39 protein-coding genes and 1 riboswitch (1 of these 40 only partly in view) are annotated in these 57671 nt (G+C 47.4%); of the genes, 16 read left to right on the top strand and 23 right to left on the bottom strand.

Annotation, left to right across the window (positions count from 1 at the left end; all coding sequences use genetic code 11):
- Positions 1–8: 8 nt before the first annotated feature.
- The 8 genes from cobW to RIE73_RS08635 all read right to left on the bottom strand — a co-directional run bounded on the left by cobW (position 9) and on the right by RIE73_RS08635 (position 5384).
- Positions 9–1043: a cobalamin biosynthesis protein CobW gene (gene cobW / locus RIE73_RS08670; RefSeq protein ID WP_446400809.1), complete on the bottom strand. Its 1035-nt coding sequence runs from the start codon at positions 1041–1043 to the stop codon at positions 9–11.
- Positions 1044–1055: 12 nt separating this feature from the next.
- Positions 1056–1445: a DUF1636 family protein gene (locus RIE73_RS08665; RefSeq protein ID WP_446400808.1), complete on the bottom strand. Its 390-nt coding sequence runs from the start codon at positions 1443–1445 to the stop codon at positions 1056–1058.
- Between the two features lie 156 nt (positions 1446–1601).
- On the bottom strand, positions 1602–2459 hold the full coding sequence (locus tag RIE73_RS08660; RefSeq protein ID WP_446400807.1) for an energy-coupling factor ABC transporter ATP-binding protein: 858 nt from the start codon (positions 2457–2459) through the stop codon (positions 1602–1604).
- Positions 2460–2473: 14 nt separating this feature from the next.
- A complete protein-coding gene (cbiQ, locus tag RIE73_RS08655) occupies positions 2474–3355 on the bottom strand; it encodes a cobalt ECF transporter T component CbiQ (protein WP_446400806.1) in 882 nt (293 codons plus the stop codon).
- A 22-nt stretch (positions 3356–3377) separates the two neighbouring features.
- A complete protein-coding gene (locus tag RIE73_RS08650; RefSeq protein WP_446400805.1) occupies positions 3378–3662 on the bottom strand; it encodes an energy-coupling factor ABC transporter substrate-binding protein in 285 nt (94 codons plus the stop codon).
- A 9-nt stretch (positions 3663–3671) separates the two neighbouring features.
- Complete coding sequence (locus tag RIE73_RS08645) at positions 3672–4430, bottom strand: energy-coupling factor ABC transporter permease (RefSeq protein WP_446400804.1); 759 nt, start codon at positions 4428–4430, stop codon at positions 3672–3674.
- A 14-nt stretch (positions 4431–4444) separates the two neighbouring features.
- Positions 4445–5068, bottom strand: a complete 624-nt coding sequence (locus RIE73_RS08640; protein ID WP_446400803.1) for a hypothetical protein — start codon at positions 5066–5068, stop codon at positions 4445–4447.
- A 172-nt stretch (positions 5069–5240) separates the two neighbouring features.
- The gene (locus RIE73_RS08635) at positions 5241–5384 is read right to left on the bottom strand and encodes a hypothetical protein (protein WP_446400802.1); all 144 of its coding nucleotides are present in this window, start codon (positions 5382–5384) and stop codon (positions 5241–5243) included.
- A riboswitch (cobalamin riboswitch) is annotated at positions 5359–5505 on the bottom strand. Its footprint overlaps the gene before it by 26 nt.
- Before the next feature lie 260 nt (positions 5506–5765).
- Between RIE73_RS08635 and RIE73_RS08630 the strand changes: the two genes are divergently transcribed.
- From RIE73_RS08630 to RIE73_RS08610, 5 genes are all read left to right on the top strand, one after another.
- Positions 5766–6239 (top strand): TspO/MBR family protein, encoded by a 474-nt coding sequence (locus RIE73_RS08630; RefSeq protein ID WP_446400801.1) that lies wholly within the window; start codon positions 5766–5768, stop codon positions 6237–6239.
- A gap of 539 nt (positions 6240–6778) precedes the next feature.
- Positions 6779–7861: a tetratricopeptide repeat protein gene (locus RIE73_RS08625; RefSeq protein ID WP_446400800.1), complete on the top strand. Its 1083-nt coding sequence runs from the start codon at positions 6779–6781 to the stop codon at positions 7859–7861.
- 324 nt (positions 7862–8185) lie between these two features.
- Positions 8186–8422: a hypothetical protein gene (locus RIE73_RS08620; protein ID WP_446400799.1), complete on the top strand. Its 237-nt coding sequence runs from the start codon at positions 8186–8188 to the stop codon at positions 8420–8422.
- 165 nt (positions 8423–8587) lie between these two features.
- On the top strand, positions 8588–8845 hold the full coding sequence (locus RIE73_RS08615; protein WP_044211041.1) for a hypothetical protein: 258 nt from the start codon (positions 8588–8590) through the stop codon (positions 8843–8845).
- Between the two features lie 288 nt (positions 8846–9133).
- Complete coding sequence (locus RIE73_RS08610; protein ID WP_446400798.1) at positions 9134–10720, top strand: glucose-6-phosphate isomerase; 1587 nt, start codon at positions 9134–9136, stop codon at positions 10718–10720.
- Between the two features lie 188 nt (positions 10721–10908).
- Here RIE73_RS08610 and RIE73_RS08605 read toward each other — a convergent pair whose 3' ends face one another.
- Positions 10909–12753, bottom strand: coding sequence for a tetratricopeptide repeat protein (locus RIE73_RS08605; RefSeq protein ID WP_446400797.1), 1845 nt, complete (start codon positions 12751–12753; stop codon positions 10909–10911).
- Positions 12754–13489: 736 nt separating this feature from the next.
- Between RIE73_RS08605 and RIE73_RS08600 the strand changes: the two genes are divergently transcribed.
- The 8 genes from RIE73_RS08600 (at position 13490) to RIE73_RS08565 (ending at position 25979) form a co-directional block, all read left to right on the top strand.
- Positions 13490–14107 (top strand): L-threonylcarbamoyladenylate synthase, encoded by a 618-nt coding sequence (locus RIE73_RS08600; RefSeq protein ID WP_446400820.1) that lies wholly within the window; start codon positions 13490–13492, stop codon positions 14105–14107.
- A gap of 143 nt (positions 14108–14250) precedes the next feature.
- Complete coding sequence (locus RIE73_RS08595) at positions 14251–15267, top strand: histidine kinase dimerization/phospho-acceptor domain-containing protein (RefSeq protein WP_446400796.1); 1017 nt, start codon at positions 14251–14253, stop codon at positions 15265–15267.
- Between the two features lie 803 nt (positions 15268–16070).
- A complete protein-coding gene (locus RIE73_RS08590) occupies positions 16071–17519 on the top strand; it encodes an amino acid permease (protein ID WP_446400795.1) in 1449 nt (482 codons plus the stop codon).
- A gap of 1116 nt (positions 17520–18635) precedes the next feature.
- Positions 18636–22697 carry an amino acid adenylation domain-containing protein gene (locus tag RIE73_RS08585; RefSeq protein WP_446400794.1) on the top strand — a complete coding sequence of 1354 codons (4062 nt, stop codon included), beginning with the start codon at positions 18636–18638 and terminating at the stop codon, positions 22695–22697.
- Positions 22698–23057: 360 nt separating this feature from the next.
- Entirely contained in the window at positions 23058–23420 is a 363-nt protein-coding gene (gene ndhC, locus RIE73_RS08580; protein ID WP_446400793.1) for a photosynthetic/respiratory NAD(P)H-quinone oxidoreductase subunit C, read from the top strand.
- A gap of 414 nt (positions 23421–23834) precedes the next feature.
- On the top strand, positions 23835–24710 hold the full coding sequence (locus RIE73_RS08575; protein ID WP_446400792.1) for an RRXRR domain-containing protein: 876 nt from the start codon (positions 23835–23837) through the stop codon (positions 24708–24710).
- Entirely contained in the window at positions 24707–25450 is a 744-nt protein-coding gene (locus tag RIE73_RS08570; protein ID WP_446400791.1) for an NADH dehydrogenase subunit K, read from the top strand. Before RIE73_RS08575 ends, RIE73_RS08570 begins: the two co-directional genes overlap by 4 nt.
- A complete protein-coding gene (locus tag RIE73_RS08565; protein WP_446400790.1) occupies positions 25443–25979 on the top strand; it encodes an NAD(P)H-quinone oxidoreductase subunit J in 537 nt (178 codons plus the stop codon). The genes RIE73_RS08570 and RIE73_RS08565 overlap by 8 nt, the downstream gene beginning before the upstream one ends.
- A gap of 97 nt (positions 25980–26076) precedes the next feature.
- Here the strand turns inward: RIE73_RS08565 and RIE73_RS08560 are convergent, their stop codons facing one another.
- Both RIE73_RS08560 and RIE73_RS08555 read right to left on the bottom strand, forming a co-directional pair.
- A complete protein-coding gene (locus RIE73_RS08560; protein WP_446400789.1) occupies positions 26077–26262 on the bottom strand; it encodes a hypothetical protein in 186 nt (61 codons plus the stop codon).
- 347 nt (positions 26263–26609) lie between these two features.
- Positions 26610–26870 (bottom strand): hypothetical protein, encoded by a 261-nt coding sequence (locus RIE73_RS08555; RefSeq protein WP_446400788.1) that lies wholly within the window; start codon positions 26868–26870, stop codon positions 26610–26612.
- A 304-nt stretch (positions 26871–27174) separates the two neighbouring features.
- On the opposite strand from RIE73_RS08555, the gene RIE73_RS08550 reads away from it, so the two are divergent.
- Positions 27175–27720, top strand: a complete 546-nt coding sequence (locus RIE73_RS08550; RefSeq protein ID WP_446400787.1) for a DUF2854 domain-containing protein — start codon at positions 27175–27177, stop codon at positions 27718–27720.
- Positions 27721–28508: 788 nt separating this feature from the next.
- On the opposite strand, the gene RIE73_RS08545 is transcribed toward RIE73_RS08550, so the two are convergent.
- Positions 28509–28769: a chlororespiratory reduction protein 7 gene (locus RIE73_RS08545; protein WP_446400786.1), complete on the bottom strand. Its 261-nt coding sequence runs from the start codon at positions 28767–28769 to the stop codon at positions 28509–28511.
- 124 nt (positions 28770–28893) lie between these two features.
- Between RIE73_RS08545 and RIE73_RS08540 the strand changes: the two genes are divergently transcribed.
- Positions 28894–30333, top strand: a complete 1440-nt coding sequence (locus tag RIE73_RS08540) for a protein adenylyltransferase SelO (RefSeq protein WP_446400785.1) — start codon at positions 28894–28896, stop codon at positions 30331–30333.
- A gap of 48 nt (positions 30334–30381) precedes the next feature.
- Here the strand turns inward: RIE73_RS08540 and RIE73_RS08535 are convergent, their stop codons facing one another.
- From RIE73_RS08535 to RIE73_RS08525, 3 genes are all read right to left on the bottom strand, one after another.
- Complete coding sequence (locus RIE73_RS08535) at positions 30382–32121, bottom strand: ShlB/FhaC/HecB family hemolysin secretion/activation protein (protein WP_446400784.1); 1740 nt, start codon at positions 32119–32121, stop codon at positions 30382–30384.
- On the bottom strand, positions 32118–32270 hold the full coding sequence (locus tag RIE73_RS08530) for a hypothetical protein (RefSeq protein ID WP_446400783.1): 153 nt from the start codon (positions 32268–32270) through the stop codon (positions 32118–32120). The genes RIE73_RS08535 and RIE73_RS08530 overlap by 4 nt, the downstream gene beginning before the upstream one ends.
- 61 nt (positions 32271–32331) lie before the next feature.
- Positions 32332–34053, bottom strand: a complete 1722-nt coding sequence (locus RIE73_RS08525) for a glycoside hydrolase family 19 protein (RefSeq protein ID WP_446400782.1) — start codon at positions 34051–34053, stop codon at positions 32332–32334.
- Between the two features lie 672 nt (positions 34054–34725).
- Between RIE73_RS08525 and RIE73_RS08520 the strand changes: the two genes are divergently transcribed.
- Positions 34726–37134, top strand: coding sequence for a S8 family serine peptidase (locus tag RIE73_RS08520; RefSeq protein ID WP_446400781.1), 2409 nt, complete (start codon positions 34726–34728; stop codon positions 37132–37134).
- Positions 37135–37138: 4 nt separating this feature from the next.
- Here the strand turns inward: RIE73_RS08520 and RIE73_RS08515 are convergent, their stop codons facing one another.
- The 8 genes from RIE73_RS08515 to RIE73_RS08480 form a co-directional block, all read right to left on the bottom strand.
- Complete coding sequence (locus RIE73_RS08515; RefSeq protein ID WP_446400780.1) at positions 37139–37312, bottom strand: hypothetical protein; 174 nt, start codon at positions 37310–37312, stop codon at positions 37139–37141.
- Positions 37313–38328: 1016 nt separating this feature from the next.
- On the bottom strand, positions 38329–44289 hold the full coding sequence (locus RIE73_RS08510) for a two-partner secretion domain-containing protein (RefSeq protein ID WP_446400779.1): 5961 nt from the start codon (positions 44287–44289) through the stop codon (positions 38329–38331).
- A gap of 350 nt (positions 44290–44639) precedes the next feature.
- Positions 44640–44825 carry a hypothetical protein gene (locus RIE73_RS08505; protein WP_446400778.1) on the bottom strand — a complete coding sequence of 62 codons (186 nt, stop codon included), beginning with the start codon at positions 44823–44825 and terminating at the stop codon, positions 44640–44642.
- A 33-nt stretch (positions 44826–44858) separates the two neighbouring features.
- Positions 44859–46559 carry a PfaD family polyunsaturated fatty acid/polyketide biosynthesis protein gene (locus RIE73_RS08500; protein ID WP_446400777.1) on the bottom strand — a complete coding sequence of 567 codons (1701 nt, stop codon included), beginning with the start codon at positions 46557–46559 and terminating at the stop codon, positions 44859–44861.
- Positions 46560–46610: 51 nt separating this feature from the next.
- Positions 46611–51836 carry a PfaB family protein gene (locus tag RIE73_RS08495; protein WP_446400776.1) on the bottom strand — a complete coding sequence of 1742 codons (5226 nt, stop codon included), beginning with the start codon at positions 51834–51836 and terminating at the stop codon, positions 46611–46613.
- Between the two features lie 77 nt (positions 51837–51913).
- Positions 51914–53650 (bottom strand): SDR family NAD(P)-dependent oxidoreductase, encoded by a 1737-nt coding sequence (locus RIE73_RS08490; RefSeq protein ID WP_446400775.1) that lies wholly within the window; start codon positions 53648–53650, stop codon positions 51914–51916.
- Positions 53651–53674: 24 nt separating this feature from the next.
- A complete protein-coding gene (locus tag RIE73_RS08485; RefSeq protein ID WP_446400774.1) occupies positions 53675–54346 on the bottom strand; it encodes a hypothetical protein in 672 nt (223 codons plus the stop codon).
- 52 nt (positions 54347–54398) lie between these two features.
- A protein-coding gene (locus RIE73_RS08480; protein WP_446400773.1) for a beta-ketoacyl synthase N-terminal-like domain-containing protein crosses the window boundary here: on the bottom strand, positions 54399–57671 show its 3' portion. The gene runs 720 nt beyond the window's last position; 3273 of the gene's 3993 nt are visible here — the last part of the coding sequence; the start codon falls outside the window, past its right edge; it ends in the stop codon at positions 54399–54401.

The raw sequence follows: 57671 nt of genomic DNA, 5'->3' as shown, positions 1-57671 counted from the left end.
TTAATCGTCTAACTGCCAATTGCTTGCTCAATGTCAGCCTGGTCTAGTTTACGTCCAATTAGCACTAACCGAGTTTGGCGAGATTCGCCGTTGTGCCACAGTCGATCATAGAATGAATCGAAGCGATTGCCGACTCCTTGTAAGACTAGGCGCATGGGTTTATTGGGTACAGACACAAAGCCTTTGATCCGGTAAATCTCCTGCTGTTGCACGAGTTGTTGCAGTTTGGCGATTAGGGTTTTGGGTTCAAAGGCTTGATCGGATATAAATTGGACGGAATTAACCTCGTCATCATGGTCGTGGTCGTCCTCGGTATCATGATGACTGGGACGGCTATCTAAATTATCCTCGACGGCGGCGTTGAACCCGAGTAAGAGTTCCGGCTGAATTTGCCCTTGATCACAAGGGATAACTTTGACGCCTGTGGGTAATTGATGCTGTAACCAGTCTTTGATCCTCCTCAGCGTCGCCTGATCCACTAAATCTACCTTCGTCAGTAAGACTAAATCTGCACAAGCCAATTGGTCTTCAAAGAGTTCCTCAATTGGGGTTTCATGGTCTAAATTCGGGTCAGCTTGGCGTTGGGCTTCTAGGGCGTTGAGATCACCCACCAAGGTTCCAGCGGCTAACGCTTGACAATCCACCACCGTGATCACTCCATCCACGGTAGCACCGTTGCGAATGGGAGTCCAACGGAAGGCTTGAACTAAGGGTTTGGGTAACGCTAATCCAGAGGTTTCAATTAGCATACAATCGATGCGATCGCGCCGTTGTAAGAGTTGCTGCATTGTCGGGTAGAATTCTTCCTGAACGGTGCAGCACAAGCAGCCATTAGTCAGTTCGACAATATTATCGTTGGGATTGTCCTCCTCATCGCAAATTTGACAGGAACGCAATAACTCGCCATCAATACCCACTTCCCCAAACTCATTCACCAGAACCGCTATTTTACGTCCTTGGTTGTTTTGTAGTAAATGGCGCATCAACGTGGTTTTGCCAGAACCGAGAAAGCCGGTAATTACAGTTACGGGAATTTTATGCATGATTATTTTACCTCAGGATAAGGGTGGAATTCGTGCTAAGATGCCTTTTTTTAGGGGTTCAGGTCGTTTTGACCAAGGCAATAAACCATCGGGTTGGCTATGGTACAAACTGGCACAGTCTAATATAGCCGCCGCTGTTTTGGGTAATGTTTCTAAATCTACGGGTAAATCCCCAAATAGATACGTATGTTTATCGGGTGCAGCTAAAGAAACAGCACAAGGGCGACTACAAGCACTCATACATTCAACCGCTTGAATTTTAAATTCATCCCGGAGTGACCAGTTTTGGTGGAGTTCCTGCAAAGGTTCTAGCAGTTTTTCGCCACCACTTTGACCGACTCGCTTGCCATCTTTCCAGGTACTGGCGCAGGTTGTACAAACAAATAAGGTATGTTGATTCATGTTGATTCAGTCATATAGCGTTTTCATTTGGATCGTCAACATAGCAATGCTGTAAAAAGGCAATAGGCAATAGGCAATAGGCAATAGGCAATAGGGTAAAGAGTTTGTTTTAACAAAAAAAGGACATTTAGACAAACATGGCATTAGAGGTTGTCGTTAGGGTTGAGAGGGTTTATTCCAATCGCTTAACTGGTCTTCCAGTTGACGAATTGTTTTCGGAAATGGCATCGTCTTGGGTAAAGATAAACGTGACACTAATACCTGCCAAACCTCCCATAAAATGGGGACATCCAGGTGTAATTCGGCTAACCTATTACCTTGACTAAAAATATTTTGCGCTTCTCCTGACATAATCAGTTGTCCTTCATGTAAAATACACATCCAATCTGCCCATTGATAAGCAAAGTTTAGATCATGAGTAGCAATCACTAGAGTCGTTCCAGCGGCATGAATCCGTTCTAACTCCTCCAGGAGATTGCCCGTTTGCACGCTATCTAAATAAGCCGTTGGCTCATCTAATAATAACAGTTCAGGTTGCCGTGCCATCACTCCCGCTAAAGCTACTCGTCGTTTTTGTCCTAAACTCAGGTGATGTAAGGGTTGGTCTGCTAAATCTTGTAAGCCAAATTCGGCTAATGTTTGTTCAAGCCGCTGCTTGATTTCTACCTGAGATAATTTCAGAGTATACAACCCATAAGCAATATCCTCAGCTACCGTTCCAGCGACTAATTGTTGTTCTGGATCTTGAAACGCTAGTCCGATTTTTTGTCGCCACTGATTTAGGGAATGGCGGTCATATTTTAATCGTTCGCTTGCCCAGCGAATTTGTCCATGCTGGGGTTTTAAGAGTCCATCGGCTAAGAATAATAGGGTTGATTTACCCGACCCATTTTGACCGAGTAAGGCAATCTTTTTTGTAGCTGTAATGTAAATATTTAGTCCATTCAGCGCGGGTTTATCTCCCCCAGGATAAGTATAATAAATATTTTCTAATTCTAGTAATTTCTCGCTCATATAGCAAGTCTATTTTAGTTATACATCTCGGCTGAATCAAAGGAACCTAAAACAGGAAATAAACAACAAATCACATAAGACATAAGACGAAATACAAAGGACGAATGACAACTAACTAACTCAACTCCTACCAATCCCCCACAACCCAAAACAGCTTCCACTGCATAGCGTTTGGAGTAGCGATAGTGATGGAGTAAGCCAACCGGAAAGTCCCCCGTAAAGCCTCGTGTTGCCAATCCCAGGGAAAATTGATGATAACGTTGTAATGTCCGCAAAAATAATTGTCCCACCAGGAGTCCTAAACTATGCATGGTTAAACGCCAAGTGCGATAGCCATTTCGCGCCTGTTGTGCTAATTTTAACTCCTTTGCCGTTTTGAGCAAGATAAACACAAAGCGATACATTAATAGCAGGATATCTGTGAGAATAACTGGCACGTTTAGCCGTCGCATCGTCTGCACAATTTCGATAAAGGGGACAGTACAAAGGATAAAAAACAGACAAGACATGCAAGCCAGCGATCGCATGAACACAACGCCAGCTTGTTGACTCCCGCTGCGACTGATATAAAGATACCAGGAACCCAGATTAATGCCACCCCATTGATCGGTTTGGGCAAACTCAATTTGAGTCGTGGGGGCGATATTCACGATTAAAGCGGGTAAACCCAGGAGTAAGAATAGAGACGCTAGGGCGATTAATCGCAAGTAAACTCGCCAGCGAATTCCGGCATAACCGACTGTCCATATCCCCATCCATAATATAATCAGAAATTGAGTCGGTGCATGGCTAAAAATACTAATGAATAATACTACCAGCGCGAAGCCCAATTTCTGGACGGGGGGAAGATGACGCAGACGATTCCGGTACGCGATCGCATCAATTTCCAGAGTCATGTTTGTTGATTTAGTCAGACTGTTAATTCCGTTCTGATCGCCCTTTGTATCGTCCAATAATAAAGCCGACAACTCCCGCACCAATTGCCCCCTGGGAAACAAATAACAAAGATTCCGTTTCACCACCAGGCGGTTCGATTAAGGGTTCAAACCAAGGTTCATAGTCAGGGTTAACCTCGCCAATTACAGCTTCGGCTTCACCATCAGCCCCACCAAATTCCGAGTCCCGAACGATTAACAATGGCACAATGGCGAGACCGACAACTCCTAATACCAATATCCAATTATTCCACCCTTTTTTATCCATTTTCACCGTTTAAGACCCTCCTTTAACCAAATTCAATACGGCTAATTCCTCGCGACTGTAGGACATTAGCCAGTTCCACACCAATACAGTTAATAATCCTTCACTAATTGCCAAGGGAATTTGAGTCACCGCGAAAATCCCAGCAAACTTGAGAAATGAAGCCATAATTCCCCCAGTTGCAGCCGGAAATGCCAGCGCTAACTGGAGAGACGTAACCATATAAGTGAGCAAATTCGCCAAAGCAGCGGCGATAAAAATAGCGAATTTCTGCGCCCCACTGACTTGCATAATCAAGCGATACGTTCCATAAGCGATAAACGGTCCCACAACTGCCATAGAAAACGCATTTGCCCCCAATGTTGTTAAACCGCCATGTGCCAACAACAGGGCTTGAAACAGGAGAACTAAACTCCCCAATACACTCATCGTTAATGGACCAAACAACACCGAACCCAATCCCGTTCCTGTGGGATGGGAGGAACTTCCGGTTACCGACGGTATTTTTAAGGCAGATAAGACAAAAGCAAAGGCACCTGATAGCGCCAGCAGCACTTTTAATTCCGGATTTTGCTGGGAAATTTGTGTGATTGAACGCAATCCAAGACTAAAAAAGGGCAGAAAGACAACCCACCAGAAAATTGCCCAACCTGCGGGTAAAAAACCCTCCATGATATGCATGGCAAAGGCGGGCGGTGGGGCAAAGATGATTAAGCCCAAACTTAACCCAGCGATTAAGACTAAATTGATTATCCGTTTTTTTCGCTTCATTGACAAAATTACCTCTATTCGTAGGGTGTGTTAGCGTAGCGTAACGCACCTCGGTATTTTTCGGAGAATTTGATCGCATTCCAGGTGAGAACACTGTGTATCAAACCAAGGGCAATTCCCCAAACAGCATTTTTGACAAAAATCCGCCCAAGTATACTAACAGTTAAACCATGTCCTCCCATTAATTGCGCTGTGAGTAAAATCGTTCCTTCAAACAGAACATAGCCGGCGATGACAGCCGCACCAAACCAAAGCCAATGACCTGTAAAATTACGCTGGCTGAACTTGGGTTTGATGGTGGCGAGTAGGGTCACCACAAGAGTTCCTAACCCCATAACCAAACCCCAAGTAAAGGCTTCTAAAGTACGGGGATATTGACGGATGGTAAAGCCATACAATTGATTGGCAAACCAGATAGTCATCGCAGCCATAACCGCCTGTTTGCGGTGTAGGGTTGTTCCCGTCACAGCAGCAAAACCAACCAAGGGAGAGTGAGGGTAAATCAGACTGCTAGCGCTAGCGATCGCGATGAGGGAAAATAGCCAGAGGCGACTGTGGGCAATTGCTTGCCAAGCCTTTGACCACAGGTTCGATGGTGTCTGCGGCGAAGGCTTTTTCACCAATTTCGTATTCATCATAATTTTTGGGTTTGGTCAATTGACCAAAAGTTTCTTTTTGTCTAGGGCGATAGCGTCCCTAGTCGTTGATTTACAGGTTATGAATAGCTTGAGATGAGATGACTCTGAATCTGTAACTATCTAGCGATGGAGTTCTAATTAGACGGAAAGGAACATCCGACCTCAATTCGAGTCACCTCAGTTTATCGAATCGTTCCTCTGGCATCAGGGCGTTCTGTTGCGATCGCCTCACCCATTCTAATTGTGGCAAATTTAGACTATGCACCATCCGTACCTCGCAGATGAATGTTAACGTTTCTTCCACATCGGCGGGCATTCTGACTCAGAAACCCTAACGAATTTCATTACAGTTGCGGGACAGTGCCGGATTTACACCGAACTTTCCCCGTTACCTCTAATGGCTGATCCCCATCAGAACCGACTTAGATTAATACTCTACCACGTCGGTTCTACGATTTGGGGATTGGGGATTAGGGATTGACGATTGGGCGAACCTTATACACTCTTGTGTTGGCATAAAACCGCGATATCGGGGCGCATAAGCGAGAGTTCCTACAAACGCAAACGTTACTCCTCATTTGCCAGACGTGCCATGACACCTGTGGAACATCGCTCCCCATCTCCTTTGAATCACCACAAAACCTGTGGCAAAAGTATAAGCTGGGTTTATAGAGATAGTTAGCTTAATCTATAAAACATGATTAAATCCTGGATGGTAATTGGGGCTGTAACCGTGTTAGTGGCGTTGGCTGGTAACTGGTTAACCTCCGATGATGTCCGCTGGTTCAACCGCCTGCGCCGCCCCCGATGGTTGACGTTTGAGGCGGCGATTCCTTTCATCTGGACAGTTATTTTCATTTGTGGGGGATGGTCTGCTTATGTGGTATGGGAAAGTAATCCGGGGAGTCCTCAAACGTGGTTGATTTTGGGGTTATATTTGTTGTTGGAAATAGTAACAATTGCCTATACGCCAGTAATGTGCCGACTTCGCAGTCTCAAGGTAGGGACGATGATTGGCGGGACAGGGGCTATATTGAGTATTATTTTGGCACTGTTGGTTTATCCTATCTCGGTTTGGGCTTCTGTGTTGCTATTACCTTATATTATTTGGAGTCCGATTGGAACCTATACGACGTGGGCGATGATTCGGCTAAATCCAGAATCTGAATAGGGGCGGATTGAAGTATATTTAATTGAGCATATATCACCTTGGGTGATCGTACAGGGGTGACCCACTTGTACAAATCCACAACGGTGTTCATTCAATTTGATCGGGTCGCCCTTTACGCAATTTTAATTGATATGCAGCAACGGCAGAGTTTATGACTTGATTTTACCTTTTACTGTTAAATAATGGGTTAAAATCTGCCCAATCATTGCGGTAAAATCAGTTACAAATGCAGTGATAAACAAAATGGAAATTGCTCTAATATTGGGCAGCATTTACATAGCAAGACGAATGGAATTAATTCCCAAACCGTAGGGGCGCACTGACGTGCGCCCTCTGCCGACGTGCGCCTGACAAACAACGCACCGAAATCCCGCCATATCAGAATTAAATCTGGTGCGTTACGGCGTTTATGTTCTGAATTAATAACCGTTAATCCCAAAATGCGCCTAACGCACCCTACTGGCATGACTAAAACAGATTGAGCTATGGCTAGAAAATTTTGTATACTAAGACATTAAAAAGTTTGACTTTATGTCTGCATGAACATGTTTAAAGCAAGGGTGTTGGCTCTCCTATTAACCTGTTTAGTTGTAACGACGCCTCAGGTGACGTTTGCTCAAAGCATTGAGCAGCTACTCCAACAGAGTCAGACGGCTATAGAATCTGGTAACTATTCCCAAGCGGAAGCGCTCTTGCGGCAGGTGATTGAAATCAACGCCAACAATATTGCCGCGCATAATCTGCTAACTATCGTACTGTATTCGCAGAATAAATTTGATCAGCTAATCACTGCTGCTCAAAAAGTAATCAAACTTGACCCCAATCCGTTTATGGGTTATCTGTTTCTGGGTGAGGCACTCTTTAAGCAGGGAAAACTGGATCAGGCAATTGCCGCTTATCGTCAGTCAATCCAACTTAACCCTGATTTCTCCCTGGCTTATGTGAGTCTCGGTTGGGTTCTGACTCTTCAGGGACAACCCGATGAGGCAATAGAGGTTTTACGTCAAGCCATTCAACTTGACCCCAATAATCCCCGTGCTTACAGTCATATCGGTTCAGCGCTGATGCTAGGGGAAAAACTGGATCAGGCGATCGCCGCTTATCGACAGGCGCTTGAACTTGATCCTAACTATGCTGATGTATACAACAATTTGGGTACGGCGCTGATGCTACAGGGAAAACTGGATCAAGCAATCGCCGCTTTGCGCCAAGCTGTTCAACTTGATCCTAATAATGTTAATACTTATATTAATTTAGGCAGTGCCTTGAGTGACCAAGGCAAACTAGATGAAGCAATTGCAGTTTACATTCGTGCGTTTCAACTTGACTCCAGCAATGCTGTTGTTTACCTTAATCTGGGAAATCTATCCCGACAGAAAGGACACCTAGAAGAAGCGCTTTCTTTCTACCAAGCCATCCTAAAATTTTCGCCCGATCAACCATGGGGAAACTCAACCAGCAATCATGCTTTAGCTCACAATGCTATCGGTGAAGTGTTACAGCAGCAAGGCAAGCTAGAAGAAGCAATTGAGGCGTTTAAGCAGTCAATTGCTTTAGATCCTAATTTTATTGAAGCCCAAGACAATCTAGAACAAGCACAACAGTTGTTGGAACCCCAATAAAAATAGCCCCAACCTCAACAAAATATTCTCACCTAGTTTCTGAAATTTAGAATTAAATCTGGTGCGTTACGGCGTACTTATGTTCTGAATTAATAACCGTTAATCCCAAAATTTGCCTAACGCACCCTACGGGTATAACCAATGGTATTATTTGAGCGGTATCCTCTACATGGTCATACTCTGACATTCTGAACGGATGACGTCAGCCTAAATTTAGGTATTGTCAATAAACTTGATTTAATCCAAAATCAATCTGGATTGAATCAAGCCATTCATCCGACTTGATTGTCGTACTTTGACTCATCCAACCTTTGGCGACTCAACTTGGAGCCTTATTTCCCGATGAATTTACTCAGAGGTCGATTGCAACGCTTAACCCAACAGTTACCTGATTTAATTGAACATCTCCCCGATGAAAGCTTGGCAGACGCCTGGAAAGTCCTGCAACCGCTCTATTATGACTTGTATATGCTCTCCGCCATGCAAGAATCTATGCGAACGATTCGACCCGGAGATGCCATGACTCGCGAAGAGGCGCTGCGACTACTCAATCTGCCGTGACTGAAGGGGCGGGTAAGCTATTTGAATAGTCGGTAGGGTGTGGGGTGTGGGGTGTCGGGTGTGGGGTGTCGGGTGTCGGGTGTAGGAAACAGTGCGGCTTCTTGCAGAAAGCTAAAATCTTCCCAGAAAGACTAGAATGATTCGTGGGGAATCGGGGTATATCCTGTGAGTCTAGAAGTACGCTATGCGCGGTCTTTCCTACAAGATCTCAAAAGCCTAGAGTCGGCTGCCTATCAGCAGGTCTATGACGTGGTTTTTGAGAAGTTCATGCATCTCAGAAGCATTCATGACCTGCCAGGGCTTCACCCCATCGGCTCAGATGCTATTTTTTACCGATTTACCATCGATAATTATATGGTGGGGATTGAAGTGACGGGTCACATCGTCAAGTTTTTGCGCGTGTTGCCCAAGCCGTATATTTGAGAGGCTTTCAGAAGGCAGGGGCAAAGGAGCAGAGGGAGCAGGGGGAGCCAATGTAGAGACGTGCCATGGCACGTCTGGGAGCAGGGGGAGCAGGGGAAGCCATTGGAACACCTGTTGATAGGGGAGGGTTGAGGAACCTAGGCGAAGTATTCTCGAAGAGTTGCAACCTAGTAATCCAACTCTCCATACGGCTGATCAGACTAAGCCACTGGCAAAGGAAAACTGACAACTGATCCCCGGACAACATAAACTTGTGATTGGAAAAAACAGGAATTTGAGAAGCTACTTATGGACGCCCCTGCACTCTGGCAACGCTATCAGGACTGGCTCTATTACCACCAAGGATTAGACTTTTACCTCGACGTCAGCCGTATGCGATTCGATGATGCCTTTGTCGAAGCGATGCGACCTAAGTTTGAGCAGGCGTTTCAGGATATGGAAGCATTGGAGGGGGGCGCGATCGCGAATCCTGACGAAAATCGGATGGTGGGTCACTATTGGTTACGAGATCCTGACATAGCGCCAACTCCCGAACTGCGTCAAGATATCCTCACCGTCTTAGAGAAAATTGAATCCTTTACCACTAAAGTCCATAGTGGTGATATTCATCCCCCAGGTTCATCTAGATTTACTGATATTCTTTCCATTGGCATTGGCGGATCAGCATTGGGTCCTCAGTTTGTCGCTGATGCCCTTGCTCCTCGTGTTCCGCCTCTAAGGATTCATTTTATAGATAATACTGATCCGGCGGGGATTGATGCCACGATCGCGAAACTGCAAGATCGTTTGGCTAGCACCCTCGTCTTAGTCATTTCTAAGTCTGGAGGAACCCCGGAAACCCGCAATGGCATGATTGAGGCAAAAAAAGCTTACGAATCCCAGAAACTGGACTTTGCGACCCATGCCGTGGCAATTACGGGTGAAGATAGTAACTTAGAGAAACTGGCAAAATCCGAAGGGTGGCTGGCAACCTTTCCCATGTATGACTGGGTAGGAGGACGCACCTCCGAAATGTCAGCCGTGGGACTGTTACCCGCCGCACTGCAAGGGATTGATATCCGCCAGATGCTAGCAGGTGCCAAGGAAATGGATAGTGTTACCCGTGTCCATAATCTCCACGAAAACCCAGCCGCATTGTTGGCACTCTCCTGGTATTTTTCGGGGAATGGTCAAGGTGAAAAAGATATGGTGGTCTTACCTTACAAAGATAGCCTGCTATTATTTTCCCGCTATCTCCAACAGTTAGTGATGGAATCCTTGGGTAAGGAAAAAGACCTGGATGGGAAGACTGTGCATCAGGGAATCGCAGTGTATGGTAATAAAGGCACAACCGATCAACACGCCTACGTGCAGCAGTTGCGCGAAGGCGTTGCTAATTTCTTCGTCACCTTTATTGAAGTATTGCGCGATCGCCAGGGACATTCCCCAGAAGTAGAAGCCGGAGTCACGTCTGGTGACTATTTATCTGGTTTATTACAGGGAACCCGAAAAGCCTTGTATGACAATCAACGGGATTCGATTACCATGACTATTCCCCACGTCAATCCTCGCACCGTTGGGGCGCTGATTGCTTTATATGATCGGGCGGTGGGATTATACGCTTCTCTGGTGAATATCAACGCTTACCATCAACCTGGAGTAGAAGCCGGGAAAAAAGCCGCCGCTGCGATTTTGGATTTACAGAAACGGGTGATTCAGGTGTTGCAGGATCAAGGAGAACCCATGTCTTTATCAGAGTTAGCACAGAAAGCGGGGGCGACTGACCAAATAGAAGCCATTTATAAAATTTTGCGCCATCTCCACACCAATCAACGAGGTGTGGTGTTAGAAGGAAACCTGGGAGAACCGAGTAGCTTAAACGTGTCTGCGGTTTAATTTTCCGTAGGGGCTTGGTTACCAAGCCCCTACTTGGTTATAGCAGAAGGCAGAAGGCAGAAGGCAGAAGGCAGAAGGCAGAAGGCAGAAGGCAGAAGGCAGAAGGTTGATTATTGATACTTCGCCCTTTCAGCCGTTCACTATGTCCTAACCTTAATGTCAATCGCTATACTTGATTACCAAGTCCCTTACCATAACCACTGCCACCAGCTACGATTAGCCTTCATCTTAGCGCGGAGAATAGATAAATTTTTGCGAAATATAGCGGTATTCGGATGATCATCTCCTAAATGCTGTTCACTCAAACTTAATGCCTGAACCAATAGCGATTCTGCATCTCTGTAGCGTTTCTGCGAATTGTAGAGTCCGGCTAAATTATTAATGCTAGTCGCCACAGCCGGATGGCAATTGCCTAAGATAAATATTCTCATGTCTAATGCTTGTAAGTAAAGAGGTTCAGCTTCACTGTAGCGACCTTGAGCGTAATACAATAATCCCAAATTATTGAGGCTACTAGCAACATCAAGATGGCAATTGCCTAAAAGGCGTTTTCTCACCTCTAGAACTTGCAAATAAACAGGTTCAGCTTCACTGTAGCGACCTTGAGCATAGTAAAGTCCTGCCAAATTATTTAAGCTGGTGGTAACATCGAGATGATGAGTCCCTAACAGATGTTTTCTCACCTCTAAGGCTTGCAGATAAAGGGGTTCAGCTTCACTGTAGCGACCTTGAGTATAATAAAGTCCTGCCAAATTATTCAAGCTAGTGGCAACATCAAGATGTTCCTCGCCAAAAGCGGCTTGGGCAATAGAAACGCACCGTCTAAACCAAGATTCTGCTTGATCCACTAATCCCTGATGCTGATAAAATCTGCCTAGGCGATCAAATAGCCACAGTAAATCCGTTAATCCTTGACCTTTATAGAATTTGCCCAAACTGTCAAATAAGCAGAGGGAATCCTCCTCCCTTACGGCTAATTCTAGGGTGTGGGCTATTTCTTGAATGTGAGGCAAGATCTCGTCCAACAACCTTATCTGTTCTGGGGTCGGGGAATCAGGAATGTGCTGAACCTGTTCAATCACAATAGCGGTAAAAGCCTGCCTGAAGTCATCAGCATCGAGGTTTCTTACGGGTGGTGCTTTGTTCTTGCTGGTTTGGGAAACGCCTGAATGGGACGTTTGAGAGTTGTCTGGTGGACAGGAACAGGTAGAATTGGTAATCGGAAAATAGAGTTGCTGCTCAATCAGGTAATCTTCACCGGAACCCGGGACATCAGGATAAGCAGAGAGGAATGAATGCCATTCTCTCGGAGGTGGTGTCTGCTGGGCGGAATCGTCGTGGGAAATTTGGTTTGGCAAAGACAGAGTATCCGGTTGAGGCGTCTGGGAAATCGGCTGGGATGACGCCTTGGGTGGGAACGGAAAAGGAGGGTGAGACATAAAGATGGCGGGTGCATCTAATGTCTCCAGTTTTTTGCGAAAAAACTCCCGAATTAAGGGTTGAACGGTGTAGCAACCCCGGCGATTTCCCACTGACTCAATCAAATGCCACTGATAAAGTTGAGTTCGGGCTTGGTCGAGATCTGCCTGTTTCCAGTGCAGGAGGTCACGAGCATAGTCTAACCATTGCCAACGCCAGAGGGTTGGGGCAAATAAGCTTAAAAGTTGAGCAACCTGCTGGGTTTTGGGATTGAGTTCTTTCCAGACGCATTCTAAGAGGGTGTTGATTCCCCATTGGAGTGTCGGTTGGCTGGGTCGCTGGGTTGCTCTATCAGGATGTCGCTGCGCTTCCAGCCGTTTGAGCATATCGGTTAACGACAAATCGGGATGTTTGGCTAAGTATCGCCCAACTAACTCTACGCCTAACGACAGATATCCCAGCCATTCACATAATCGGGGGACAACCTTCTGTGCGCCTTGATCCTGCAACATGCGTTCTTTACCCGCTAGGGCTGTCAAGAGTTTCCACGCTTGTTCTGGTGACAGCACATCTGGGGATCGATCCCCCTTATCGCCTTGATCTGGCTGCTGCATTGTCATATTAATTAAAGTTCGGATAGGTTCTCCCCTACAAAGCGCGACAATTGACTCAGCAAGGAATCAGGGTTCTGGCTGGCTGTTACACGATGGCAACTGGCTCTGAGTCAGTGATGAGTGGTTTCTATAGCAGAAGCCAGAAGGCAGGAGGCTCCAGGGCAGAAGGTTTTTATACTGCTACGTCGTTGTTTGAGCGATTCAATCTGTCCTAACCTTAGTGGCAACGGCTATATCTTTCAGGTTGCAGTCTGAAAGGCACTCAACGCCGTAAGACATCGTAAAACAGGTAATACAGTTAATATTCTATGATAATTTACGCCAACGCTGCAATCAACGTCGTGCTGAGACGTCATTAAAATAAAATATTGGTAACGTTTCGGGAATAATAGATTAAAGCAGGGAACCAGAAACGTTAACTGTTACCTGAAGCAATAGGTCAGACAAAAAATTATTTTATTGCCTAAATTGCTATTTATAACAACGCTAACCATTGGCTATAAACCGGGAACAAACCAGTGGTATGCCTCTAATTACCTGGATATAAATTCTGTCAACTGGACTAAGAAATGTTAACAATCGTCAAATCCTGACTCTTCCCTGTTGCCCAATCTCAACCATCAACTTGAATTTTGTCCGACCGTAAACAAGAGGATTGAGTTTTGACTTTTGCCTTAATTTCCAGCAAAATATTAAATATTTCCCTGACGCTCTTGGAGTATTATCTAATCTCAATATGACTCATGTCTTCATGTCTGCCCTAGTGGCTGGCGCTAATTCTGGTCAGATCGTAAGTTTTCCCACCGACACGATACCTGCTCTCGCTGTACGACCGGATTATGCAGAATTGATATTTACGCTGAAGCAGCGAAGCAATGACAAACCTTTAATTTTAATGGGGGCATTTCCAGCATCACTTTGGTCTTATGTCAAGGGGACAGAGGCGGAATTAGAGATGTGGCAGCAAGTGGCAAAGCGATATTGGCCCGGAGCGCTGACCTTAGTGTTACCCGCTGCGGATAAAGTTCCGGCGGCGATGAATCCCAGCGATCCGACGACGATTGGCTTGCGCGTCCCCAACTCTAGAGTCGCGATCGCGATTTTGTCCCAGACGGGTCCTTTAGCCACGACAAGCGCCAACGTCTCCGGAAAAGCTCCCTTACACACAATGCCAGAAATTGAGGCAGAGTTTCCCCAGGTGCTAACCCTTCATCCCACCGAATCCATGGAATTAGAGGAGCCTCACCCCAAAACTCAAGGCGTACCCTCTACCGTCGTGAAATGGACAGGAGACGGTTGGCAAATTTTGCGCCAAGGCGCTGTCTCATTCGACTGTTCCCTGTCTAAGGGATGATGACTCTTGGGAAAAGGGGCTATGCTTGAGCTGAAGGCGGGTATGGCAAGACTAAAACTAAAATGTGTTAGTCAACTCCCTCAGCCCAATCAAAGATTGTGGATGGGGAGTCCCGCGAATTACGTTGAAACGTTTGAAAAAATATGGGCAACATAGAGCTGATCTATCTGGTAGTGGGTATTGTCATGGGACTCGTTGTCAGCCGCGCTACTCGTTCTGGCAAACAGCCAGAAGGTTCAACGATACCAGAACCGCAACTGTCAAAACCGGAAGAATCTCAGCCAACTCAGACCGAATCTGTGCAAGAGACGGAATCTGTGAAAGAAGATGAACTAGAGTCTCTGAAGCAGGAACTCGAGCAAACCCGACTGGCATACCAAATGGCGCATGAAATGAGCCAGTATAAAGGTGGGTTCTTGGCGCGGACATCCCACGAACTGCGATCGCCCCTGAGTAGTTTGATGGGGATGCATCAGCTCATTTTATCTGATTTATGTGACTCACCAGAAGAAGCCAAGGAATTCGTGGCTCAAGCCCATACCTCGGCGCAGAAGATGGTCAAACTCCTAGATGAAGTCATTGCTGTGGCAAAAACGGAACACGGCACCAACCGCCTGGAGACTCGCCCTCTGCAATTGAGCCAATGCTTTGAAGAACTCGAAGTCCTCACTCACATGCAAGCCGGGAATCGTAATCTGCGGCTGAAAGTGATTTCCCCTGACCCAGAGATCGAAATCTTAGCTGATCCCCGGCGTTTTCGTCAGGTATTAGTGGGAATTGTGGACAGCGCTATTGCCCAAATGGAAGAAGGGACGATTCAGGTTTCTACAGCAAATTCTGACAACTCCCAAATGGTGAATATCTGGGTTGATGTAGAATCTCCCAACTCGATTTGGCATGAAGCCGTTGATTTACTCTCTGAGGATGGGACATCAGAATCTGAAGCACAGGAAACAACCTCATCAACAACCTCACCCGGAATGAATTGGTTGATGGTGCAAACCTTGGTGAATGTGATGCAAGGACGCTTGGAACTGCTACCTATTCCTGGGAAGGAACCAAGGGATGATTCCGCTACAGACACGGGTATCCGATTGCAATGTACTATGCCTTTAGCAACTCCGGAGATGATCGAACGGGTGTTGGCAGAGCAGTCATGATCGGTTGATTGTATAGCACCATTGTGGTTGTTGAGTTACATTGAACGCACCCCACTCAAATCGAAGATTCTGAGTGGGGATTCTTATGCTAGGCTTGATTGTTCCTTTAATTGTCTCTCAACTATACAAAGTAGCGAGCGAGACGCTCGCACTACTGTTGCCTGTTGCCTGTTCCCTGTTGCCTGTTCCCTGTTCCCTAATCTCAACCGTTAATTTTAATGAAAGTCCGACTACTTAGCTGAGGTGGTTTATTCGTTACACGATAAAAAAAATGGCATGATATCATGTCCGCCGAAATAACCGTAATATCCTTCTTCCTTGCAACCTTACTCCTTCCCTTGGAGCCCTGGAGCCTTCTGCCCTGGAGCCTTGTCTCCACCGATAGTGTAAGTATTCCACCGGACAAATATGAATCGCTTCGACAGCCTGTAATCCTTTTGTCATACAACTATCAAGCTAAGTCCGGAATTTATGTAATACAGTTTGATTTACTTTCCGGTAGGATACTTCTATATCAACACTTAAAACCGCTTTGCTGTCAATCCGGATCTGTATTACATTTAGCCGAAAGATGGAATGATGCGGTTAAAGAACTAGATGGGACTTGCTTCTCTCTCAGCAAACGACTTGGTTCTTCGCAATCAGCAATCAGCAATGAACGGGCGGCGTCCGTTTTTCCTCTCAACTAGGGAAAAAGATGTCAAGAAACGCCGCCCAATCTGCTGAGCTTAACCGACCAACGGTTTGAGCTGAATGAATGGTTATTGGGGTGCAAGGTAAACAGTTGAGGATAAAGTTTGTCGATGCAACATTCTCAAGGTATTGCGGCTTACGAAACAGTAAATAATGGCTATATCAGACGGCGACAACTTCAAGGAAATGCTGGTAGTTTACTTTTATGGGGTTTAGGGGTTGGCGCTGTTATCTCAGGTGATTTCTATGGTTGGAACTATGGTTTAGCCGCCGGAGGATTCTGGGGGTTTAGTATTGCCGCTGTCTTGATGGCAATTATGTATCTCTGTTTGGTCTACAGTAGTGCCGAACTCTCAACCGCCCTGCCCCATGCTGGCGGATTCTACTCGTTCACCCGTTATGCCCTCGGTCCGTTTTGGGGCTTTATTTGTGGGATTACGGTTACGATTGAATATGTCCTGGCTAATGCGGCGCTGGTGTTCAGTTTAAGCAATTACCTCAAGCCTTTATTTCCCAATCTGCCTAGCTTTTTTATCTGGGTGTTTGCCTACGCTGTTTTCTTAGCGATTAACATCCGAGGCTTTGAACTGAGTATAACCGTCTGTCTTTGGCTAACCATCATCGCGATGACAGTATTAGCCATCTTCTATGTGAGTATGCTGGTATCGGGTGAATTCAATTTTGACCTGCTGTTTAATATTCCGGCTGAACCGGGACAATCAGAAACCTGGTTACCGAATGGCTGGTTGGGGGTGTTTGGCGCGATTCCCTTTGCAATCTGGCTGTATCTGGCGATTGAACAATTACCGATGACGGCGGAGGAAACCGATAATGTGCCTCGGAATATGCCAGCGGGAATGATTTCTGGTATGGTTACCCTGATTATTCTGTCAATTTTCACCGTGGTGATTAATTCTGGTGTTGGCGGGGGCGCGGTGGCGATTGGGCAATCCGATGCTCCTCTGCAAGATGGGTTAGAGGCTTATTTTGGCGCCGGCGCAACCAGTACTATTGTCACGGCATTGGTACTGATTTGTGGCTTAATTGCCAGTCTTCACGGTAATATGTTTGCCTACGGACGGATTATTTTCTCCCTATCCCGTGCTGGGTATTTACCCCGTTGGTTATCGGTGACGAGTAAAAGTCATACCCCCCATCGGGCATTAATTGCTGGGGCGACGATTGGATTTGTCTGTGTGCTACTGGTGAGTACCGGGATTCAAGCTGTAGATGCTGTGATTTTGAATATGGCTGTGTTTGGGGCATTAATTTCCTATATTTTGGTCATGGTTAGCTACATGAAGCTGAAGGGGAATCCCTATTTACCAAAACCCTACGAAAGCCCATTGGGAACGGCGGGAGCATTTGTGGGCTTGGCTTTAGCGACATTTGCCCTGATTGCTTGTATTTCTATCCCTGATTACCGAGGCGGTGTTTGGGGGATTGGCGTAGCGCTGATTGTGGCAAGTGTTTACTTTTTAGTGTTCCGGAGTAATCGACTGGTGGCTCAAGCCCCGGAAGAAGCGAGGGCGTTGGGATTGACGGGGTATCAGGAGTGAAAATTGGGGTGTGGGGTGTGGGGTGTGGGGTGTGGGGTGTGGGGTGTGGGGTGTCGGGTGTCGGGTGTTGGGTGTAGTTTTTAGTTATTTTCAAGAGCGCGAATCAGAGCTAACAGGAGTTTTCCTACTGATTCGCAGCTCCTCAGAATCGGATTGATAGTTTGGGAAGAAGCTAGTTCGACTCGGATAGCTAGTAAGTAGTCGGACAAAAGAAAACGGTACTGTATTAACTTTTGTAAATCTCCCTCAAACCCTTACTGTTCCCTGTTCCCTGTTCCCTGTTCCCTAATCTCAACCGTTAACTTTAATTGTGTCCACCCACTTATTTGTTTGAGAAACATTATTGTTTATTTCATTTATTCTATTTTTGTTAAGTTAAAATACATTTTTGCTCCAAATGGATTGCTATACCCTCAACCTTTAAAGACTTCATCAAGACTAGATGCTCTTTTTTAAAGACTGGATAAAGTTCCCATCAGTTTGTTGATCAGATGAGAGGATTAGAATATTATACAAAAAGAGAAAATACAAGTCATACGACTGTATTACAGGCTACAAAAGCCGACAAACTCAACCGTGACAGATACTCTATCCCTCTGATATCGCTATGGCAGAAGAAATTGATGACGTCTTGAGACCATTGTCTAGGAAATTCAAGAGTTTATATGATTTATGCTCTAGTGATGGAGAAGGATTATGGGGGTGCATCTACAATTGTCAAGCCCAAATTATTCCGGTTGTAGCTCTCTAGCCAGAAACAATTGAGTGAGTTAATTTTTTGAGAGTTTTCTAATCCTATCTAATTTTGAGAGTAACGGGTAAAAACCAGCTACTATCATACCGAAAGCAATATTGATTGGGTTTCTGACTAGAGTTTTATCCCCCTTGAGTATCAAAAAGTCTCTATCGGACTCAATGTACTTTTGAGTGATAATTCTTAAATTTATTGCTCAACTAAATTGCTGAATCTAATTTGGTAAAAGGGAATAAGTAGGTGACACTAAAAAAATTGACCCCTGGATCAGCTAAAAAAATAGCGAATAGCTATAGTTTTAGTGGCAAATCACCGACTTAATCCTAAAAAATACCACTGTAAACCTGTTTCAAGGGGAAAATATGATGAATCGTTCCTTTCAATCATCATTAGAAATTGAACAATTCCACGGTGTTCCTGATACAAACAAAAAACGTGAATTACAGCAGCGACTTGAACAGTTAAATCAAACCCAAACCTACTATCCAGCCGATCACTGTATTCATCAGTTAATTGAACAAGCAGAGCGTCGCACACCGGACAAAATCGCGATACGGTTTGACGGGCAAACCCTAACCTATCGGGAGTTGAACCGCCGCGCTAACCAGGTTGCCCACTACTTACAAACCCTCCAAGTGGGACCCGATGTACTGGTGGGGATATGTTTAGAGCGATCGCTGGATATGGTAGTGGGTTTATTGGGGATTCTCAAAGCTGGAGGTGCTTATGTTCCCCTTGATCCCGCCTATCCCCAAGAACGATTAGCGTTGATGATTGAGGATTCCCAAGTCCCTGTCATTGTCACCGAACAAGACCAACTCACCCGATTACCCGACACCCAAGCTAAAGTCGTTTGCCTGGATAAAGATCAACAGACAATTGCTAAACATAGTCCAGAGAATTTAGACAGTGGCGTCACGCCCGACCATTTAGCCTACACTATCTATACCTCCGGCTCAACGGGTAAACCCAAAGGCGTCCAAGTGCTGCATCGTGGGGTGGTCAATTTCCTCACCTCAATGAGTGTCGCCCCTGGACTCACCCCCAATGACACCCTGCTGGCTGTTACCACCATCTGCTTCGACATTGCCGCATTGGAACTGTATTTACCCTTAATCGTTAGCGCTGATATTGTCTTAGTGACGCGAGATGTCGCCGCCGATGCGACTCAGTTAAGCCCGGTTTTGCAAGAATCCGGTGCTACCGTCATGCAAGCCACCCCCGCCACTTGGCGGATGTTATTAGCCGCAGGATGGCAGGGAAATCCCCAGCTTAAAATTCTTTGTGGGGGGGAACCCATGTCTCGCGAGTTGGCGCGTCAACTCCTAGAACGCAGTGCTTCCCTGTGGAATATGTACGGACCGACGGAAACCACAATCTGGTCAGCCGTGCATCAGGTAGAATCGGCGGACAAGCCGATTCCCATCGGTCGTCCCATTGCCAATACCCAAATTTATCTAGCTCATCCTGAGCCAAACTCATCAGACCCGATTAAATTTGTCCCCGTAGAAGAACCAGGAGAATTGCTGATTGGTGGCGTTGGTTTAGCACGAGGGTATTTTAATAGACCTAACCTCACCGATGAACGATTTATTCCCGATCCCTTTAGTCCAGAACCCGATGCCCGTCTCTATCGCACCGGAGACTTAGCCCGGTACTTACCCGATGGTACTCTGGAATGTTTAGGTCGCTTGGATCATCAGGTGAAAATTCGCGGCTTCCGGATTGAACTGGGTGAGATTGAATCCGCCCTTTACCAGCATCCGGGTATCCGAGACGCGGTGGTTGTCGCCCGTGATGACAGTTCTGGCGAAAAGCGCTTGGTTGCCTATTTGGTTAGCGACTTAGACGTTGAACATGTTCCCCTAGAAACAAAGTGTTGGGTGGCGTGTGAGGGGAATCCAGAAATTGAATTAACCACCAGCAATTTCTCGGTCAATAGTATTCGTTTACTCCATGCTCCCGCCTCCTGGCGAAACGGTCAATCCTTGACGCTGCGCTGCCAGTTTCCGGGCGTCCCCGATGAACTTGAACTGACTGGAACCATTGCCACAAAAGCCCTGGAATGGGTAGATGTTTCCCTAGACACCACCTCCAGCCAACAGCAAAGTTTACGTCAAAGTATCAAACACATCGCCCAAACCCAGGGATTGATGGTTCATGATTTGCGTCGCCAAGAACCCCGAATCCCACTGCACATTAATTGTCTGGCGGAATTGGAGTCCGGTGAAAAAATTGAGGTGATGACGCAAAATATCAGCCATGAGGGGATTTGCTTAAAGGCAACAACCGCTCACCTATGTCGCCTATGGCAAAGGGATCAACGCCTATTGCTACGATTACAATTACCCGGAGTCGAAACCCCGTTGTGGCTGCAAGGAAGCGTTGTTTGGCAGTTTGAAGATTATGTGGGCATTAAGTTTGATACGACAACCAGCCAGAAGGCAAAACTCCATCGCAGCTTAGGTAATCTGCGGACAGAACCCCGTATTCCCCTCCAGATCAAGGGTCGGGCTGAATTTGAGTCGGGTCAACAAGTGGAAGTGATCACGCAAAACTTCAGCCGCAATGGGATTAACTTAAAGGCACTCACCCCGACATTTTGGCAAAACAACCAACCCTTGCTGTTACGGGTACAACTGCCAGGGGTACAACATCCCTTGTGGCTGCAAGGCACTGTGGTTTGGCATATTCAGGAAAACGCTGGGGTGATTTTTGAGACCACACCCACTCAGCAGGAGCAAATCCATCAGAGTATTGAGTTTATGGTCAAAACTCAAGGATTATCGCTGGCGCAGTTGCGATCGTTCTTGAGTGATAAGCTACCGACTTATATGGTTCCCTCGACCTTTGTGTTAGTGGATAGCTTGCCCCTAACCCCTAACCGTAAAGTCGATCGCAAGGCGTTACCTGACCCGAACCAAGCGCAACAGGTGGCTCAGGATACCTTTGTCGCACCACGCACACCCATTGAACAGGCGTTAGCGCAAATCTGGGCAACTGTATTAGATGTTGAGCGTGTGGGTGTGTATGACAACTTCTTTGAACTAGGGGGACATTCGCTGCTGACGGCGCAACTATTATCGCAGGTGCGAGAACAATTCCAGGTAGAGTTACCGTTGTTTGCTCTGTTTGAAGCGCCGACTGTTGCGGAACTGGCTCAAAGGATTACCGCTAAGACTGACGCTGATTTGTCTCAACCGGAAGGGGATGGGACGACGGTGACGGGTACAATCGCGGTCACGGATTTAGTCAACGATGCGGTTTTGGATGAGACCATTTATCCAGAAAAGCCTTATCGTCAGCCGGACACGACACCGGAAAAGATTTTGATCACAGGGGCGTCAGGTTTTCTCGGCGCGTTTTTATTGCAGGAATTACTCCAGCATACAAATGCTACCGTCTATTGCTTAGTGCGTGCCAAAACTCTGGAGGCGGGTCAGCAAAAAATTGCCGCGAGTTTTAACCGCTATTTACTTTCATCAGATAAGTTGGAGTCGCGGGTTGTGCCTGTGTTGGGCGATTTAGCGCAACCTCGGTTGGGACTATCAGCGTCGCAGTACGAGGCGTTAACTCGCGAGATTGACTCAATCTATCATAATGGGGCGTTTGTCAACTTAATTTATCCCTACAGCGCCTTGCGAGCCGCGAATGTTCTGGGTACCCAGGAGATTCTCAAATTAGCCAGCAAAACCAAGGTTAAACCCGTTCACTTTGTCTCAACGCTGGATGTGTTTCAATCGCCGCGCTATGCTCAGATGTCGGTGATTTTAGAACAGGATGATTTGGAGTCAGGGGATGACCTATCTGACGGTTATGCTCAAAGTAAATGGGTGGGTGAGAAGTTAGTTAAACAGGCACACGCCCGGGGGATTCCGGCGTCGATTTACCGACCGGGTATGATTACGGGACATAGCCAAACCGGGGCGTCTCAACAGGGGGATCTAATTGACCGATTAATCAAAGGGTTGATTCAATTGGGGAGTGCGCCGGAGTTGGACTTAAATCTGAGTTTGACTCCTGTAGATTATGTGTCCCAAGCGATGATCCATCTGTCCCAGCAACCGGATTTATTCGGTCAAACCTTTCACTTAGTCAGTCCGGAGATGGTATCCTTACGGCAACTGGTGGACGAAATCCGGGCGATCGGTCATCCGATTGAATGGATGGACTATTCGACGTGGCAAGACAAGCTGGTTCAGGTGGCTAGTTCCCAACCTGATAATGCTTTGAGTCCGTTGGTGTTCCTGTTTACCCAGTGGGTGGGTGAAAACCAACGCCCCTATCTGGAAACAGCGGCTTTAGTTTCTCAGGCGTTTGACTCCCAGAATACGTTAGCAGGTTTAGCTGGAACGAATATTGTCTGTCCCTCAGTCAATAGTCAGGTGATTCGAGCTTATCTGGACTATAACCAGTTGGTTTGAACAATTGCTGGATAACGACCCGATCCCTGATTTATTGAATCAGTCGGGGATCTCATTGGAGGGCGACCCGACCCAATTGAGTGGATACAGTCGTTCATTGAGGCAAGCGGGTCGCCCCTACAGGGGAATCACAGGTGTTTCTTTCAAAGGGGTACGTTGCGATCGCGGGGAACTCTCCAGAAACACATTCACATCGGGACGATTACCAGATCCCCGACTTCTTCAAGAAGTCGGGGATCTCAGTGCCATCGCCCCCGAAAAACTTGACCCGCTTCAATTTGCACAAAACCAACGACCCTTATAATGGGTAAAAGAATGTAAAGAAGTAATAACGACAAGATTTAGGGACACTTACCTATTGTGTTTGTTCTCAGCGGCTACGAATATTTCTTAGGGTTCTTACTGGCAACCAGTTTAGTCCCCATCCTCGCACTAGCAGCCTCGAAGCTGCTGCGACCCAGCATCCGTGACCCCGAACGCCGGACGACTTATGAATCTGGCATGGAACCGATTGGGGGTGCTTGGATTCAGTTCAATATCCGGTACTACATGTTTGCCCTGGTCTTCGTGATTTTTGATGTGGAGACCGTCTTTCTCTATCCTTGGGCAGTTGCATTCAATCAGCTAGGACTACTGGCGTTTATCGAAGCACTCATCTTTATTGCAATTCTCGTCGTTGCCCTCGTTTACGCTTGGCGCAAAGGAGCTTTGGAATGGTCGTAAACTACCCCGTCCATGCTTAGGCATGGAAGAGGCTTTCCAAAAGCCTAGAGCTTTTTGTACTTTACCTAGGAGGCGCGGCTTTCTAACTGCCCATACTATGTATGGAAGAGGTATCCAGTCGCGAATATTTGGTTCACGACCCTGACTTACTTCGTTGAAGTCAGGGATTGTAAGGCAAATTACAATTTAAACCGTTGAATATCCGCATTGAGTCTCAGTATGGTACAGACTTCCGAATACTTCCCTCGTTCGGAGCATCTCTAAGACTTTTTGTCGAGTCGCTAGTAGAGACGTAGCATGCTACGTCTTTCCAGGACATCTTTACTGAGATGGCGGGAAGGGACTAAGAACTTAACTCGAAGGATTATATCCATGTTACGAGTGCCAGTTTTATCAAAATCAGGTAAACCCTTGATGCCAACCAAAGCTAGTCGAGCTAGACGTTGGTTGGAAGAAGGAAAAGCCAAAGTTGTACACAACGATCTTGAATGCTTCGCGGTGCAGTTGACCGTCTCTTCTAGAGAAGACTTGCAGCCCGTTGCTGTAGGATTAGATCCAGGAAAACTCTATTCGGGAATTGGAGTGCAATCGAGTCGTGCTACCTTGTGGATGGCACATTTGATTCTGCCGTTCAAAACGGTTAAAGACCGAATGGAAGCTCGGCGGATCATACGTAGAGCAAGACGAGGGCGACGAATTAATCGCAAAATTCCATACAATATTAGAAAATGGCTGGGATTAGCCAAAGACAAGAAAAACAAGGCTGATCAAACTCCAGCGACACACGCTGTTGATGGTGTTACCTTAGCCGCGTTTGAGTTCATTCGGTGGCGAGAGTGGCACTCCGGTTCCAACAAACATGGGAGCTGGAAGGGTGACGTTCAAATCACACCTGCACCCTTTGCGACGATTCGTAGACCACCTGTGGCCCGTAGGCAACTGCACTTGTGTGTTCCGTCAAAAGGTGGAAAGCGGCGCAAGTACGGCGGCACAATTACCCGCCACGGAATCAGGAAGGGTGATAAGGTAATTGCCGAAAAAGCCGGAAAAGTTTATACAGGTTGGTGTTCTGGAGACACCAAAACCAAACTGTCTGTTTCCGATTGTTACTGGAAACGAATTGGACAGTTTACTGCAAAAAAAGTTCAGTTGTTGCAGCGAAGCACAGGATTAATCGTTGTGCCTTCAACTGGACCGGTCAAACCTTACCGCATCGAACGGTTCGGTTTGACCTGGAGTTCCTCTCCAAGTTGCTTCGCTGAACTTGGAGTCTCACGAGGTTTACGATGAATACAGATACAACAAACGCTGCAACCCAACAGCAGCAACCAAAAGAGAAAATTCTTAATCCCATCAGTCGTCCTCAGGTCACGCAAGACCTCTCAGAAAACGTCATTTTGACGACAGTAGACGATCTCTATAACTGGGCTAGGCTGTCCAGCCTGTGGCCCATGATGTATGGCACCGCCTGCTGTTTCATTGAATTTGCGGCGATGATTGGCTCTCGGTTTGACTTTGACCGATTTGGATTAGTGCCGCGTTCGAGTCCCCGACAAGCGGATTTGATTATTACCGCTGGTACAATCACGATGAAAATGGCACCAGCGCTGGTACGGCTGTATGAGCAAATGCCGGAACCCAAATATGCGATGGCAATGGGGGCTTGTACAATTACCGGGGGGATGTTCAGCGTCGATTCACCAACCGCCGTGCGGGGTGTGGATAAGTTGATTCCTGTGGATGTTTATATCCCTGGCTGTCCACCCCGTCCCGAAGCGATTATGGATGCGATCGTTAAACTTCGCAAGAAGGTGGCAAATGAGTCTATCCAGGAACGGGCAACTCTGAGTCCAACCCACCGCTATTACAGCACCACTCATAGCATGAAGGTTGTACCCGATATTCTCACGGGTCAATACTTGCGGTCTGAAAATCGCCACACTCCACCGAAGGAGTTAACCGAAGCGATGGGAATGCCTGTACCCCCGGCACTGAAGTCGTCTCAACAGCAGGAGGTCAATCGTGGCTGAAGAAGAGTCCAAAGAACAGACCCAAGAGAATACTGAAGAATCCCCACTCGCTGAGACAGGAGAAGTCCACGGCTGGCTGAAGGAAAACGGCTTTGAAACCGAGTTAATGGAACCGGATCACTTGGGAATTGAGGTGATTAAGGTACAACCCGAGGTCTTGATTCCCGTTGCCACGGCTTTGTATGCTTATGGGTTTAACTACCTGCAATGTCAAGGGGGTTATGATGTCGGTCCTGGCGAAGAGTTGGTCAGCTTCTACCATTTAATTAAGATCAGCGATGATGTTGATCAACCTGAGGAAGTTCGGGTGAAGGTATTTCTCCCCCGCGACAATCCCAGCGTGCCATCTGTCTATTGGATTTGGAAGAGTGCTGACTGGCAAGAGCGGGAAACTTACGATATGTTCGGCATTGTCTATGAAGGACACCCCAACCTGAAGCGGATTTTGATGCCGGAAGATTGGGTGGGTTGGCCCCTGCGGAAGGATTATATCTCGCCTGATTTCTATGAATTGCAGGATGCTTATTAATTTGAGCAACTATCCCCGCTCTTAACCCAAAAAACAAAGTAGTGCGAGTATTTTGCTCGCCTACTTTTTTAGGTCTAGTTTGAAAACCAAAAATTGATTAAGGATTACTGCTCGATTCCGGAAATGTTCGCTTAAATTCGTCAATTAGCTCGTCTAGTTCTTCTAGGGCTTGATCGACATCGATTCTCAGAGTACCTAAATTTGGTTGCTCCAAAAGTTTGACAAGAAACTCTCGCTTACTCTCAATTACGGTTAATCGCTCTCGCATGGTTTGGGAGTCCATAGTTTCTATCCTTTATGATCACTTTTAATTTGCCGACCCAAACGGCTATCGGTTAAGACGTTCCCTCAGCCTAGGTATATCAACGATCTTGGCAAAGGCACACAGAGACGAGACGGATTTCCAGAGGAGTCCATCGGTCATAATTATCGTAGCATATTGTTGGTTTATCCTGACCTTAAAAACGACAGAAGAATTCCGTCGTTTCACTCCATGATTCCCATGAATCAACGAGCATCCTAGTGCAGCGCGGCTTCAAATACTAACCAGTTAACAAGCTCCTTAAAAGCAGCAACATTATGTTCCTTATAGCCTTCTGCCATCTGCCTTCGGACTTCTGCCTTTTTGTACTAGCTGAGAAAAGGAGGACGTTTAGATTTCGTGGGTTTGTTTTTAATCACTTCGGTAATAAAGCGCTTTAATGCCTTTTCGCGATTTTTCATAAACGCTGACCAAAAGCCGGGATAGAATTCATCCATGGTTTTTGCTAATGCCCAAACATCAACAGCCAGAATGTTATTCAGGGTTTCATCTTCGCGCTTTAAGGAATCAAGCTGATCGCGAAAACGGTGTTTTTTTGAGGATATTTGTTGCTTTTTTTCTTGAATCATTGTAAAAAAGGTTGCAATATAGACAACAACAGACTAAACAAAACTGGGCTGATAAAAACTGTTTATATACCATGCTACAGAGAAGGCTGGACTTCTGCCGACACCTGCCGACAGGGCGATCGCACTACCAGAGAGCGAATTTGCCCAGTATAACCAAGACAGTACCAATCTTGACGCTATGCACCCCTAGCGGAACTCAAGCCACCTCTACAGCACGGAGTTTGTGCATCCTATCATTTCCCATACCACCCATTGGCAACGATAATAAAGCTAAAGTGATTGGTGTCTAGATAATTTAATCAAGATGTTACGCAAAATTTCCTTGGGAACGGTTGGACTGTGGGTGGGGGGAGTACTCACTATCATCGGCTTTGTGGCTTATGCCACCGAGAACGCGACCTTAAATTTGGTAGGATTTTTCTACGGCATCCCCGTCTTACTGGGTGGTTTTGCCCTAAAAGCCGCTGAACTTAAGCCTGTACCCTTAAGTCAACCCACACCACCAGACGTGTTACAGCAGCGACAGCAGACGGCGACTCCGATTCAAAACCAAATTCGCCGAGATGTAATGCGTTATCGTTACGGTCAAGACGCTCACCTGGATAGCTCTCTGGAAAGTTTGGGTCTCTCACCTAGCGATGAGGAACGTCCTGTCCTCAATAGTTTACGAGAAACTGTAGTGGATGGTGCTTACACCTTAGTACTGGAATTTTACTCACCGCTGATTCCCTTTGAAACCTGGGAGCAAAAGCGGGAAAAAATAGAAAAATTCTTTGGTCCGAATATCCGAGTTGAATTGAGCCAACCTGAAGAAGACCAAGTTGATGTGGCGTTGATTGCTGCACCTTAAGTTTGGTAGGTTCCTGGGAACAGTTAGCTTTTCTGCTTCTCCTGCTTGCGGGAGCAATGAATACTCTCGCAAGCCTACCGCCACAGATAGTCAACAAGACCCGGAAAAAACGGCTAGATTTCATCCTAAAGATAGGGTATGTCTCACGCACAAGCCGTCTAAGCTGAAGTGTAGCAAGCATACGAATTGAGGAAAAAATTATGCCAGGTGGTAATGCCAACTCTAAAGCTCACTCCGTTAAACCCAATCAAAACGCTAACGATAGTCTCGATCTGGAAGTCGGGGATCTTGCTTGAGGCTGTACCTCATCAACCTGAAATTTGCTGTAACATCCTCCAACAAATGCCAGACCAAGACTATGGAAGCATGGCAGATGTAGAAAAAGGCTTTGGTGAGATCAAATAATTACTGAAATTCTTGGCATAAAAAAACACCCAGGGAAGCATGTCACCTTTGTAGTGGGGTGGCACACCTAATTGGGTGGATTAGTATTACGCCCGGAAAACTTATAAATTAGGGGCTAAAGCCCCTACTACGAACCCAACCTATCCCACAATTTTAGCTGTGTCAGTCCAGTAGTGGCGTAGCACATCTAATTTGATAGATTAATCCTACGCCTGGAAACTGTAGGGGCGCAAAGCTTTGCGCCCAATTCAATGATCAAATCTATCTTGCTAGTTGGAGGTTCCCCAAATAAGAGCGATCGAAAAGCGTGCGTGTAGCGCGTAAGCAAGTTGGGGTACTTCACACCGAACTCCAGACGTTTAAGGTCAGGAGTTCTTTTTTGGTTACGGCTTTTCTAGCCGCACGACATACCATTGCAAATACTCTCCTGGTTCCATATCCAAGTCACAGGAGGTTTCCATTAAATACTTGGCTTGCTCCTCCACGGAGGAAAACTGCTGTAAATCACGGGGTAAATTATCCTGCCGTGTTGCTAAAATAGCTTTGAGTTTTTCCAGTAATTCCTCAGGTGTGAGAAATTGCTCAGGTTGGTTCGTTTCCAGAACAACATAAGCATCCTCTTGGTACATGATTGAATCAGGCATGGTTTATTCCGGGTTGAGTTCAACAGTGATGAGTCCTCCTCGTTCCTCGGTAGAACCTGGAAGGTCCCGAACACAAGGTTGGAGTCATTCCTTGCATTTAGTATAGAAAAATGACCACTGATCCATGACCAACATCAATATGTTTCTCTCCTTAGAATACGAAAGAGCCTTAGAATCCCTTGGCTATGACTATTTTGATGAAGTCGCCGCCGCCGAATTTCCCTGTCATCACCTGCGGTTCCGCAATGACCAACTACTGCCAATTTTAGGGTTAGATCCACAAACGGTGACAGATGCCGATTTTATCCAGGCGTTTGGTAAATTTGTCGGCATCCGACCCTTTTTAGCCTTACGCTATCACGGGTATCAGTTTGGCGAATATAATTCCAGATTAGGTGATGGTCGCGGATTTCTCTATGGTCAGGTGCGGGGAACCGATGGGGAACTCTATGATTTTGGCACAAAAGGCTCAGGAACAACTCCCTATTCTAGAGGTGCAGATGGTCGATTGACCCTCAAAGGTGGAGTACGGGAAGTCCTGGCGGCGGAAGCGTTGCAGGGTTTAGGTGTGCGGACCTCTCGCTGTTTGAGTTTGATTGAAACCGGGGAACGGTTGTGGCGAGGGGATGAACCGTCACCGACTCGTTCATCGGTGATGGTACGGATGAGTCGGTCTCATATCCGGTTTGGTACGTTTGAACGGTTGCGCTATTTTAAGCGTCGGGATTTAATCAAAGCGCTGCTGGATCATGTGATTGATTATTATTATCCCCATCTATGGCAACAGCAGGATAGAGTTGAGCAATATTGCCAATTTTATGCCGAGTTAGTGAAACGAGTGGCAGAGTTAGTGGCACAATGGATGGCAGCCGGGTTTTGTCATGCTGTTTTAAATACCGATAATATGTCGATTACGGGGGAAAGTTTTGATTATGGTCCTTATGCGTTTATCCCCACCTATAATCCTGTGTTTACAGCAGCGTATTTCGACTATTACGGACGCTATTGCTATGGCAATCAACCGAGTATTTGTCGGTTGAATTTGGAAATGTTACAGCAACCGTTAGGCATGGTGATTCCGGTAGCTGATATGGAAGCGGGGTTAGCGGCTTATAACCAACACTATCATCAGACCTATCGACAGTTGATGTTGAATAAGCTGGGATTTGAGCAAGTAGATGAAGCGCAGGGGGATAGCTTATTCAAGGGAACGATTGAGTTATTACAAGAAACCCAAGTAGGATATCATGCCTTCTTCACCGAATTAACCCAGCAGTTTCATCCCACTTGGCGTGATGATGCCTCACAAATTTTTGCTCAGGCGTCGTTTTGCCAGTCGGCTGAACAGCAAGTGTTGTTAGCTAGGTGGCGAGAATTATACCATCATCTCTTGCAAGATTTGTCAAGGGATGAGTTGGAGAAAATGGCTGAATGGTTACAGGAGAAGAATCCGAAAACTGCATTACTACGACCTGTTATTGAAGAGGTTTGGACAGCTATTGATCGCGAGGATAATTGGCAACCCTTTGATGAGTTGGTGAAACGCTTACAAGGAAAAAAATAATGGTATCACTGACGGAACAGCGGGGAACTCCACACTGGAGGCTACATCTCAAAAGGGTTGATAACGTAGGGAAAAATAGAGTCCATTGTCTTGCAGCGAGTTCCCTTCTTCATCAACGTCAATTAACGGGATGCCATAGTCGAGGCGTAATAATAAATCTGGCGTAATTAACCAATTTAACCCCAGTCCCAAGCCAGCAATCGTGGCGGGTTCAAAGGTAATGCCTTGGTTATTCCAAACGGTGCCAATTTCAAAAAATGGGGATAATTGGAGTATATTAGGATTTGAGGTCACAGGCAGACGAACCTCTACGGCACCCATAATCCCATTATCGCCCACCCGTTGATTGTGGGAATACCCTCTGACGGTATCCACACCGCCGATGGTGAAGCGTTCTAGGGGAAGTAAGGCATCGGGGGTGAGTTGGGTATTAATTCGGGCGACGAGTAAGGCGCGGGGGGATAATTGTTCAACCCACTGAAATTGTCCAATCCAGGTAAAAAATCGCCCATCAATGCCGATATCATTAATCGTGGCATCAAAGGCATCAATGCCAAAACTAAATTGCGATCGCGCGGCTAAGACTCGTCCAGGGCTACGATTGACCCAATCTTGATAAAATCGAATTACGCTTACTTTCGATTCCCCATTGTCGGGACCTTCGGAGAAGGAAAAGGGAATATCATCCAGGATATAGGTTTGGCTGCGACGCAAGTCGAAGGCTACACCAATCCCTAATTCTCGTTCTGGGGTGTAAATCAGGGGTTGGCGGAAATTGGCGGAAAGGTTGCGGCTTTCGCCTCTAATCTCTATGTCCTCGAAGGGTTCTTCAATAATCTGGCTGTCGGTATTGCTGTAGCTTAGGGTTAAAGTGCCGTCGCGGGCATTGAGGGGAATGGTATAGTTGAGGTTGTAGAAATTGACTCCTGAGGTGATGCCGTAGGTGGCACTGATGCGATCGCCAAATCCCAAGAGGTTATCATGACTGGCGTTAATACTGTTCTGCACAGAACCTACGCTGGGAGATTGGGTATTGGCGGTGGCGATACCTGCGCCAAAGGCGGGGGCTTCTTGGAGTTGGATTTGTAGGATATTACGCCCTGGGGTACTCCCGGCGGTTAATTCTGCGTTGACTTGTTGGAATAGGGGATTGAGTTGCAAGAGTTGTAGCGTGGTTTCTAGGCGTTTTTGGTTTAAGGGGGGACGGGTGGCGAGTTCCAGGCGACGGCGGACATAGCCTTCTCGGAGGCGGTTTAATCCAGTAATTTCAATCTGTTCAAGTTCCCCTTCGACGATTTGGATTTGGACGTCACCCTGGCTAAGTTCTTGATTATTGACCAGGAAGGCGCCAGAGGTGACGTAGCCGTTTTCAATGTAGAGTTGAGTGATACTTGAGCGGAGGTTGAGTAAGTCCTCGAAGCTGGCTTCTTGGTTTTGATAGGGTTCGATTAAGGCGGTAATTTCTGGGTGTAAAACGGTATTGCCGAGGACTTCTATGGTTTTGATCAAGATGCGATCGCGATCGCTTTCTGGGGAGGTAATGTCTGGTGGGGGTTGGGAAGGTGGGGTTTGCAGTTGCGGTTGGGGAGGGGGTGTCGGGGGTTCTGAGGGGAAGGGTGAGGCGGGGGGTTGCGGAATCGTTTGTTCGATGGTTTCGGGTGTTTCTGGGGGAAGGGTGACGCCCGGTGGCGGTAGGGACTGGGCTTGGGTATTCTGGGTTAGGCAGGTTGAGAGGGTAAGGCTAGAGATTGGTATAAGTATCCATCTTACTGTTGAATTGACCGTCATAAAAGCCTCCTAGTAAAAGGCATCCGCTTTTGTATTCTTGTTTTCCCGTGGAATCGGGCAAAACGGCAACGGCGCGATCGCACTGAACGATATAAATATAATCCGTGGGCAACGGATAAACTCACTTCAGTTTCGGGTTTACGATTCATCCGTTACATCCGTTCAAAAATCCGTTGCCTGTCTGAAGCGCTAAAGCGCTGACTACAAACTTTAATAGTGTGCCATGCGATCGCAGTATATATTATCGCCCATGCTCACACCTAACATCTGGGTAAAGCGCTCATAGAAACCGACGCGATCGCGAACTTTGTCGTTCGTTGGTATGCTACATTCAAGACCACCATTGATGATGTTAATGGTCATCCCGAAACCAGGTACACGCCCCTGGCTGATATCGCTGGGGTTGGGTGTCCAACCGCCAGTCATGACGGCGTGACAAGAGGGTTTGGGTGGCTGGGGCGTCATCCAGAACCACAGGGCGGTTTGAAACGCGATCGCACCATCGGTTTTGACTAAATCAGGGTTAGCCAACAAATTTATCCCTAAGGCTTCGCCCACTTGACCATAGTTATAGTTCCATGACAATTGCATTGGACCACGCCCGTGATAGGTTTTACCGGGTACGCAGGGATAGCGGGTATTGCTGGGATCGCAGTATTGGGTACAGCCTCCCTGTTCACACCCCACCTCTTCGATGAAATGTAGACCCCAGGCGTAACGTCCTCCGGGTGCTGTATCCCAGCCTCCTGTTGTTTCGTGGGCAATGTTAGCTAGGAACGCCGCCGCCTCGCGTTTCCGTTGCTCATCGGAACCCCGGTTGCAAAACTCTGGGTACTTCTGAGTGACGGCGACTAGGTTATCGTAGCTATACAAATCGTTCCGGTTGGGGAACATGGCGTCGTAGGTTTGGCGTGATACGATACTGGCAAAACCGCCACCCGACGGTGGAGGAGGGGGAACAGTACCGGGTTTAATCTTGACAAACGCCTCCCATCCGCTAATTGAATTGCGATTAGCCACGAGTTCACGTCCGCCACCATCTTCAGCACAAACATACTGACCATTATGGGCTTGCAGGGCGATTTGATTCCCCCCCAATTCATGGAGGGTGAAGGTTTCCCAGGCGTCAATGCTACTGCGATTAGCGACAAGTTCACGTCCGCCGCCATCTTCTGCACAAACATACTGACCATTGGGGGCTTGCAATGCTACTTGATTTCCCCCCAATTGATGCAGAGTAAAGGTTTCCCCATCGCCAACCGTAGTCCGATTAGCAACAATGGTGCGTGCGCCATTATTTTCCACACCCACATACTGACCATTGTAGGTTTGTAGGGCTATTTTTTGACCCGTTGACCCATTATTGTTGCCATTATCTGACCCACTTCCTAGTAAAGCGGTGACTGATTTGACGCCTAAGTTAATTGCTTCGGCATTGGTATCAACATAAATGTCAATTTTGTTGCCTTTAATCGCTGTACCGATATCCAACGCCTTGGCGGAAACCTGTTGACCATCCCACAGGATTAAGGTAAATACTGTTTTGAGTGGAATCACATTCGGGTCTACGGCGCATTGGAGAAACCCTTGACCTGCCAGTGCTTCGCTTAAGGTTTTGCCAAATTCACCTGTGGCTGGAGGTTGTACGGTTCCGTCGGGATGGGTTGATTGTTCTCGACTGTAGAAGGTTGCTTCTAGATGCAATTGACCGGACGGGGGTGTTGGAGGTGACGGGGGTTGAGGAACAGATCCATTGGGAAGGCAGATTTCTTGACCCGCCTGCAAATTACTCGCCTCGGCTTCTGTATAGGGGATGCCATCGGTTTTCATGATTTCACGCCAACGATCCCCATTACCGAGTTCTCGTTGGGCAATTAGATAAAGTGTGTCTCCGGGTTTGATGGTGTATGCACTTCCGCTTGTACAAAACATAAATGAACTCCATTGTGTAAGGTTCTGCCTAGAAAAGTGGTGATATTTTTGAGCTAACGATTTGGTTTTCTAGGTTTCTTTTGAGCTTCAGAATTGCTCTTAATTAACACGATAATTCAGTGAACTCAGGAAATGATGAATGGTTTGTGCCAAAGTGATGGTCAGAATTGGACAAGGTAATCACCTAAAGATGCAACTCGATTGGCTGAAAACTGCAAAACTTAAGGTTGAGATTAGGCAACAGGCAACAGGCAACAGTAAGAGGAGGCGATTGAAATCGCTGCTATACAAACAAAGTCCGCCTGCGCGGACTGGGTTATAACGGGGCAAGCTAACCCGGATTTGGTATGACAAGAGATAGTTCAAGGCTTGCATAGGCACTAATCCTGAATAAACATAGACCTGTAAACAAGTTGCCTTGTAGTTTTCGGCAAGGGGACTGACAGAATTGTGCCATTCCTTGGTCTTTTTCTGGCATTTAAATTGGCAGAAAAGGGGTATGTATTACGTCTGGTTTTTATTTAGAGTTGAAATCAAAGAGCAGTTTTGACCGCTCAAACACCAGTCTTCAGCTTGATTCCCAAACCGATCAAATAGTTAAAGGGTTTGGCTCAACTGAGATTTAGATTGAAATCCACTCGGTTCTAAAACCAATAGTTGAGGATAAAGATAATGGCAGTTCAGAATTTCTTCACCCCAGATCTGAGTAGTCTCGTAGCCGGACAGGATTACGCCTCTGGTGAGTTAATTGTTAAATTTAAACCGGAGACTGAACCTACCGAAATTGAAGCCTTGCAAGCGAGTCTGGGTGCGTCAGTCATCGACAGCACGAAAACATTAGGCAGTCAGCTTTGGCAAATCACTGGAGTCAGCATCCAAGAAGCGATAGATCTGCTGAGTTCTAATTCACAAATTGACTATGTAGAACCTAACTATACAATCTCTCTCAATAGCACGATCCCCAATGACTCCGACTTCGATGAACTTTGGGGACTGAATAATACGGGTCAAACAGGGGGCACGCCTGACGCCGATATTGATGCTCCCGAAGCCTGGGATATTTCGACAGGCAATAATATCGTGGTTGGGGTGATTGATTCGGGGGTAGATTATACCCACCCCGACTTGAATGACAATATGTGGACGAACCCAGAAGAAACTCCCGGAGATGGCATTGATAATGATGGCAATGGCTATGTCGATGATTATTATGGTTGGGATTTTTTCAATAATGATAATAACCCCTATGATGATAACGGTCACGGCACTCATGTAGCGGGAACAATTGCGGCTGAAGCCAATAATAGTATCGGGGTGAGTGGTGTTAGTTGGTCGTCCCAAATCATGGCACTTAAGATATTTGATGCTAATGGTGGTGGAAGTAATCTCCAAGCTTTAGCATTCAATGCAAGTAAGGCGATAGAATACGCCACAACGATGGGCGCTCACCTGACTAACAATAGCTGGGGCTTTGGGGATTTTAATTCCCAGACGCTTCGTAATGCGATCGCGGCGGCTGGACAAGCCGGAAAGTTATTTGTTGCGGCGGCTGGTAATGATGGTAAGAATAACGATGTGATCACCGATTATCCATCCAACTATAACTTGGATAATATTATCAGTGTGGCAGCGACAGACCATAATGATCAATTAGCGAATTTTTCTAACTACGGAGCCACCTCTGTGGATTTAGCTGCACCAGGGGTAGGGATTCTCAGTACTGTTCCTGGGGGTGGATACGGCACAAAGAATGGGACTTCTATGGCAGCTCCCCATGTCTCAGGTGTTGCTAGTCTGATTTTGGCTCAAAACCCCAATTTGACGGCTTTAGAGGTCAAGGAACAAATCCTACAATCCGTTGATCCGATTCAAGACTTACAAGGAAAAACGGTAACGGGTGGGCGGCTCAATGCTCACAAGGCGCTGACTAACGGGACGACTCCTCCAGTAACTCCTCCAGTAACTCCTCCATCACCTCCCCCAGTAACTCCCCCAGCAACCAATTTTACCGGGGATGACTTTGACCCTAATATTGACAACAGTCAGTGGTCAAACATCAGTAGTGGAGTCGCCGCTAACAACTTTGGCGGAAGTGGTAATTCCTTATTTTTCAGTGATGGTTCTACTCGCAGTGCTACCACTACAGGTGCAAATCTTTCTCAGAGTAGTTTTAACTTTCTCCGCTTTGACCTGATTTTTGGTGATGGCTTCAATGGTGGCGAAAATGCTGATCCTGGGGAAGATGTGGTGCTGGAGTATTCTATCGATGGTGGTACGAATTGGACACACCTGAGAACCTATGACACTGAATTCTACACGGATTGGACAACTATTACTGAAGTGATTCCTCTGTTTGCTCAAACCAATAACACCAGCTTCCGGTGGCGACAATTAGAGAATAATGGTGTAGGCTACGATGAATGGGCATTGGATAATGTGGAAATTACCCAAAATTTCTTTGATTTTGGTATCTTTGCTCAAGGTGATACGGGAAGTTTCAGTCGTTCTAGTCTCCCAGAAACTCTAGAGGGCGAAATCGAGGTCGGTTTTGATCGGATTGATGATTTAATTTTCGCCGATGCTGGTAATAATACAGTGGCTGGCGGTTTGGCAAATGATTTGATTTATGGCAAAGAGGGGGACGATATTCTCCGGGGTGACTTGAATCAGCGTTCCTCTGGCGGTGCGATCGGCGGTGATGACATTATTTATGGTGGCACAGGGAATGACCGGATTGGCGGTAAGGGGGGTAATGATAAACTCTATGGCGAAGAGGGGGATGACCAAATTTGGGGTGATGATGGTGATGATCTGTTATGGGGAGGTCTTGGTAATGATCAGCTCACCGGTGGTAAGGGTAACGATACTTTTGTCTTAGGGTTGGGTGAAGGCGTTGATACGATCCAAGATTTTCAGGGAGTTGAGGATGTTATCGGTTTGGCAGATAATCTGACATTTGAGCAGTTGTCTATTACTCAAACTGGGAAGAATACTCAGATTGATTTTAACGATGATACGCTGGCGATTTTGACTGGAGTGAATGCCAGTACGCTGACCGCTGATGTTTTTACTGTGGTCTAGTGTCTTAGAGTGGCGGATGCAAGGTTAGTATAGCGGTGATTTCAATTGCCTCGTCTACTTGCATTCCCATTCGTTTAAAGACCACTGCATCAGAGTGCGATCGCGCCCACTTCATTCGCTCAAATCCGGTGGCTCTTGCCTCAATTCTCTGGCTTAACGTAATCGCGAAAGTCCTCACCCTCAACAAAGTAGGGTGCGTTAGCGTAGCGTAACGCACCTTTGTGAAAGCTTGCGTAACTGAGGGGTCAGACCCCTCCCCAAACCCCTCCCCGACGCGGGGAGGGGCTTTGATGCTCCCCCTTCCGTGCAACAAAAGCGCAGCAACATCTTCGCCAGCAGTATCCCATAAGTGGGGTCGCGGCGTCAGTTCTATTAAAACGACATGACATCCTGTCTGTGTGATGGGAACAAATTTGATATTACGGGTGGATAGTTTAATCCCGATTCCCTTTTGAGCCGGAAGTACATTCATAAAACGGCTTTTTTGTCAAATTTGCCTCGAAATGAGTCCATCCAATTGGGTAATGAAACCTAATTGTAGTATTCCTTTTTTTCCGGCGTTAGGGAGAACAAAATAACGCAGTACCAAGGCGTTTTAGGAATAATTGGTTAAAAATGGTTATAAAAATAACCCAATACAGTATAACAGTAACGTTATACTACATCCTCAAACCCTTGTCAAATCAGGATTTACCTGGGGCATTTTCTGCCCGCCCGAACTCCGCTTATCTTTAGACTATTAAAACCTAAACGTCAAACTTAAAAGTTTTCTTTATATATAGTAGGCATCATTGTTCCAGACGTTGCATGCAACGTCTCTACATAAATGATGGTGCGATTGGTTTGTAGTAGGGGCTTTAGCCTTAGCTTGTAGTAGGGGCTTTAGCCTTCTCAGCTTGTAGTGGGGAACCTTAGCCCTAGATTCCGCCCTAGCAACACGGGTCAACCCAAAATGGTGGCGTGACCCAGCTAAAATGGTGGAATAGATTTTACCGTTAAACTCGGCACCATCCTTTACGCCCCGACAATTCTGATTTGACGGTTTGATGGGCGCATGGGGCGTGTTGGGCGGGGCGTGTCGGGCGCACGCCGTGCGCCCCTACGGTTTCTATCCCGTTATAACCCAGTCCGCGCAGGCGGACTTTGTTTGTGTAGCAGCGATTTCAATCGCCCCCTCATGCTACCCTTTTACCGTTACTCCCCACATTCGCGACTCATGATCACTTTCCCATTCGGTAATCGATATATCCCCGTGGGTTCAATAATCGGATCACCCATTTTCCAAGGGCGACGAGTTGAGGACGAAGATTCTTCCCCAGCTTCCAGACGTTCCACCGGAACGTCTCTACTAGGTTCCTCTTCTCCAGAAGCAGGAATTGACCGCACGGTTCCGGTCTGATAGGGTGTATCGTAAAGATCCCCAGGGCGAAACGGGATACCCCCCGTACCCGTAATAAAGAAGCTACCCCGTTGGGGTTGATGGCGACGGGCGATGCAACTTTCGGCAATCAGTTCGTCGGTGTCGATTCCATCGCCTGATAACAGGATAAAGCTGTTTTCAATAAAGCTGGTGTCGGGGATGGTAATTGTGCCGACTACCGCACCGTCGGCATTGATATCCACGCGATCGTTAATATCAAGGGTAACTGGGTCAGTGCCTCTGGGCGCCGGTTTGAAGTTTTCACCGAAGAAGGCGACGGTGTTCAAGCTGATATCCCCACCTCTGCCATCACGGGCATAAGCTAGGATATCGCTATCGTCAAATGCCAGGATGGTGTTGGCGGTGAGGGTAATATTACCGCCACCCCCTGCACCCAAGGCAACGCGGCTGGTGATGTCGCTATCTTCAAATAGGCGGATGTCAGAAGCGGTGATGGTAATCGCCCCCCCAGCCGACTGTTCGGTGGAGGTGGCAATGGTGCCATTGGTGGCACTGAGGTGTTCGGTGTTAATTTGGATATCCCCCGCTTTGGCTGCACCTGTAGATTGGGCGATGATTCGTCCCTGATTGGTCAGTTGTACCCTGTCGGTGGCGTTGATGGTGAGATTCCCGCCAATTCCGTCGGGGCTGGGGGAGGAGGTGGCGGCGGAGACGGTGGCGTCGTTGGTAACGGTTAGGGTTTGGGTGTTAATTAAAAGGTTGCCGGCGGTGCCATTGCCGAAGGTGGCTACAGAGAGTAAACCGTTATCGGTGACGAGGAGAGAAGGGGTATTTAGGGTGAGGTTCCCCCCATTCCCCGTGGCGCGGGCCCTGACTAAGGCGTTTATACTACTGGGATTCCCTTCGGTGTCAGTGCCTATCACTTCAATCTTGTCAGTGGCGGTGACGGTTACATCTCCAGCATCGCCCATGCCAGCCGTCCTGGTGGATAACTGGGCACCGTCAAGGATGCGTAAGCCTTGGATAGAGATCCTCACTTCTCCCCCAGTTCCAGTGGCGTCAGGTTCGACACGGGCAAACAAACCACTGGGATTGCCATTGATGGGGTTATCGCCATTTAACTCAATTTGGCTAGCATTGACATTTAACTGACCCCCATCCCCTTCGCCGAAAGTTGACACCGATATCTGACTCCCCTGGCTGACCAATAGTTCTCCTGTGTTCAGGGTCAAATTCCCGGCATTACCTGTGGCACCCGGTTCAACTTGCGCGGCGATACCACTGGCATTTCCTTCGGCGTCAGTGCCTATGACTTCAATTTTGTCCGTGGCAGTTACAGTTAAGTTCCCAGAATTCCCTTCACCAAAAGTCGAGGCGGATAAGGAAGCACCGTCCTTGATGCGTAAGCCTTGGGTAGAGATGGTCACATTTCCCCCAATTCCTGTGGCATTAGGATTGACATTGGCAAACAAACCACTGGGAAACCTGTTATCGATGGGGTTTCTACCATTTAACTCAATTTGGCTAGCATTGATCTTTAACTCACCCCCATTCCCTTCTCCAAAGGTTCCCACCGATATCTGACTCCCCTGGCTGACCAATAGTTCTCCTGTCTCCAGGGTCAAATTCCCGGCATTGCCTGTGGCGCCTAAGTCAACTTGCGCGGCGATACCACTGGCATTTCCTTCGGGGCTACCTATGACTTCAATTTTGTCCGTGGCTGTTACTGTTAAGTTCCCAGAATTCCCTTCACCAAAAGTCGAGGCGGATAATTCGGCACCGTCCTTGATGCGTAGGTCTTGGGTAGAGATGGTCACATTTCCCCCATCTCCTGTGGCATCAGGTTGGACAGAGGCAAACAAACCACTGGCATTGCCATTGATGGGGTTTCTACCATTTAACTCAATCTCGGTAGCATTGACCTTTAACTCACCCCCATTCCCTTCTCCCAAGGTTCCCACCGATATCTGACCCCCCTGGCTGACCAATAGTTCTCCTGTCTCCAGGGTCAAATTCCCGGCATTGCCTGTAGCACCGGGATTAACTTGCGCGGCGATACCACTGGAATTCCCTTCGGGGCTGCCTATCACTTCAATCTTGTCTTTTGCTGTTACAGTTAAGTTCCCAGAATTCCCTTCACCAAATGTAGAGGCGGATAAATCGGCACCGTCAACGATGCGTAAGCCTTCAGTAGAGATGGTCACATTTCCCCCAATTCCTGTGGCATCACGTCCGACACGGGCAAACAAACCACTGGGAGTTCCATCAATGGGGTTATCGCCATTTAACTCAATTTGGCTAGCATTGACATTTAACTCACCCCCATCCCCTTCTCCGAAGGTTGACACCCGTATCTGACCCCCCTGGCTGACCAAAAGTTCTCCTGTGTTCAGAGTCAAATTCCCGGCATTGCCTGTGGCACCTCGGTTAACTTGCGCCCGGATAAAACTGGCATTTCCTTCGGGGCTGCCTATCACTTCAATTTTGTCCGTGGCGGTTACGGTTAAGTTCCCAGAATTCCCTTCACCTAATGTAGAGGCGTCTAAAAAGGCACCGTCCTTGATGCGTAGGTTCTGGGTAGAGATGGTCACATTTCCCCCATCTCCTGTGGCATCAGATCCGACAGCAGCAAACAAACCACTGGGAGTTCCATCAATGGGGTTAGTGCCATTTAACTCAATTTGGCTAGCATTGACATTTAACTCACCCCCATCCCCTTCTCCGAAGGTTGACACCGATATCTGACTCCCCTGGCTGACCAAAAGTTCTCCCGTCTCCAGAGTCAAATTCCCGGCATTGCCTGTAGCACCTAAGTCAACTTGCGCGGCGATAAAACTGGCATTTCCTTCGGGGCTGCCTATGACTTCAATTTTGTCCGTGGCTGGTACTGTTAAGTTCCCAGAATTCCCTTCACCAAATGTAGAGGCGGATAAAGAAGCACCGTCCTTGATGCGTAGGTCTTCAGTAGAGATGGTCACATTTCCCCCAATTCCTGTGGCATCATCACCGACAGCAGCAAACAAACCACTGGGATTGCCATTGATGGGGTTATCGCCAATTAACTCAATTTGGCTAGCATTGACGGTTAACTGACCCCCATTCCCTTCTCCGAAGGTTGACACCGATATCTGACTCCCCTGGCTGACCAAAAGTTCTCCTGTGTTCAGGGTCAATTTCCCGGCATTGCCTGTGGCACCTCGGTCAACTTGCGCGGCGATACCACTGGCATTTCCTTCGGCGTCAGTGCCTATGACTTCAATTTTGTCAGTCGCCACCACCCGTAACTCCCCAGCATCGCCCTGACCACGAGTAGACGTTGTGATTCGCCCCCCTTCGATTAACCGAACCGACCTAGCTTGGATACGAGTATTACCCCCCACACCAACTCCATAGTTGTCGTTGTTAATCACGCCGCCATTCACCAAAACCGTTCCTGTGTCGCTAGTAATAGTGATATCCCCACTCACACCTGTTCGACCACCATCTGACCTCATACCTACCGTGGTAATATTGCCATCCGCTTCCAGAGTAATCCTGCCGCCATCGCCAGCATTAATTAAATTAGTAGATGCTTTGAGTTCACCTGTGGCGTTAATCTCACCATTGCGACTAATGAGACTAATATCCCCGCCATTGCCAGAATCAGTAGACGCATCGAGCCTCTGAGTGGTGATATTATCATTAGCAGTTAGTTCGATGCTTCCTCCATTCCCACTGCCAGATGCTGAAGTGATTAAATTGGCGGTATTAATACTGCCATGGGTGGCATTTAGCTCAATCGCCCCACCCCCTTTGGTCGGTTCTGTAGGTTCTGTAAACGTAGACACCGCCCCTTGAGTTCCGGTTAAGGTGATACTGTAGTTTCCGGCACTACTGCCATCACCATTATTATCCCAACCGACAAGGGGTGACGAACCACCGAGTCCCGTTGACCCAACTACACCATTAAAGGGTTGATCTGGAAAAATTTCCCCTCCGCTACTGACGGCATCATTATCCCACTGACTGACTGCCAAATAATAAATACCCGCCGTAGTGGGAGTTAACCCATTTCCCCCTGGCAGAGTTGATTGTCTAATATTGCCAGAGGCGTCATCATTGGCATAAACCCCCAAGCCATTCCCATCAAATAAGAATAACTGAGTGTCCAAGCTAGTTCCACCCACTGTCGTAGCAGAGAACGTCCCACCCCCATTTAGGTAAATTTGAAACAAGTCAACATCTGTAGGTCTGGAGAAGTTCCCGGATATCGTGGTGAGGGGGACTCCTGCACTCGTACCCAATACCTCGGCTGTACCCATAAGCTGACCCACTGTATCCCCATCAGAGGGAGTTGTTTCGATATTCCCCAACGTCAAACTCGCACCAGAAATAACAATATCCCGTCCATTGGTACTGAGAGTATCTGCCACATCCTGCATCAAAAAGGAACCCACTCCATCCCCATCTGCATCGGCGGTGAACCCAATTAACCCACTCCCAGCCGCAAAACTTAGGGTATCATCGGTTAGGTCATTAACGGTAATATTATTAGTCGCCTGTAAAATAACATTCGTATCCCCCGCCAACCCCTCCAACTCCGACTCATATATCGTTGTCGGCGCTGCATCATCAATCTCACTCAACGGCGCACTTAAAATCTGCCCCGCCACCCCAGAATTATTCCCGGCAAACGTATCCGTACCATCTGCCGCACCATCACCAGAACCATTGGCAATTACAATATCCGTCGGGTCAAGTAACAATGTCCCCGATAACCCATTCACCGCAGAAGTATCCACCGTTCCCCGAAATATCAGGTGTTCTTTCCCTGATACCTCTACAAATCCCCCATTCCCCGCCTCACTTCCCCCACGGGCGCTAATCGTGCCATAAAATCCGGTTACTTCATCCGCCCAAACAATCACATTTCCCCCATACCCACGGGTCAAAGCATCAGCATTAATTGTCACACCCGTATCAATAAACGTCCGTGCCGCCGTGGGAACATCCCCTTGCCCCTGAAAGGCGCCACCAATCAACACTGTACCGCCACCTGTATCTGAGGACACATCAATTCGGGCATTTTCTAATAATCCCACTCGTTCCCCTAAAACCTGTACTAACCCTCCTGGTGCCGTAAGTGAACCCGTACTGGTAACTGTATCCCCGGCTAATGTGAGAGATTCTCTTTGTCCGACAGCTAAATTCCCCCGATTAGTAATCTTACCCCCCGCCGCTTCTACCGCATTATAAAATAGCGCCCCAGGACTGACTGAGAGTAAACGACTACTGCGAGGTTGAGTCGCACTAAAAACCCCATCCTCCCCCAACTCTATCCCTGATGCTGTGCTGGCGACAAAGGAACCCTCTATATCTAAACTGGCATTTTCGCCAAATAAAATCCCATTGGGATTAAGTAAAAATAGATTCGCTTCACCCAATACCCCTAACCTGCCTAATATAGTCGAGACATTATTCCCAGTAACCCGTGACAGGATATTTTCTATCCCATCCGGATTCGTAAAATAAACCCCTCTCCCCTCGGCGACATTAAACTCTATGAAACTATGAAACAGATTCGCGCCGCGAGTGGCGCCCCCATCAATTCTGTCGCTGAGTATGTCCCGAATTATTACATCGGGGTTAACCACAGAACTTTCCGCCCCCAGGGTATCATCGGGTATCACCTGGGCGAAGACTCCCTCATTTCCCCCCGTTACCAATACGCCGATTAATCCGACAGTGCCAATGATAAACGACTGCCAACGCCCACCCAATTTGTTTATTATCATCACGGCAAACGTCTCCTGAGAATAGAAATCAATCAAGCCATCGGGTTTTGACCTGGATTGGACGCCTGTTGGTTATCTGGGTCAACTTGCGCCAAAACCTTACCGGAGGCGGAGGGAACCCTGTAGCATTCCCTTCTCTGACCTGGGAACGAGACTCTAACCTAACGGAAAATCGGTATCACTTATGACAAAATACGACCCGACAAACCCTTGGCAAACACCAAGACTTAGTAGCCATTATCCCACTAAACTGGATAATTTTCTCGCCTTATTTCCCAAACTACCAGAAAGTGACGAAACCTGTGATGCACTTAAGTGCAAGCTGGATGGCAGAATTCAGACAGAGCCAGTCAGGAACAGGACAAGCTGGGGTATCGCCTAATCGGGTCAAAAACCTGTGAGACCATCGGATTGATGTCAGCCAGTTCGCGATCGCTATTTGTGCCAGCATCGTTCTCCCTGGTATTAGCATCTTGGTAAGGCCATACCAGTGCGATCGCGCCAAATCCATTCGCTCCAATGGCTTTTTTGTCCAATCCGCCTTTGTCACCCCCTTGATCCGTTAGCAGCTATTCCCAACACCCGACACCCCGATACGGTGCAACAACCTCAGGAGAATAATAGCGATAATCAATGGGCAACTGTAAGCCTTGCAGCTTCAAACTTTGCAACCGATAAAGATAAGCAGCGCCCATCATAATATGATACGCCACATCAACCACGCGCCGTGCCTTCGGCTCAGCCAAATAAGACCCTCTCACCCAATCATTAAACGACCCCATCGCCGGTCCACACCAGATTTGGTAATCCATTTCCCGCCCGTTGACCCCCGAACTCGCCCACCGAGAAGACAAACCCAAATACCAACGGAAAATTAGAGCCATCTTCCGCTTCGGATTACATTCAGCTCTAGCAATTTGCTCCGGATCTCGTTGACCGAAATAGGCAATCGTATCCTGCCAAATTGATTCCAGACTCTTACCAAACACCTGTTCCTCTAATTTTTGGCGTTCCGGAAGCGGAATATCCTCAATTGAATCATAACCTTTATACAACTCATATAATTTCTGCGCCCGCATCGGGAAAAGAGTACCACGCTTAAGTAACTGTACCTTCACCCCCATTTCAAACATATCCGCACAAGGCGCCATAATCATATCCACCATACTCGCCTGAGCCAGTAAACGTTTAGTATGGGCAGAAGTACCCGCCTCAACACAGGATTGATTAACCGAACCCGTAACAATATAACTCGCCCCCATCATCAAAGCCGCCAGGGCTGACTCCGGTGTGCCAATCCCTCCCGCTGCACCGACTCTCACCTGCCGATCATAACCATATTTGCGCTGCATCTCATCCCGGAGCGCTAGGATGGAGGGAAGAAGACAAACTAAGGGACGATTATCCGTATGACCCCCGGAATCGGCTTCCACGGTAATGTCATCAGCCATAGGCACAGTTTCGGCTAACCGGGCTTGTAATGCTGTAATCTGTTGGTGTTCAACCAGTTGTCTGAGCATCTTTTCCGGGGCGGGTTGTAAAAATTTCCTGGCGACTTCGGGGCGCGAGAGTTTGGCAATGACTTTATTTTTGACCTCAATTTGACCCAAGGCATTTAAACTCAACCCCGCCGCCCGATAATAGACAATGTGGGGCGTTAAATCCAGAAACGCCGATGCTTCTACCGTTCTTACACCATGGTTGAGATATAAATCAACCGCTCGTCGTTCCAACGCCGCTTCACTGGGACTATGGATTAAATTAAACCCATAAGGACCTTCAGGAAGAGCCTGCTGAATTTGACCAATAGCCGCTTCAATCTGCGCCGGAATTAAGCCAGCCGCACCGAAACTACTGAGAATACCCGCTTTTCCCAGAGCAATAACCAATTCAGCCGACGCAATACCCCCCGCCATCGCACCTGCCATGTAGGCATAGTTCACCCCATGAAATCTGAGGAAGTTGCGATCGCCTAACTGTTCCGGGAGCAGGGGTGGCACGACCATCAAGGTTTCGATTGGCTCACCGCCAGTATTGTCAGCATAGCAGATATCACCTTCATTCGTGAACCCAATTTGACCTCGGTTGCTGAGGACATAACAGGGCTGATGCAAATTCAAGAGTCGAGTTTTCATTCCTTTGGGATCAAAGCCAATTGAGTCGAAATTCCCCTGCCAAACTGGCTTTATTGTCTTCTGGCAGGTTGTTGGGCTCAGGCTGTTCGCCAGGAAGGTTACGTTGTTAGCTAATTTCTTACCGTTTTTTGACATGATTTAACTCCTAAGTAATAGGGAATAGGGAACCGGAAATCCTGACAATCTTCAACACCGTTCCCCCCATGCATCTCCTGATGCAGCCGAATCCACCAAACCAATTGCCACATCGTTGACCTGATAAATTCTCATCTCGTCTTTCCATAAACTGGCGTCTCCCCTAATCGTGATGCTCTCATGACTCACCTCAACCGTTGATATATGAACCTCCAGGTATAATTGGCGATTCTCCGGCGTAATCTGACCCCGATACTTCCAGGTAATTTGATGATTAAGTACCTGTACAAACCGAGGCGATTGAAACGACTTTCCCAGATCAAGCTGTAGTGCATAAACCTTCATCGCTTGCAAAATCGCTTCCACCCCTAATGCACCCGGCATAACCGGGTCTTGTTTAAAATGACAGGGAAAATACCAATCCGTTGGGCGAATCGTCTTCCTGGCATAAATATACCCTTGCCCATAATCTCCCCCGGCTTCAATCATCAGAACCTGATCCAGAAAATCTAACTGATGATCTGCCAAACGATAATAAGGCTTACTCGGGTTAACTTGATAAAACTTCTGCCGACTCATCGGAGTCCTCAAATCAATCGGAATCGCTGATAACCCCGAACAATTCCTCTGTTCATACCAAGGGCGAACCACCTTTCCCCCATCCAACCCCACTTGTTTAGCCAAAACCGATTGACTAAAATAGCCGAACACCATCGTCCCCTGATAAAAAAGTTCATCCTCACAGAAGAGTTGAAAATCAAAAGCTTGAATAATTACCCCTTGAATCGTCGTAGTTGACAACAATCGCACCTGATCCGTAATCGTTTTCCCCCGTACATCTACCGACTTAAGAATCGTCCCTTGTCCATCAAGATTGCGGAAATAAAGGTCTTCATCAGGAAAGACTAGGGGAACCCCCAAATAAAGCCCCATAAAAATACAAGGTTGACCCGATAGTTCAATATAGGCAAAATAGGGCAAATCCGGATAAGCATTCTGGCGCAAAAACCAAGCCTCCCCAGCAACATCATATTCAGTCACCACCGAACTAGATGGATTGAACTCATGAGGTTCACCCCTAGCGTCTAAAACCCGACTGACTAAACCCAAATCACTGTTCGGCAAACAGACCGAACGACGAGTATCATAAATGTGGTAATCTGACCCCAAACAACTCGCCAAGTCACCTTGAGTCAGGTGTTGGATTTGAGACTGATTAAACAAAGCAGGTTTCGGGGGAAAATTGTTCGCCTCAGGTAATACTTGTTGCGGCTGTTCCGATAATTGTATCCCCAACTCCTTAACATAGGCAATTACTTTATCATCCCAAATCACCTGGACATTGCCAATCACATACGGCTGGGGAGACACCCCCAACTCAGTAATATCTAATCGGTAAATTAACCTGCCCGTACTGGGAGTCACTTGACCCCGAAACCGGGCAACTTGGGGATGATGAGGAATCGGTTGAAATCGGGCATTTATGGTACAGGTTTGTAGTCCCAAAAACAGACAATAAAACTGCAATAACTCCGTCGCCCCTTCAATCATCAGACTCCCGGGCATTGTCGGGTCATTTTTGAAGTGACAGAGAAAATACCAATCATCCGGTTGAACAAACCTTGCACCCATAATTAAACCTAATCCAGCCGCGCCACCGGTAGTATCGACAGATATCACCTGATCAATCATCCTCAGCGCTGGCGGAGGTAATCGTAGGGATGGATTGACACCCTTTTGATGATAGGTCTCACCCAAACAAGCCGCTAGATTTCCCTGACTTAAGTGAAGCAAATCTTCTGAAGTAAACGCGCCTTTTTGACAGGTTAACAACGGAATAAACAGCGACCTTTCTCCCTGATTTATCCCCGATTGTTCCCGTTCCCAACCAACAACACCTTGCCCTTGTGCTAAATCCTGATCCGAAAATAGACCCGCACACCCTTCCTGGAGTTTCATGTAAATTTTGTCATTCACAAACCCCTCCGCCTTAAAGAAAATAAGTAAGCTATCTGTAGTTTTAACAGAAGCCGTAATCCTGATATCATACCGCAAGGTTTCTGGGGCTTCCGGTAGCTTATCGACAAAGGTAGCCGTGAGGTCTAATAAACGGAATGACCGTTTCCCTTGACTCTCAAAATCAGACCCCAAATAACTCAGTAAAAGTAACAGTCCATGACCCGCTTCTTCACAGATCCCCAGAGGAACTTGACCATCAACAGAGTACCAAGCATTTAGGGGAATATCATACTCCGTTTGGATAAAGCCTGACCTATAATCCCCCCGTTTACCATTCAGTTGAGTCACTCGGCTAACAAACTGATAAGGAGGGCTGGGAAGTCGCACTCGTCTGGCATAGGAATCAACACCTTTATACTCCTGACCAAAGATAGGCGAAACCTTCCCTTCTGTCACATCTAGTACCTGATCAGCATTCAAACTCATCGGAGAAGACTGGGTATCAGCAGCAGGAGAAGGGATAGATTCAACGGATTCAGACGCACCCGGATCAGCGACGCTTATCGATACAGCGGATGGCATTTTATTACTGTTCAACCGAACCGTCTTAACCCAAGATTTCCGATTAAGAACCGCGTCCGGAACAGCATCATACAGCGGGGATAAATCCACAGAAACCCGATGACTTAAAAGTTGGGCTAAAACTTTAACAACAGCCACATCATCATCCACACCCCGGCGATTCATACATAGACTCACCTGTTCTTTGTGCTTCAGGATTTCACGAATCCAGCGACAACATGTCCCGCCAGCACCCAACTCAATAAATATCCTGGCGCCATCATCATAAACGCGGTTAACCAGTCGCGGAAAATCAAGATCTTGACACACCCCTTGAGCAAGATGATGGGCAATAGCGTCCTGATTTAGGGGAATGGGGGCATAATTTGCGGAGGAATAAAAAGCAATCTCCGGTACATTTTCCACCGATAACCTGTTGAGTTGGCGAAGCTGATTATATTCCGACGCCATTGCTTGACAATGGAGTACCATATTAGAGGGCATAGAGAAGAAATCGCAATTCAACGCTTCAATCACTCGCTGACAGGCTTGAGGTTCACCAGCAATGACAACTTCGGTGGGTGTATTAATGTGGGTCAAATAAACTCGGCGTTCAGTTTGGATACAGTCCCTGACGCTGGATACCGCAGCCATGAGCACATAACTCCTCCATAATTCTTTACCATTCCGTTCCTGTTCGGGGATTCCCCAATGGTCAACCACAGTAGTTTTACCCCCCACCAATCGACTTTGAAATAGGGGAGAACGCTGCAAAAAATTGCTGCCATAGTCAGCCTTTGTCCAAACATCAAGGGCATACATCATGGTGCTTTCCCCCATACTATATCCGAATGCCATTTGGGGCTGGACGCGGAAATACTCTCTCAAAATTACTGTCAACAAGACAGCCAACCCCGTTCCCGTTTCTAGCATCGCCAAGGGGTCTGCCATTAACATCCCCTCTAAGTCTTCCAACTGCCGTTTGGATAATTTATTGAGCCGTCGGGGATAAAGCAATTTTTCTCGGAAAAACAAGCTGGGATTGGCGATAAAACTGGCAGCCTTGTCATGAAGTTTGGGGAACAAATGGAAGAGTTTTCGACCCATCCCCATGTAGGAATTAAAAGCACCGGGATAAACAAAAGCCACCGCACCTTGTTTGCCCAAGGGCTTAGCCGTAAAATAGCTACCTAAGGGGCTTTTCCAGTCTTTGTGTTGGGCAAAGGCATTGGGGATACCCTGGCGTCCCCGCTGAATTTCTCGCCGTAACTCGTCCTGGGTTCTGCCGACAATGGCTAAAGCATAGGGGGCTTGGGGATGACGTTGAAACCGGGCGAAGGTTTCACTCGCCGTGGCGGATAAGGAGGCGCTCGTTTGAATTGCCTGCTCTAATGTGTTAAGCTGCTCGAGTAACTCGGATGAATTATTCCCCGCGATCGCAAACAGATAAACGGGGAGTTGTGGCACAGACCTCTGGCTGCGGTTGCCTTGGCTGGAGTCTTCTGATACTATTAAATGGGCATAGGTACCGTCAGAACCCAGACTGTTAATGGCAGCGATGCGTTTGGGCTGTTCTGGGGAAAGAAACCAGGGGCGAGATTCCGTGGCTACATAGAACGGACTGTTATGCCCCAGTTGTTCCCATTTTGGCGTACTCCACTGCGGTGTAGCGGGAATATAGCGGTGGTAAAGGCACAGCGCTGTTTTAATTAAGCTAGCGATTCCGGATGCTACATAAGTATGCCCAATAGTCGCCTTAACACTCCCGATCGCACAACTCAATTCGGGATGAGAAACCTGATAGGCTGAGAGTAACCCCTGGATTTCGGCTTGATCTTGGGCTTCCACCCCACTGGCAAAGACCTCCAAATAACCAATATCAGTGGGATTCACGCCAGCTTGAGCCAAAGCCATTTGGCAGGTTTGGCTGACGGATGTGGCTGGGGGAGCCGAGGTTTCGTCGATTAAATGAACGGCATCGATTGTAGCATAAATGCGATCGCGATCAAACTTAGCTCGTTCATATCGCTTGACCACGATCGCTCCAGCCCCTTCGCCCCGAATCACGCCACTGGCGTTACAGTCGTAACTTAGGGTAGGTATTCCCATCGTCATCTTGGCTGAGTCTTCCAGCCACCCAGCCGAGTCCCCCGTAAGATGCACAGCCGCTACCACAACCGCGTCTACTGGAGCCATTGTCAGCAGCATGTTGGCGGTTTCTAGGGCTTCAACAACGGAATTTTCTGCCAGACATACCGTGAAGTTGGGTCCGCAAATAGACCATAATTTAGCTAATTTCTGGAAAACACTATTTTGTTTCTGATCGAAATCATCATCATCGATATGTTGATAATTTGGCTCATCTTCCCCCATCAAATTTTCGTCGATGACAGCAACAACAGCCAGATTCAGCCGTTTTTTTTCCGTTTGATCTAAACCAGCATCTTTAAGAGCCTGATCACAAACCTTCAGCAGCAACAACTGCTTTGGATCAATATGCTCTAAGTCATTGGGTGGGATTTTGTAACGGAACACATCAATTTGAAAATCTTTAAGGTAAGCACCCCATAGGGCTGGCTTTTGCGGACAATCAACCGCTGAAGTTGGAGACGGTTTTGGCGACAAGTCTTGATCCCCTGTAACAGAGATAGGACTAAAATATTGGTTGGCATGGTAAATACTATATTCAAACTCATCCAATCCATGGCACGTCCCCCAAATAGAATCCATCCCGACAATTGCTAATTTTCTAACCATTTTAATTCTCCTTAAATCATTCCCTTGTTTTTGTCAACCAAGCCAACAAAACATTAGCTAAATATTCAAATTAATTGTCAACAAGTATTCTGCAAAAACAAAGGATTGAGCCGAGGGCTTACCGTAACCTGCATCTGGGAAATACGCAAATAGACTTGTCCTCGACTATCAGAGGCTGTAGCACTCGCGATCGCTTGATTTTCCCGACTGGAGTGAACCGTTAGAGAAACATAAAAATCTTGCTCAAACGGAATCGCTTTAAACTGTTCCAACCTTTGCACCTGTAAAGGTAAACTCCCCGCATCATAATAATGTCGCACCCAAACCAGCAGCGATTGAAATAAAGCATCCGCCGTATAAGGATTGAAGGTTTGTACAGGAAACTGACCCTGTTTCCTCACCTGAATAGCTTCAAATCGACAGTGAGCCATCAGATGATCAGGACTAATTTTTAACATCCCTTTTAATCCCTGGAAATAGGGTTGATGAAACAAAGTTCCATCCTGGTAAGGGAACAAACGAAGCCGTACTGAATCTTGGCGAATCATCAACGGCGTCTCGGTATCCGCTAGCGGTATTTGCTGCACCAGTTTGATCTGAGCGCTGTAATGATAGTGAGGGATACCGTTGCGGCTTTCGCTCCAAAGTAGTCCTTCAAACTCGATCTCCCCCGACTTCGACTTATTTATCTCCTTTACGTCCAAAATGTAGTCCTGGGCGAGAGTGTCATCGAAAACAATTCCCTTAAGAACCTTATAGTTTTGACAACTCAAAAACTGGTAACCGGGATAGAGTTGTTCACAGGTATTAGCCATCCAGGCTAAACCACACATAGCGGGCAAAACCGGCTTACCATCAATAACATGGTGGTACAGAAAAGGGTTAGCGGTTAATGTTAATTGGCGGCGAATCCGAAAAGTTTGTAAATCCGGGTTGAGAGGCTGCAGCGATGGGACAATGGGATTACTCATCACCAAAATTTGGGCAGTGTTAGCATAGGAATCGTGTAACTCATCAGCTAATATCTGGGCACCGACTGACTCAGGAATTAACTCAATATTGAGTTGAGTGAACACCTTTTTTAATTGGGGGGTTACCATCCCACCATCCCAAGGTCCCCAACCGATAGAGACAACATGACAAGTAGGGTATTGATGCTGAAGCCGATAGGCTGTCTTATTCAGGATTTCATTAGCTAGGGCATAATCCGCTTGACCAGCATTCCCATAAAACGCCACAAACGAGGAAAACAAAACCAGGAAATCCAGTTGACTGGGGGGTACACAATTCAGCAGGTTTTCTAAGCCTTCAACTTTGGCAGCGTAAACAGTGTCAAAATCCTGTTCCGATTTATTTTCAATCAACTTATCGGCTAAATTCCCCGCCCCGTGAATCATTCCGGTTATGGTTCCTAGGCGCTGAACAACTGAAGCTAGTCCTGTTTGTAAAGCGGCATAATTGGTAATATCGACACTGAGATATTCCGCCTGTCCTCCGACTTGGTGAATTGTAGAAAGGGTGGTAGCAATTTCTCGTTGAGCGGATAGAGTCTTGAAGATTTTTTGGACTTTAATGGGTGTAGGTTTCTCCCCTTGGGCAATTAAATCCTGCATAATCCGCTTTTTCAAGTCCGCTTCGTTGCGGCAATTCTTCGCCCATTCCGGTTCAGTTTCAGTGAATGGGGAGCGACCTAGCAGGATAAAGTTACACGGATAATACTGGGCGAGTTTGATTACACATTGCGCCGTAATCCCTCGACCTCCACCGCTAACCAGAATAACAGAGGATGAATGAATGGGAGGATTTCTGTTCATTTCGTTTATCCTAAATAGTCAGGCTCAAACCGTTAGCGTCACGCGGTTGTGAGAGTTATATCCCACCTCAAGAATCAGGGAATTCGGATCATGCAGTTCATCCATAATGCACTGTGCCGATCGCTGAGCATCGAGTTGGGGACTTAAGTCGATCCCTCGACAAAATACCCCTTCCCATTCCAGATTGAGCGTCTTGGTCAACCCGAACAGACCGCCACAAAGGGTGCTAAAATTAGGATTTGCTCCTAGTCCCAACTCACCATCCAGGCGAGCCACCGTGAGGAAAAAACTCCGTCCTGTGCGTGCCGCCTGATTAAGCGATCGCTTCAGGTGCTTCGCCAAAAGAAACACAGACTTGAGGATGGACATTTCCGATGGCACAGAGGCGTTCCGCTCAGGAACAGGGTGCAGATGGATGAAAGCTGCAATCGAACCATAGGTTTCACAAATGAGTGCCAATTGGTGTTGCAACTGCTCCTCGCTCCAATCCGTCAGCGTCATCCGATTCACACCTTGAGGTAGAGGCGATCGCTCCCCGATAATAGATACAGGAAAGCTGAGAACAACAACCTGCCAACCGCGCTCCGTCAAAAGCTGGGCTAATCGAGGGGTAGTAAGAGACCCATCGTCGGTGAGTAGGCAAGTCCGGGAGTCAGGTAGGGGAAAGTCCCAGAAATCAGGTACAGGTAGAGGCATGAGTTTAACCAGATAGCGCCGAATACGGTGATTTAAAAGGGGTGGGCGGTGGCTAGGCTGGGGTAAGGCATTTTTTTTTAGCCCTAGCTATCTGTGTCCCCAGGTAATCCGCGATCTTGCCCAGAGTCCGCTGTTCTGCCAGTTCATCGGGACTCAACTTCGGTAACTCCGGGAATAATTCCTGCATCGCCCCGATAATTTCCACCCGTTTGATTGAATCGATGCCTAAATCTGCCTCTAAGTCCATTTGCAGTTCCAACATCTCTGGGGGATAACCGGTTTTGTCACTGACAACATTCAACAACGACGGGGTGACTTCAACCGTCTCCAGAGACTCGGCTGGGGGAGAAACAACCCCCTCATTTAAATCAGACTCGGCGGCTACAGGAGTTAGATTCTGGGTTTGATGTTCAGCTAAACGAATCGGGGATTCAGCAATCGCTGCATCAGAGGGAAATGTCGTCTGGGGTATAGAATTGAGTGCTGTTGTCTCAGAATGATTGGAAATCCCCTGTTTGCCGTTAGTTGATCCAACCTCTGACATAACCTCCTTCCCCTGAGGTTCGGTGTGATTATCGGTTGACATCACACCCGGTTGCTGTATCATCTGAAGAAAGGTCACAGACCATTGAGCTTGATTGTTCAGATATTGCTCATGTACTCGCAGAATTTCGGATTGATGATGGTAAAACTGCGTCAACAGCTTCTCTAGACTGGGGGTGATACCATGCTGGGCATGAGCCGGGGATTGAGAAATAGGTTGCAGCATATCTTTCGAGTGGATTATAGGAACAATAGCAGTGGAATCTTCAAAATTTGCCCGATCTGGGGGCGAATGTGGGGGTTCGGTGTCCATTACATCAGTTAGGGAGGGCGAAGGATTAAAGGAAGCGGATACCGGGTTGTCATGGGTATGGAGTTCATGGGAGTTGAAGTTGACAGTTATTAATTCAGGCGATGGGGATGAAATCATTTCCCTGTGACGAACCAATGGAGGTTCTGCTACAGTTAAATCGGTGTTAGGGGTTGGAGTTTTGGGCGCCATGGATTGAGCCGCAGGAATTGGCTCAGATTGATGTAGACTTGACTCGATCCGGTGACCGTCTTGGAGCGCTTGTTCAAAAGCCGCTTTCGTCTTTGGAGTGATATAATTACAGCCACCGAGAATCACACTCATCTGACGGTTGTTCCCCGCCGCTTCCACGGATGTCGGCTCAAGGGAATAGGGATCGAAGTCTGGCAACGGCAAACCCGCTACCCGCAACTGGAGTAAGGCTTGGCGCAGTTGCAAGTCGCTATCTTTCTCTCGACTGGGGTTCAGGGCGATCGCCAGATGAGGGCGATTGCCCAGAATACTCTTGACCAAATTAGTCAGGATTTGCCGGGGACCAATTTCCACGAAACAGTAACCGCCAGCGGCGTAGAGATTCTCGATTTCTTGCTCAAAGAGAACGGATTTGAGTAGATGGGCTTCTAAGGTATTCTGAATCGCCTCCGACTCAATTGGGTAAGGTTCCCCTGTGGTATTGGCATAGACGGGGATTTTAGGAGGATTAAACGTAACCGATCGCACCGCCTCTGCAAAGGGTTGGCTAGCATGACTAACAAAACGGGTATGGAAGGCAGCGGATACGGGTAATGGCGTAACTGAATAGCCCCGTTTGCTCAGAATTTCTTGTACGGTGGCAATTTCGGGCTTTGCGCCTGAGAGTACCACCTGATTGGGGGAATTAAAGTTGGCAATACTCAGATGGGACAACCCCCGGATCATGTCCTGAATGTTACGAACATCCCCATTCACCGCCAGCATGGTTCCGGTATCACAATCAGCACCCGATGTGGTGGCACCCATGGCTTGACCTCTGGCTTTAATCAGATAAAAATAATCCGCATCACTCAACACCTCAGCCGCCCAGAGTGCCGTCAGTTCCCCAAAGCTATGTCCCGCCACGAAATCAGGTTTGAATCCAGCTTGTTGCAGAATTTTATAAAGACCAACGCTAAAAGCGCCAATGGCGGGTTGAGCCTGTTGTGTTTGTTGCAAGGCTTCAATCTGAGCCGTCTTTTGATGGCTCTCAAAGGCAGGAGAGGGGAAAACGACGGAGGAAAGGGGAGGTAAACCCTCGTGAAGGAACAGATCATCCACAGCCGAATAGGCTTGGCGCAAGGGGGGAAAGTTAATCGCCAGTTGACGCCCCATCTCCAGATATTGGCTTCCTTGTCCCGGAAACAGCGCCACCACTTTACCTTGGAGAGGAATACCATTTTGGCGATAGTAGATGCCCCGGGGGTGTTCCCAGGATGGGGCTTGCGGTTGGTTTTTGAGCTGATGAATCGCAATTTGCAGCAATTGGCAAGCCTCGCCGAAAGATGTCGCTACAAATCCCAGTCTGGCGTCGGTGATGGGAACATCTAAGGATTTACAGGAGTCAAGCAGGGCGGTATAATACTGGTCGCCTGTTTCCGACTCAAGCTGCGATCGCACGGTTTCACAGGTCGCCAACACCTGGTCTGGAGTTGGAGCTGATAGTAAAATCGACTGAGGAACGGTGTGTAACCGATAGGCGCTCGATTGTTCCTGTTCATATTCTTCGAGTACAACATGGTAATTGGTACCGCCAAAGCCAAACGCACTCACACCCGCCCGTCTCGGCGTCCCTGATTTGCCCTTTAGCCAGGGTCGAGTCTGGGTATTCAGGTAAAATGGTGAGGTTTCAATGCCAAACTTCGGATTAGGCTGAGTCACATTTAGCATCGGTGGCAAGACCTGATGATGGAGAGCCAACGCTGTTTTAATCAAACTCGCCGCACCCGCCGCCGCTTTGGCATGTCCAATTTGGGATTTGACACTTCCTAGGGCAATCTGTTGTTGGTGAGGATTGTTTTCACTAAACACCTGATTTAAAGCCGTAAACTCGCACAAATCCCCAGCAACCGTTCCTGTGCCATGGGCTTCAATTAAACCCACACTGGAGGGCGGACAACCCGCATCTTGATACGCCCGACGCAAGGCGTTCACCTGTCCTTCTGGGCGTGGGGCGTAAATACTTTTATATCGACCATCGCTCGAGGTGCCAATTCCCTTGATCACGGCGTAAATTCTATCCCCATCACGCTCAGCATCAGCGAGGCGTTTGAGGACAACCATACCGATCCCTTCACTTGCCATCATCCCATCTGCATCGGCATCAAAGGGGCGGCATTGCTGTTTTTTGGAAAAGGCGGGTGTTTTACTGAAACTCATATACGTTAGCATAGAGTTATCTGTTTCCACTCCACCAGTAATCATTAAATCACATCGCCCCTCAACGAGTTCACTAATCGC

Origin of the sequence: Coleofasciculus sp. C1-SOL-03 (assembly GCF_040220555.1) — a bacterium.
Taxonomy (GTDB): domain Bacteria; phylum Cyanobacteriota; class Cyanobacteriia; order Cyanobacteriales; family Coleofasciculaceae; genus Coleofasciculus.
The sequence above is the reverse complement of the archived record's forward strand: the minus strand, read 5'-3'. Positions and strand labels throughout refer to the sequence as shown.

Coding starts and splice junctions, on each gene's coding strand:
- cobW (WP_446400809.1), bottom strand. CDS start 1,043: ATGCATAAAATTCCCGTAACTGTAATTACCGGCTTTCTCGGTTCTGGC.
- RIE73_RS08665 (WP_446400808.1), bottom strand. CDS start 1,445: ATGAATCAACATACCTTATTTGTTTGTACAACCTGCGCCAGTACCTGG.
- RIE73_RS08660 (WP_446400807.1), bottom strand. CDS start 2,459: ATGAGCGAGAAATTACTAGAATTAGAAAATATTTATTATACTTATCCT.
- cbiQ (WP_446400806.1), bottom strand. CDS start 3,355: ATGACTCTGGAAATTGATGCGATCGCGTACCGGAATCGTCTGCGTCAT.
- RIE73_RS08650 (WP_446400805.1), bottom strand. CDS start 3,662: ATGGATAAAAAAGGGTGGAATAATTGGATATTGGTATTAGGAGTTGTC.
- RIE73_RS08645 (WP_446400804.1), bottom strand. CDS start 4,430: ATGAAGCGAAAAAAACGGATAATCAATTTAGTCTTAATCGCTGGGTTA.
- RIE73_RS08640 (WP_446400803.1), bottom strand. CDS start 5,068: ATGATGAATACGAAATTGGTGAAAAAGCCTTCGCCGCAGACACCATCG.
- RIE73_RS08635 (WP_446400802.1), bottom strand. CDS start 5,384: ATGCCCGCCGATGTGGAAGAAACGTTAACATTCATCTGCGAGGTACGG.
- RIE73_RS08630 (WP_446400801.1), top strand. CDS start 5,766: ATGATTAAATCCTGGATGGTAATTGGGGCTGTAACCGTGTTAGTGGCG.
- RIE73_RS08625 (WP_446400800.1), top strand. CDS start 6,779: ATGAACATGTTTAAAGCAAGGGTGTTGGCTCTCCTATTAACCTGTTTA.
- RIE73_RS08610 (WP_446400798.1), top strand. CDS start 9,134: ATGGACGCCCCTGCACTCTGGCAACGCTATCAGGACTGGCTCTATTAC.
- RIE73_RS08605 (WP_446400797.1), bottom strand. CDS start 12,753: ATGCAGCAGCCAGATCAAGGCGATAAGGGGGATCGATCCCCAGATGTG.
- RIE73_RS08600 (WP_446400820.1), top strand. CDS start 13,490: ATGACTCATGTCTTCATGTCTGCCCTAGTGGCTGGCGCTAATTCTGGT.
- RIE73_RS08595 (WP_446400796.1), top strand. CDS start 14,251: ATGGGCAACATAGAGCTGATCTATCTGGTAGTGGGTATTGTCATGGGA.
- RIE73_RS08590 (WP_446400795.1), top strand. CDS start 16,071: ATGCAACATTCTCAAGGTATTGCGGCTTACGAAACAGTAAATAATGGC.
- RIE73_RS08585 (WP_446400794.1), top strand. CDS start 18,636: ATGATGAATCGTTCCTTTCAATCATCATTAGAAATTGAACAATTCCAC.
- RIE73_RS08575 (WP_446400792.1), top strand. CDS start 23,835: ATGCCAACCAAAGCTAGTCGAGCTAGACGTTGGTTGGAAGAAGGAAAA.
- RIE73_RS08570 (WP_446400791.1), top strand. CDS start 24,707: ATGAATACAGATACAACAAACGCTGCAACCCAACAGCAGCAACCAAAA.
- RIE73_RS08560 (WP_446400789.1), bottom strand. CDS start 26,262: ATGGACTCCCAAACCATGCGAGAGCGATTAACCGTAATTGAGAGTAAG.
- RIE73_RS08555 (WP_446400788.1), bottom strand. CDS start 26,870: ATGATTCAAGAAAAAAAGCAACAAATATCCTCAAAAAAACACCGTTTT.
- RIE73_RS08550 (WP_446400787.1), top strand. CDS start 27,175: ATGTTACGCAAAATTTCCTTGGGAACGGTTGGACTGTGGGTGGGGGGA.
- RIE73_RS08545 (WP_446400786.1), bottom strand. CDS start 28,769: ATGCCTGATTCAATCATGTACCAAGAGGATGCTTATGTTGTTCTGGAA.
- RIE73_RS08540 (WP_446400785.1), top strand. CDS start 28,894: ATGACCAACATCAATATGTTTCTCTCCTTAGAATACGAAAGAGCCTTA.
- RIE73_RS08535 (WP_446400784.1), bottom strand. CDS start 32,121: ATGACGGTCAATTCAACAGTAAGATGGATACTTATACCAATCTCTAGC.
- RIE73_RS08530 (WP_446400783.1), bottom strand. CDS start 32,270: ATGAATCGTAAACCCGAAACTGAAGTGAGTTTATCCGTTGCCCACGGA.
- RIE73_RS08525 (WP_446400782.1), bottom strand. CDS start 34,053: ATGTTTTGTACAAGCGGAAGTGCATACACCATCAAACCCGGAGACACA.
- RIE73_RS08520 (WP_446400781.1), top strand. CDS start 34,726: ATGGCAGTTCAGAATTTCTTCACCCCAGATCTGAGTAGTCTCGTAGCC.
- RIE73_RS08510 (WP_446400779.1), bottom strand. CDS start 44,289: ATGATAATAAACAAATTGGGTGGGCGTTGGCAGTCGTTTATCATTGGC.
- RIE73_RS08500 (WP_446400777.1), bottom strand. CDS start 46,559: ATGTCAAAAAACGGTAAGAAATTAGCTAACAACGTAACCTTCCTGGCG.
- RIE73_RS08495 (WP_446400776.1), bottom strand. CDS start 51,836: ATGGTTAGAAAATTAGCAATTGTCGGGATGGATTCTATTTGGGGGACG.
- RIE73_RS08490 (WP_446400775.1), bottom strand. CDS start 53,650: ATGAACAGAAATCCTCCCATTCATTCATCCTCTGTTATTCTGGTTAGC.
- RIE73_RS08485 (WP_446400774.1), bottom strand. CDS start 54,346: ATGCCTCTACCTGTACCTGATTTCTGGGACTTTCCCCTACCTGACTCC.